The following is a 57,671-nucleotide window of genomic DNA, read 5'->3' as shown; positions in this document are numbered from 1 at the left end:
CGTGGACGGCATCGATACCGGACGCGGCAGCCAGCGCGTAGCCCTGTCGCTCAAGGAACAGCGGTGACGCCCACTGCGCCGTGGCGGGCGCTGGAGCGGCCGATGGCGGTGGCGCCGGCACCGATGCGGCGTAGGCGATTTCCACCGCGTCCATGCCGTTCAACAGGTCAATGATGACGGCCGCGTCCTGGCCCGGTTTCAGCTGCATGCGATACCACTGGCCCAGTGCGGGCAGGTCCACGCGATCGGATGTGTCGTGCAGGACATCGGCAGAGAACAGCGGGGTGACCCGCGATACCGGTCCGTCCGCTGCCGTCAACGCATCAAGCCCGGGCAATGCGCCGCTGCGCCGGGAGGTCCAGCCGGCCTCGCCTGGTGCCGTGCGGTCGGCATTGCGGAACTTCACTTCGATGAGATCCTGCGAGTAGCCAGGGCCGATGCGGGTCTGCCGTGGTTTTTCGATGGACCACGCCGGGTCATCGGTGCCGGCCTGCGCACCGGCGGCCGAGGGCGCCAGCAGGGAAAAGGCAGCGCTGGCGAAGAGGGCCTGGGACAAGGTCAGGCGCATGGAGATTCCTCCTGGGGACATTGGCGCGGAACGAAGCCCGCACACGCCACGGGGTGGCGCATCTCCAGTGTGCTGAACGCCCGGACGGCTTCCATCGGACAACGCTGCAGCGCCAGCTCCGGGAATCACCTGCCAGTGTCGGACTCAGCCGGGCTCCGCCGCGTGCAGCCGGCCGCCCTGCAGGCGGTACACCTGGTCCACTACGCCGGCAGGCAGCGGATCATGGGTGATGACCAGCAGGCTGCGTCCTTCAAGCAGCGCGGGCAGGTCGGCCAACAGGGCATGCGCGGCATCCACGTCCAAGCCTTCGGTGGGTTCGTCCAGTACCAGGATCGGGGCCTCGCGCAGCAGCGCGCGCGCCAGTGCCAGGCGGCGCGCCTGCCCCGCCGACAGCGTGGCGCCGTTCTCGCCGACCCAGCCCTGCAGGCCACCGACCGCACGTGCCCAGTCGCCCAGCCGCACCCGCTCCAGCACCGCCCATAACCTGGCGTCGCCGGCGTGGGGATCGCCCAGGCGAAGGTTGTCGGACACGCTGCCGGCGAATACCGGGGCGTGCTGCGGCAGCCACGCCAGCTGCCGGTGCCAGTCATCCTGCGCGTAATGGCGGATGTCGGTCCCGCCATGCGTGATGCGTCCGCTGCTCGGGTCATGCAGGCGCAGCAGCAGACTGGACAGCGTTGTCTTGCCACTGCCGCTGTCGCCACGGATCGCGATGCGCCGGCCCGGCTGCAGCAGCAGGTCCACGCCGTCCAGCACGCTGCGATCGCCGTCCTTCCAGGCGAACGAGACGCCTTCCCAGCACACCGCCGCCGCGGCCGTCGGCAGGGGCCGCGGCGATGCTGGCTCGTTGACCATCGGCGGCTGGTCGACGATGGCCTGCAGTCGGGACACCGACACCTGGCCGGACTGCAGTGCCTGCCAGGCCAGGCCCAGCCCGGCCCACAGCTCGATCATGGCCACGGTGAGAAACACCAGTCCGGCCGCCATGGGTGCATCGACGCGCCCTTGCTCATGCGACGAAAGCGCCAGCGCCAGCATCGCCAACAGCCCGCCACCGGTCACCACGCCGTGCAACGTGGTGCCAGCCAACAGGCGCCAGCGCCGACGACGATCACGCGCGCGCAGCTGGCGTGCGGCCACTTCCACCCGGCCCTGCCAGTGGTCCAGCGCATCCAGCGCCGCAAGGTCGGCGGCGCCTTCGATGCCTTCGAAGGAAAGATTGCGCAGCTGCGTGCGGTGCGCGGCGCGGTCGCGCTCTTCCCCTGCGCGTCCGCGCACGCCCAGCCACGGCACGCCCACGCCGACCAGCACCGCCATGGCCGCCAGCAACGCCGCTGCCTGCGGCAGGATCAGCCAGGCCGATCCGATGGCCACCAGGCTCAGGGCTGCCAGTGCGCACAGCGGCCCCAGCGCGCGCACGAACAGACCGTCCACCTCGGCGATATCGCCCAGCAACCGCGCCAGCAGTTCGCCCGTACGCGTGCTGCCCAGCCGCGCCGGTGCCAGGGGCAAGGCGCGGCGGAAGAACCACACCCGTGCATCGCGTGCGATACGCAACGTCACATCGTGGCCGACCAGCTTTTCAAAATAGCGCGACACGATGCGCGCCATGGTCAGGCCACGGATGCCGGCAGACGGTGAGAAGAAATTGAAACCGCTACCCAGTCCCGCCGCGCCCGCCAGCGCGGCCGCTGTCAGGAAGCCGCCGGAGAGCCCGAGCAGGGCCGTTCCAGCGAGCATCGTGGTCCATAACAGCAGTACCGTCAGCAGCAGGCGCGGCAGGTGCCGGGCGAACACCGCGCGCAGCGGATCGCGTTGTGCGGCGCTCATGCGCGCACCTGCCGCGGGTCGTGGTGCAGGTGGCCGTCGGGCAACCGCAACGTGCTGTCTGCCCAGGCGATGGCCGCAGGGCTGTGGGTGGCGATGATAACGCTGCGACCGCGCGCATGGATCGCCAACGCATGCAGCAGGGCCGCTTCGGTATGCGGATCCAGGAACGCGGTGGGTTCATCCAGCAGCATGATGCCGGGATTGCGCAGCAGCAGCCGGGCCAGCCCGATGCGCCGCGCCTCACCGCCGGACAAGCCGAATCCGCGCTCGCCGATCACCGTATCCAGTCCGTCGGGCAGGTGGTCGGCGAAGGCAAGCACCTGCGCGGCCTCGGCCGCGTGGCGCAGGGTGGCCAGGCTGGCGGTGGGATCGGCAAGGCGCAGGTTGTCGGCGATGCTGCCGTGGAACAGGTAGGGACGTTGGCCGGCGTAGCCGACCTCCACTCCGGGGCGCAGCATGAGACTGCCCTCGCGCGGCGGCAGCCAGCCGGCCAAGGCTTCCAGCAAGGTGCTTTTGCCGCTGCCGCTGGGGCCCACCACCGCCAGCCGCTGGTTGGATTCAAGCTGGAAACTGATGTCCTTCAGCACATCGTGACCGGCACCCAAGGGGCGCAGTACCAACCCGCGCGCCTGCAGCAGCGGAGCATGCGGTTGCAGCGGCTCGGCAGCCGCGCTGGCCAGTGGCCGCGCCGTAGCCAGCGCCGCAGCCGGCCCCGGCAGCGCTCCAAGCAGACGCTCGATCTCGGCGGCGGCGGCAAGGGCATTGGCACGATCATGGTAGTGCGCGGCCAGGCGGCGCAGCGGCGCATAGAACTCCGGTGCCAGCAGCAGGCAGAACAGGCCGGCCCCCAGCGTGGGCACCTGCGCGTGCAGGGACATCATGCCCAGGTAACTCAGCCCCAGGTACAGCGCCACCATCGCCACGCTGACCGATGCGAAGAACTCCAGCACGGTGGAGGACAGGAACGCGATCCGCAGCACTTTCATGGTGCGCTCGCGCACGCCCTCGGCCGCGTCGGCCACGCCCTCCAGTTCGGCCTCGCCGCGGCCGTACAGGCGCAGCAGGCCCAGGCCTTTGATGCGGTCGGCGAAGTGCCCGCTCATCCGCGCCAGTTCACCCAGTTGTGCGCGCCCGGCCGCCTCGGCACCCCAGCCCACCAGCATCATGAAGAACGGCACCAGCGGCGCGGTGGCGATGAAGATGATCGCCACCACCCAGTCCACCCAGGCCACCGCCAGGGCGATGATCAGCGGCACCACCACCACCTCGATGCGCACCGGCTGGAAGCCGCTGTAATAGTTTTCGATGGCATCGGCATGGGCCAGCATCACTTCGCCCAACTCGCCGCTGCGCTGTTGCCGCAGCCACAACGGCCCCTTGCCCAGCACGCAGGCGTAGGCGCGCTCGCGCAGCGCCAGTCGCGCTGCATCGGCCACGTCGCCGGCGCAGGCCTGGGTCACGCTGCCCAGCAGGGTGCGCAGCAACAGCACCACAGCGAGGGCAGCCAGCACCCACAGGCCATCGGCCAGCGGCGCACCCTCGAACAGCACGTGCTGGACCAGCCAGGCAATGGCGCCGGCCTGGGCCACCAGCAGCACCCCGGACACACTGATCGCGATGGCGGCCAGCCGGCGACGGCCGCTTGCCGCCGCTCCCAGCGTATCCAGCCAGTGCTGGCGGAGTCTGCGCTGCTGCGCCTCATGGCGCTGGGCTTGCCTCAGCTGGGTTTCGGTGTCCTGGCTCACGGTGGCTCGGCGGCAACGGTCTGGGGGCATTGTAGGCGCAGGTCCCGGCGCCCCTGCGGCGTACGGTCGCACGGACACTGCCGTTGGCATACGATCAGGGCGGGGATCCTTTTCTACATTGATCTGAATCAAGGCTGTTCGAAGTAGTCGGTCACATCATCGCACCACGTAGACCACCCTTCCCGCACCCCCACGGCACTATCCCACGAGGTAGCCAGGCCATGATTGATTCGACAGTCGTAGAACTGTCGCGGCTGCAGTTCGCCCTGACCGCGATGTACCACTTCCTCTTCGTCCCCCTCACCCTTGGCCTGTCCTTCATGGTGGCCATCATGGAGAGCGTGTACGTCATGACCCGCAAGCCGGTCTGGCGCCAGATGACCCTGTTCTGGGGCACGCTGTTCGGCATCAACTTCGCCATCGGCGTGGCCACCGGGCTGGTGATGGAGTTCCAGTTCGGCATGAACTGGTCGTACTACAGCCACTACGTCGGCGACATCTTCGGGGCGCCGCTGGCGATCGAAGGCCTGATGGCGTTCTTCCTGGAAGCCACCCTGATCGGCCTGTTCTTCTTTGGCTGGAAGCGGCTGACCCCGGTCAAGCACCTCGCCGTGACCTGGTTCATGGCGCTGGGCACCAACCTGTCGGCGGTGTGGATCCTGATCGCCAACGGCTGGATGCAGAACCCCACCGGGGCGATATTCAATCCGGAAACGATGCGCATGGAGGTGGTGGATTTCGCCGCGGTGCTGCTGAACCCGGTGGCGCAGGCAAAGTTCGTGCACACCGTCAGCGCCGGCTACGTGACCGGTGCGATCTTCGTGATGTCCATCAGCGCGCTCTACCTGCTGCGCAACAAGCATCGTGACATGGCACGCCGCTCCTTCGCCGTGGCCGCAGCCTTCGGCCTGCTGTCTTCGCTGTCGGTGGTGGTGCTGGGTGACGAGAGCGGGTATGCCGCCAGCGAACACCAGAAGATGAAGCTGGCGGCGATCGAAGCGATGTGGGAGACCGAGCGTGCGCCAGCGGACTTCACTGCCTTCGGCATTCCCAACCAGACCACCCACCAGAACGATTTCGCGATCAAGATTCCCTACCTGATGGGCCTGATCGCCACCCGTTCGGTGGATCAGCCGATTCCCGGCATCCTGGAACTGGTGGAACGGGCCGAGCATCGCATCCGCGGCGGGCAGATCGCTTACGGTGCGCTGCAGCGGGTGCGTGCGGACAAGAACGATGTGCAGGCGCGCGAGATGTTCGACCGCCACTGGCAGGATCTCGGCCACGGCCTGCTGCTGAAGCGCTATCGCGAAGACATCGGCAACGCCACGCCGGAAGAGATCAGCAAGGCGGCGATGGATACGGTACCGCGCGTTGCCCCGCTGTTCTGGACCTTCCGCATCATGGCCGGGCTGGGCTTCTACCTGATCGCCTTCTTCGCGCTGGCGTTCTATTACTCCTGCCGCAACAACTTCCAGGACAAGCGCTGGTTCCTGACGCTGGCCCTGTGGTCGCTGCCGGCGCCGTGGATCGCCATTGAGTGCGGCTGGTTCGTCGCCGAATACGGTCGCCAGCCGTGGGCCGTCGATGGCGTGCTGCCCACTTTCTACGCTGCATCCGGCCTGGCCCTGCATGAAATCCTCACCACCCTGGCGGTGTTCACGCTGCTGTACACGGTGCTGCTGGTGATCGAGGTCAAGCTGATGCTGAAGGCGATCCGCACCGGTCCCGACGAGATCCTGCCGTCCCTGCAGGCGCCGCGCGCGTCCGTTTCCCACAATGCCGCCCCGGCCCCAGGCCAGGCATAAGGCAGGAGAACCCCGATGGAATTCCTTGGACTCGATTACACCACCCTGCGCATCATCTGGTGGTTGCTGCTGGGCATCCTGCTGACCGGTTGGGCCGTGATGGACGGCTTCGATCTCGGCGTCGGCACGCTGCTGCCGTTCGTGGCGAAGACCGATGAAGAACGCCGCCTGGTGATCAACACCATCGGCCCGGTGTGGGAAGGCAACCAGGTATGGCTGGTGCTCGGCGGCGGCGCGATCTTCGCCGCTTGGCCGCCGCTGTACGCGGTCAGCTTCTCCGGCTTCTACCTGGCCATCTTCGCCCTGCTGTTCGGGCTGATCCTGCGCCCGGTGGGCTTCAAGTACCGCAGCAAGATGCCGGGCAAGCGCTGGCGCGACAACTGGGACCGGGTGTTGTTCGTCGGCGGCCTGCTGCCCGGCCTGATCGCCGGCGTGGCGGTGGGCAACGTGCTGCTGGGCGTGCCGTTCCACTTCGATGACAGCATGCGGATCTTCTACACCGGCTCGTTCTTCGGCCTGCTCACCCCGTTCGCATTGATCGCCGGACTGGTCAGCGTCTCGATGCTGGTGTCACACGGGGCAGCCATGCTGGTGCTGAAGACCGACGGCCCGGTGGCCGAACGCTCGGCCCGCTATGGCAGCGTGGCGGCGCTGCTCAGCTTCGTGCTGTTCGCCCTGGCCGGCGCCTGGGTAGCCTTCGGCCTGCCCGGCTATGAAATCACCTCGCAGGTGGTGACCGATGGACCGACCAATCCCTTGCTGAAAACCGCCGCTGAAGGGGCCGCGGCCGGCGGCTGGCTGCGCAACTACAGCAGCATGCCGGCCACCCTGCTGGCACCGATCGTCGGACTGCTCGGTGCGCTGGCCAGCGCGGTGCTGCTGCGTGCCCGGCGTGGCGGCCTGGCGTTCCTGGCCTCGGGCGCGTCGATCACCGGCATCATCCTGACCGTCGGCTTTGCGATCTTCCCGTTCCTGCTGCCCTCCTCCAGCCAGCCCGGTTCCAGCCTGACCGTGTGGGATGCGTCCTCCAGCCACCTGACGCTGTTCATCATGCTGGTGGCTACGGTGATCTTCCTGCCGATCGTGCTGGCCTACACCACCTGGGTCTACCGGGTGATGAAGGGCAAGACCACCGCCGAAGACATGTCAGACAACCCCAACGCGTATTGATTCCCACGTGCCGGCCAACGGCCGGCACCTCTTGAAGGAGCACACCATGTGGTATTTCGCCTGGATCCTCGGCACCGGCCTGGCCTCGGTCGTGGCCATCCTCAACGGCATGTGGTTCGAAGCCCGCGAGTCGGGCAGCATCGACGGCCGCGACGGTAAATGATGTAACAAAAGTGTTGCCGCCTCGACCTTCACACGGTATCTTAGGCGGCTCCTTCGGGGTGTAGCTCAGTCTGGTAGAGCGCTACGTTCGGGACGTAGAGGTCGCAGGTTCGAATCCTGTCTCCCCGACCACTCCGGTGGTCGGAACGACCGAAGGAAAAATGCGATTCCCCTTGCCGCCCAGTGCGGGAATCGATATGATAGGCGGCTACCCTTCGGGGTGTAGCTCAGTCTGGTAGAGCGCTACGTTCGGGACGTAGAGGTCGCAGGTTCGAATCCTGTCTCCCCGACCACTTTGTTGGTCACGAAGAAACCTGGAAGACGACGGTCTCCCGGGTTTTTTTGTGCCTGTCGTTTTGCCTGGCAACGTACAATGGGCCCTCCCCCACCCTGCCGCACCGGCGTCCGCCCGGTGCCGCCGTTGCATCCGGAGGCCGCCGCGCGCGCCACCGGCAAGGATCCACCATGAGCCCCACCGCCTGCCCTTCGTCGCCTGCGCCTTCGCTGCTGCACGGGCGCCCCCTGGTCTTCGCTGCCATCGTACTGGCCGCGGTCAACCTGCGTACCGCGGTCACCTCGGTCACCCCCCTGCTGGACGTGCTGGGCCAGACGTTCGGCTTCGGCACCACCATGACCGGTGTGCTCGGCATGCTGCCGACCGCCTCGTTCGCCTTGTTCGGCGTGTGCACGCCGATGCTGGCGCGCCGCCTCGGGCTGGAGCGCACCACGCTGCTGGCGATGTCGCTGGCGCTGGTCGGCCTGCTGTTGCGCTCCAGCGCGGTCGGCATGGGCAGCCTGCTGGGCGGCTCGATCATCGCCCTGGCCGGCATGGGCATCGGCAACGTGGTGGTGCCCCCGCTGGTGAAGCGTTATTTCGCCAACAAGGTGGGCACGATGAGCACGCTGTACATCAGCGCGCTGCAGCTGGGCACCATGCTGCCGGCGTTGCTGGCGGTGCCGGTGGCCAACGCGGCCGGCTGGCGCGTGTCGCTGGGCATGTGGGCGCTGCTGGCACTGGCCGCCACCCTGCCATGGCTGATGCTGGTGCGCCGCACCCCGCGCCATGATGTGATCACCGACGGCCCGGATCCGAGTGCGCAGCCGCACGGGCGGGTCTCGGCGACCTCGCTGGGCTGGGGCATGACGCTGATGTTCGGCATGACCTCGCTGATGACCTATTCCATGTTCACCTGGTTGCCGCGCATCGTGGTCGAAGCCGGCGCCTCGCCGGCCTTCGGCGGGGTGATGGTGGCGATGTTCTCCGCGCTGGGCCTGTTGCCCTCGCTGGTGATTCCTTCATTGGCGGTGCGCATGGCCAACCCGTTCCCGCTGGTGTTGATCGGCTTTGGTTCCTTCGTGGTGGCCTTCGCCGGGCTGCTGCTGGCGCCGATGAAGGCCCCGCTGCTGTGGGCCTGCCTGCTGGGACTCGGTCCGTCGACCTTCCCGCTGGCGCTCACGCTGATCAACCTGCGCACGCGCACCCCGACCGGGTCGGCCGCCCTGTCCGGCTTCATGCAGGGCGTGGGCTACAGCTTCAGCTGCCTGGGTCCGTTCCTGGTGGGCTGGCTGCACGACGTGAGCGGCAGCTGGACGTTGCCGTTCGGCTTCCTGTTCTGCTGCGCGCTGGTGATGCTGTGCGCGTCGTGGTTCGCCTGCAAGCCGCGCAAACTCGAAGACCTGTGGTGAATACATCGCTGCGTGAGCAGGCCACCGACGTGACCCCGTCGTGATCGGTCGCAACTGACGCAGCGCGTCAGTTGCTGACCCTGCATCTGTCGCAGGGCGTCTTCCTGCGGTGGCAGCCGCAGCATGCATGTCTGTTGCCGGACGGGCATCCCGTCGCCTTCTGCGCTGCGCAAGGAGGCACGGATGCGCTTCGGGGGTCCCGCATTGCCGGCGGTTGGCACGTGATGTGCGTCACACTTTCCAATTCTTCATCGCACGAACCAGCTGCTGGGGGTTTCATGTCTGTCCATCGTCCGCTGGCGCGTTGCGTCGGCCTGGCCTGCCTCGTCCTGGCGACAGGCGCGCACGCCGCCCCTGCCCCGTCCAACCGCGCCGGGCAGATGGCTGAAATCAGCCGCCATCGCGACCAGGCCCAGTGGCTGGACGCGCTGGCGGCGATCGAGCGCGCGCAGCAGTCCAGCCCCGGTGATGACCTGCTGTACAAGCTGCAGGTGCTGACCCTGGGCGACATCGGCAACGCCAGTCGGGCCTGGCAGATGTACCAGGCGCGCCCGGAGCTGTTCGATGCGGCTCAGAAGGAACGCTTCGAAGCGGACTACCTGGCCCGCCTGGTCGGCTGGAGCATGGCCTACGGCGAAAGCGAAGACACCCGCCTGGAGGAAGCCGAAGACACCCTGGCGCTGATGGAAAAGTACCTGCAGCGCAACGGCACCCCGCTGGCGCAGGCCCCCCGGCGCATCCGCCTGGACCGCCTGATCCTGCTCAACCGCCTGTCCCGCCACGCCCAGTTGCGCGGGGAATATCTCGCCCTGCGCGCCGATGGCGTGGAGCTGCCCGACTACGTGCTGCCGGCGGTGGGCGATTCACTGATGGCTACCCAGCATCCGGACGAGGCGATCCCGGTGCTGTCGCAGGCGGTGAAGAATGACCCCTCGCGCTTCCAGGCACGCTCGGAACTGGCCTATGCGTACCTGGAAACCGAGCAGGCCGGCACCGCCATCGACTATCTGGTGAGCTGGCAGAAAGACGAGCCGATCTGGCGCTGGGGCCCGAATGCGCGTGCCCCCTATGCGAACTGGGCCCGCTATGAGGCCGACCTCAACCTGGCGATGATCCGCGCCTACAGCAACGACCTTCCGTCCGCCCAGGGCGAGCTGGAGCAGATGGTGGCCACCGGGCCGGGCAACGGGGGCCTGCAGACTGCGCTGGGCGGCGTCTACCAGATGCGCGGCTGGCCGCGGCGTGCCTTGGAACGCCATCAGCTGGCCTATACGCTGGATCCGCGCGATGTCTCCCCGCGCATCGGCATGTTCGAGTCGCACATCGCGCTGCAGCGCGACGACCTTGCCCGCCCGATACATGACGACCTGCTTGCCCGCTATCCGAACCAGCCTTCGGTGCAGCGCATGGACCGTGCCTGGCGCGCACACCGCGGCTGGCAGCTGGACGCCAATGCAGAAGTCGGCCGCAGCAGTGGCGGCGGCGGCGCTTCGCCGCTGGGCAACGACGATGGCAGTTACCGCGTGAGCGCGTCCTCGCCGATCCTGGCCGATCGCTGGCGGGTGCTGGCCTTCGCCGACCGCCGTTCGGTGGACTTCCAGAACCAGCGCATCAACCCGTGGTGGTTCGGTGCCGGGGTGACCTACCGCTTCGACCAGCTGGACGGCGAACTGGTGGCCTTGCATCCGAATGACGACGTCGGCGATACCGGCCTGCGCGCGGGGCTCGGCTGGCAGTTCAACGACCAGTGGCATCTCGGCGCAAGTGCCGCACGCAACGATGCCGATGCCTCGATGCAGGCCCGCGTGTCCGGCATCACCGCCGACAGCGTGGCGCTGGCCAGCACCTATACCCGCAACGAGCGCACGCAGTGGCGGATCGGCGCCAGCCAGTACCGCTATGACGATGGCAACCACCGCGACACCATCAGCACCTCGGTGGAACAGCGCCTGCTGAGCCGCCCGACCCTGCAGGTGGATGGGCTGGGCAGCCTGTATGCCAGCCGTGGCAGCCGCGATGAGGTGCCCTACTTCAATCCCTCCCGCGACCGCTCCGTGGAGATCGGCCTGCGCATCGACCAGCAGTTGTGGCGGCATTACGAGAAGCATTTCCGCCACCGCCTGACCGTGTCGGTAGGCGACTACTGGCAGGAAAGCTTCGGCAGCGCACTGGTGCCCTCGGTTGAGTATCGCCATGAGTGGCAGATCGGCGCGGGGCGGATTTTCGAGTACGGGGTGCGCTGGTCGCGTCCGGTGTATGACGGTCAACGCGAGCGGCATGTCGGCCTGGAAGCCGGCCTGCGCTGGGGAGAATGAGATGCGGGTGAACAACATGCGACTGCCGATGATGATGGTCCTGCTGGTGCTGCTGGCGCTGTGCGCGCCGCTGCAGGCGCAGACCCGCCCGGAACTGGATGCGGCCGGCAACGGCCTGCTGGTGCTGAGCTACCACGACATCCGTGATGACGTAGCGGCCAAGGGCGATCCGGATGCCTATGCGGTGAGCACGCAGAACTTCGCTGCACATCTGGACTGGCTGTCCGCGCACGGCTACCACCCGATCTCGCTGAGCCAGCTGGTCAAGGCATCGCGTGGCGAAGCGGTGCTGCCGTCCAAGCCGGTGCTGCTGACCTTCGATGACGGCCTGCGCAGCGTCTACAGCAAGGTCTACCCGCTGCTGCGCGCGTACGACTATCCCGCCCTGGTGGCGGTGATCACCGACTACGTGGACATGGCGCCGGATCGCACCATCGATTACGGCTACCGGCCGTTCGGTCGCGATGATTTCCTGACCTGGGAGCAACTGCGCGAGATGAAGGACAGCGGCTTGATCGAGCTGGCCAGCCATACCGACAACCAGCACCACGGCGTGCAGTCCAACCCGCAGGGCAATTCCACTCCCGCGGTGATCACCCGTGCCTTTGATCCGGCCACCGGCCGCTACGAGACCGCGGCGGCCTACGAAAAGCGCCTGCGCGATGACCTTTCGCGCAGTGCCGGACTCATTGAAAAGAACCTCGGCGTGCGTCCGCAGGCGATCGTCTGGCCGTACGCGGCCTACAACCAGCTCAGCAACGAGATCGCCGAGCAGCTCGGCATGCCGGTTTCCTTCGACCTGGAAGGTCGCAGCACGCCGGTCACGCGCGACCTGCACGGCCTGGCGCGGCTGCTGGTGACCGGCAATCCAAACGTCACCGGGCTGGCCTTCGAACTGCGCCGCAACACCACCCTGGACGGCACCCGCGCCCTGCAGATCGACATGGACGCGGTGTATGACAAGGACCCGGCGCAGCTGGCGCGCAACCTGGACACGCTGATCGACCGGGTCAAGAAGATCGGCCCGACCCACGTCTACCTGCAGGCCTTCGCCGACCCGGACGGCAACAACACCGCCGATGCGCTGTATTTCCCCAATCGCCACCTGCCGATGCGCGCGGACCTGTTCAACCGCGTGGCATGGCAGTTGAAGACCCGTGCAGGCGTCAAGGTATACGCGTGGCTGCCGGTGCTGGGCTATGAACTGCCCGATCCGGCGCAGAAGCAGGCGCTGGGCATCGCCAGTCCGGAAAAAGACGGCATGTACCGGATGGACTTCACCAAGCCGGCCGCGCGCCAGATCATCCTGGACATCTACGAAGACCTGGCGATCAACTCCTACTTCGAAGGGCTGCTGTTCCACGACGATGCCTACGTACGCGATACCGAACTCACCGGCCTGGCGCAGGAAGGCCTGGACGGCAACCGCACCCAGGCGCTGATCGACTTCACCCTGGCCCTGCGTGACCGTGCGCAGCGCTGGCGGCCGAAGCTGGGCACCGTGCGCAACCTGTATGCGCAGCCGGTGCTGGAGCCGCAGAGCGCGGCATGGTTCGCCCAGCGCCTGGACCTGTTCAACGCCGCCTACGACCATACCGCCCTGATGGCGATGCCCTGGATGGAAGGCAGCCGCCACCCCGAGCGCTGGCTGGACCGGCTGGTGGCTGCGGTGCGTGAACACGATCCGGAGCTGAAGCACACCCTGTTCGAGCTGCAGACCGTTGACTGGCGTACCCGGACCGCGATCCCCGGCGAGCGCCTGCGTGCGCAGGTACGTCGCCTGCAGGCACAGGGCGTTCGTCACCTGGCCTGGTACCCGGATGACTTCATCGCCGACGAGCCGTCCACCGCCGATGCACGCGCGGCGATGTCGGCGCGCAACTTCCCCTATCCGGAGCGGTGACATGGACCACACGCCTGTCTACTACCTGTTCCAGTTCGCCTTCTTCTACCCGATGGTGATGGCGTTCTTCTGGATGTCGGGAGGCCTGTACTACTTTCTCCGCCGCGAGCGGAAGTCGCGCGACCGCAATGATCCGCCGCCGATGGACGAGTACCTGTTCACTTCGCTGCTGATTCCGTGCCACAACGAATCGGACAACCTGGACGACACCATCGGCGCGGCGCTGGCGCAGCGTTACCCGGACTTCGAGGTGATCGCCATCAACGATGGCAGCGGCGACGACACCGGCGCGCGCCTGGATGCGCTGGCGGCGATCCATCCGCGCCTGCGCGTGGTGCACCTGGACCGCAACCTGGGCAAGGCCAATGCGCTGCGCATGGGGGCATTGGCCGCGCGCTCGGAGTACCTGGTCTGCATCGATGGCGATGCGATGCTGGAAGAGCACGCCATGCACTGGATGGTCTGGCATCTCACCAGTGGCCCCCGCGTGGGCGCGGTCACCGGCAACCCGCGCATCCGCAACCGCTCCACACTTCTGGGCCGCCTGCAGGTGGCCGAATTCTCTTCCATCATCGGCATGATCAAGCGGGCCCAGCGCGTGTACGGGCGCATCTTCACCATCTCCGGGGTGATCGCCGGCTTCCGCCGCACCGCCCTGCACCGCATCGGCTACTGGGCCGATGACATGGTCACCGAAGACATCGACATCAGCTGGCGCCTGCAGCTGGACCACTGGGACATCCGGTACGAACCCAACGCGCTGTGCTTCATCCTGATGCCGGAAACCCTGCGCGGGCTGTGGAAGCAGCGCCTGCGCTGGGCCCAGGGTGGCGTGGAGGTGCTGCTGCGGCATGGCATGAGCCTGTTCAACTGGCGCAAGCGCCGCATGTGGGGCGTGCTGGTGGAGTACATCTTCAGCGTGCTGTGGGCCTATGTGATGCTGTTGATCATCGTGTTGTGGGCGCTGGGCAAGGTCGTCGAACTGCCGCCGTCGCTGTACATCCAGACGCTGCTGCCGCAGTGGCACGGGGTGATCCTGGCGCTGGTCTGCCTGCTGCAGTTCGCCAGCAGCCTGATCATCGACCGTCGTTACGAAATCAACATCGGCCGTAATTACTTCTGGGTGATCTGGTACCCGATGGCCTACTGGTTGATCAGCCTCTTCACCACCCTGGTGGCACTGCCGAAGACACTGCTGAAGCGAGGCAGGAAGCGCGCCACCTGGGTCAGCCCGGACCGGGGAATTCGATGAACGCCAACAAGCCGTCCCGTCGCTTTGATTCGCGCCTCATCCAGAAGCCGCGCCGGCAACCCCGCCTGCAGCGCACCGCGTGGGGCTTCGTCACCATCGCCTTCTGGGCGTTCTATTTCTATCTATGGGCGCCGGTGCTGACCCTGATGTCCTGGCTGGTGGGCGGCCGCCTGGCCTGGATCCAGCTGTACGAGCGCAAGCAGCAGCTCGATCCATTCCTGGTCATCGCCCTGCCGGTATTGCTGATCGGTTGCGCGGCGCTGCTGATCCTGTGGGCGGAGTACAACCGCTACCGTTTCGGGGGCAAGGAGCGCCGCGCCCCGCGCGTGGATGCCGAACTGCCGGAGATCGCGCGTGACCTGGGGGCCAGCGATGCGCTGGCACGCCAGCTGTCCGGCGCGAAGGCGGTCACGCTGCACATGGACGATGATGCACGCCCGGTCGGCATGACCGAACAGGTGCTGACGCAACCTGCTTTCCGGTAGTGACGGCCGCTGGCTGTCAGCGCCTGGCCGTCGTGGGTGACGACCGTTGGTCGTCACATCTTTGCCGCTGCGCTCGCCGAGCATGGCTCGGCGCTACCGGGTGACGACCCGCAGTGGCTCGGCGCTACCGGGTGACGACTCGCCCCGGTGGGTGACGACCGTTGGTCGTCACACCTTTGCCGTACGCACCTGCCCTTCCCCGCGCACCACGAAACGTTCCACCGTCAACGCTTCCAGACCCATCGGGCCGTACGCATGCAGGCGCGTGGTGGAGATGCCGATCTCGCTGCCCAAGCCGAGCTGGCCGCCATCGGAAAAGCGCGAAGAGGCGTTGACCATCACCACTGCCGATTGCAGCGCATGGATGAAACGCTCGGCATTGGCGGCGTCCTGGGTAGCGATCACTTCGGTGTGGTCGGAGGTGTAACCGCGGATATGCGTGATCGCAGCCTCCACGTCATCCACCACTCTCACCGCGATGATCAGATCCAGGAACTCGGCCGCGTAGTCCTCATCGGAAGCAGACGTGCTGCCCGGCAGCAACGGCTGTGACAGCGCATCGGCGCGCAGCTCCACGCCGCGCGAAGCCAGGGCCTCGCCGGCGCGCGGCAGGAATTCCCCGGCGATATCACGATGTACCAACAGGGTTTCCAGCGAATTGCACGCCGAGGGCCGGCTGCACTTGCCATCAACCAGCAGTTCGAGGGCTTGGCCGATATCGGCGCTGGCATCCACGAACAGGTGGCAGACGCCCTTGTAGTGCTTGATCACCGGCACGCGCGCATGCTCGGCGACGAAGCGGATCAGGCCTTCTCCTCCGCGCGGAATCGCCAGATCGATCAGCTCGTGCAGCTGCAGCAGTTCCAGCATCGCCTCGCGGCGCAGGTCGGTCAGCACCGTCACCGCCGCCTCCGGCACCCCGTGGGCCGCCAATGCACTGCCCAGCGCAGCGGCGATCGCGGTATTGGAATGGATCGCCTCCGAGCCGCCGCGCAGGATCACCCCGTTGCCGGCCCTCAGGCACAGCGCCGCGGCCTCGGCGGTGACGTTGGGCCGCGCCTCGTAGATCATCGCGATCACCCCCAACGGCACGCGCACTTTCTGCACGCGGATCCCATTGGGGCGCACGTCGTCGCGCGTCACCTGGCCCACCGGGTCCGGCAGCCCGGCCACCTCGCGCACTGCCTCGGCCATGGCGAACAGCCGCGACGGGTCCAGCATCAGGCGATCCAGCATGGCGTTGCCGATGCCCTTCGCGCGTGCTGCGGCAAGGTCACGCGCATTGCCGGCCAGGATCTGTCCAGCGTTGGATTCCAGCGCCGCAGCCATGGCCCGCAGCAGCGCGCCGCGCTGCGCCGTGTCCAGCCCGGCCACCATGGTGGCGGCGGCACGGCAGGCGCGTGCCTGTTGTTCGATGTCACTCATGGGAATCGCCTCGTGGTTCATACCAGCACCAGGTCGTCGCGGTGCACGACGTTTCCACCATAGTTGTAGCCCAGTGCCGCTTCGATGTCGCGCGAATGGCGACCAGCGATGCGGCGTATGTCGCTGGCCGCATACTGGGTGATGCCGCGTGCCACGCTGACCTCGCTGCCTGCATCGCCCGCCCGGGAGCGGATCTCCACCATGTCGCCGCGGCGGAACTCCCCGTGCGCGCCGGTGATGCCGCCGGGCAACAGCGAAGCCCCCTTGGCCCGCATTGCCTGCACCGCGCCATCGTCGACCCAGATCACCCCGGGTTCCACGGGTGCGTGCCGCAGCCAGTACTTGCGTGCGGCCTCGCGACTCTGCGCGGCATGCAGGCGCGTTCCCTGCAGGCGCCCCTGTGCCAGCGCACGCACCACATCGCCGTTGCGGCCATTGAACAGGATCGTCTCGATGCCCAGCCGCGCTGCCTTGGCTGCGGCTTCCAGTTTGGTACGCATGCCGCCGGTGCCGGCGCTGCTGCCGCTGCCCCCGGCCATCGCCAGCACCTCGGCAGTCAGTTCATGCACCTGCGCGATCGGCCGTGCAGACGCATCCCGGCGCGGATCGGCGCTGTACAGGCCGTCGATGTCGGTGGCGATGAACAGCACATCGGCATCCACCAGCGCCGCCACGGTAGCGGCCAGGTTGTCGTTGTCGCCAAGCTTGAGCTCGTCCACCGATACCGTGTCATTTTCATTGACCACCGGCAGCGCGCCCAGCCGCAACAGCTCGTTGAGCGTGGCACGGGCGTTGAGGTAGCGACGGCGGTTGCGCAGGTCATCATGGGTAAGCAGCACCTGCGCCACGGGACGTTCGAAGAAGCGTTGCCACAGCCCGATCAGCTGGGCCTGGCCGAGTGCGGCCAACGCCTGGCGGGCAGCCATCGCCGCGCCATTGGCCTCCACCCGCGGCAGGATCGCGCGGCCGGCGGCGACCGCGCCGGAAGACACGATCACCACCTCGCGGCCGGCCAGTACGTTGGCCGATACGAACTGGGCAAGCCCCAATGCGTAGCGCGGGGACAGCCCGCCGCCATCGGCGGCGAGCAGGCTGCTGCCGACCTTCAGCACGGCGCGCCGCCAGTCCGGCAACGCTTGTTCGGGAAACGGCGATGCGGTCATGGCGGCAGGGTCGCTCATCAGGGGCTCAGCGGGTGGTCCATTCGTGGACGGTCAGGTCCGAAGACTGCAGGGTCACCAGCGGATCGCGCGCGACGATGGCACGCGCCTGTTCCAGGCTGGCGACGTTGCACAGCACGTAGGCGCCACCGCTGCCGTCACTGAAACCACCGGTCAGCTGCAGCTGGCCGGCGGCACGCAGTTCGTCGAGGAAAGCGATGTGTGGCTGCACTGCCGCCGGGTCGAAATCCGGCCGGCGCATCGCCATCACCAGGTAGACGGTGCCGGCCATCAGGCCAGCGCCTGCCAGCGCGCGCGCAGGACGTCCAGGCGCAGGTCGGCGGCGGCGCCGGGCGACACCCGGGCGGCCAGGCTGCCTTCCGGCGTACGGCCCTGCCCGGCCGTGTCCGCACCTGCGGCAGCGGCCTTGTAGGCCTCGCGGAACGGTACGCCGGCCACAGCCGCCTCGACCGCCACATCGGTGGCGTACATGCCCGAATCGATGCCAGCCAGCAGCTTGTCATTGCGCCATTCCAGGTTGGCCAGCAGTGCCGGCAGCAGTTCCAGCGCGGCCAGGCCGCGGCCGAAGCCATGGAAGATCGCGCCCTTGGAGCCCTGCAGGTCACGGTGGTAGCCGGACGGCAGCGAGAGCAACTGCTCGATCTCGGTACGGGCAGCGGCGACGCTGGCATGGGTGGCGCGCATCAGCTCGATGACATCGGGATTGCGCTTGTTGGGCATGATCGAGCTGCCGGTGGTGTACTGCGCGGGCAGTGCCACGAAGCCGAATTCCGCGCTGGTGAACAGCGACAGGTCCCATGCGATGCGGCGCAGGTCCAGGGTGGCGCCACCGAGTGCTTCCAACGCGGCCATCTCGAACTTGCCGCGCGACAGCTGCGCGTAGATCGGCGATACCTGCATGCGCGCGAAGCCGAGCGCGGCAGTGGTGTGTTCACGGTCCAACGGCAGGTTCACGCCGTAGCCGGCGGCGGTACCCAGCGGATTGGCATCCACCAGCGCGTGTGTATCGCGGGCGCGGACAGCGTTGTCGATGAACGCCTCGGCCCAGCCGGCCCACCACATGCCGGCGGAGGAAACGACGGCACGCTGGATGTGCGTATAGCCCGGGATCGGCAGGTCCTTTTCGGCTTCAGCACGGTCCAGCGCCACCTTGGCAATCTCCGCGCTGAGCTGCGCCACGCGCTGCAGCTTTTCCTTCAGCCACAGCCGGGTCGCCACCAGCACCTGGTCGTTGCGGCTGCGGCCGGTGTGGATGCGGCGGCCGGCATCGCCAAGACGGTCGGTCAGGCGCGCTTCGATGGCCGAATGGCCGTCTTCGTACTGTTCGTCAAGCACGAACCGGCCGGCGCGGAAGTCATCGGCCAGCACCTCCAGTTCACGCTGCAACCCAGCCAGCTCGTCGGCACTGAGAATGCCGATGTGCTGCAGGCCCTCGGCATGCGCGGCACTGGCGGCGATGTCATGCAGGAAGAACTCGCGATCCAGGATCACGTCATCACCGGCGAGGAAGGTCTGGATCTTTGCGTCGACCGCGACGCCCGGCTTCTGCCACAGAAGGTCTGCCATGCTGTGCTCCATCGGCGGCGTGGGCCGCCCGTTGATTCAATCAGTGCGGGATCGAAGTAAGTTCGTCGATGCCCAGGGCGAGGTTGAGGTTCTGCATGGTCTGGGTGGCTGCGCCCTTCAACAGGTTGTCCAGCGTGGCCACCACCACCACCCGCTTGCCGCCGGGTGCCACGGTGAACCCGCCGACCTGCACGCCGTGGCGGCCGGCGATGCGGCTCACCCACGGCGCTTCGTCGACCACTTCGATAAGCGGCTCACCGGCATAGGCATCGGTGAAGCGCGCGGCGATCTGTTCGCGGGTCTGCGCCTGGTTGAGCCAGATATTGACCGTCATGGTGATACCGCGGAAGTGCGGCGCCACGTGCGGCATGAACTCCACGGGCACGCGCAGGTGCGCGGACACCTCGCGCTCGTGGACGTGGTTGGTCAATGCGTACGGCATCAGGTTGTCGGCCAGCAGTTCCGGATTGTTCTTGTCCGAAGGCGTGGTGCCGGCGCCGGAATAACCGGAAACACCGAAGCACTGCGGCGGACCGGCCAGCAGGTCCAGCAACGGGTGGATCGCCAACTGCATCGCGGTGGCATAACACCCCGGGTTGCTGATGTGCTTCTCACCGTTGTAGTTGCCGCGGGTCAGCTCGGGCAGGCCGTAGTACCAGCTTCCCTCGAAGCGGTAGTCAGCGGAAAGGTCCACGATGACCGTGTCCGGCCTGGCGGCCTGCAGCGCGGCGACGAACGGTGCGGCCAGGCCATTGGGCAGCGCCAGGATCACCGCGTCCACGCCCTTGGCGGCTACCGCGTCGGCGTCCAGGTTTTCGTACTGCAGCTCGCCGGCGATTTCCGGGTGGTGCTCGGCCAGCCGCTGCCCGGCGCGCTCGCGCGAGGACACGAAAGCCAACTGCAGGCGCGGATGCGCGGCCACCAGTTTGATCAGCTCTGCCCCGGTGTGGCCGCGGGCACCGACGATGCCCAGGGTGAAGGTTGTTTCGTTCATGCGTGGGTATCCAGGCGGAACTGCAGGTGGCGTTTCACCGCCGCCCATTCCGTATCGATGATGGAGAAAACGACGGTATCGCGCGGCGTGCCGTCGGGATGCCGGGTATGGTTGCGCAGCACGCCGTCCTGCTTGGCGCCAAGGCGCGCGATGGCCGTGCGCGAGGCATGGTTGAACCAGCTGGTTTCAAACACCACGGCCAGGCAGCCGAGCGTTTCGAAGGCATGCCGCAGCAACAGCAGCTTGGCCTCGGTATTGACCCCGCTGCGCTGCACGCGCGGTGCATGCCAGGTATAGCCGATGCTCAGCTTGGGCACGCTGGCATCCAGTCCGTAATAGCGCGTGGTACCAACGATCTCTCCGCTTGCATCACGGATCACCATCGGCAGCATCGTGCCTTCGCCCTGCGCCTGCAGCGCCGCCTCGACATAGTCAGCCACGCCCGAGGGCGACGGCACCTGGGTGAACCACAGCTGGTCCAGCCCGGTGCCTTCCACGGCGCGCTGCAGGCCCGGCACGTGTGCGGCCTGCAGCGGTTCAAGCGAAACGTGGCGGCCTGACAGGGTCGGCGCAGCGGTCCACTCGGAGGGCGTGCTCATCCGAGCAGGCTCGGCGAACGCTGCGCGCAGTGGTCGACGTAGGCCTTGATGCGGTCAAAGCCATCGGCACCGAACCAGAAGGTCTTCCACGTGCCCTGTTTGTAGCAGCCATCGGATTCGGCGTAGTAGAAGTGGTTGATCGGGTTGCCGTTGCGCGAGCGCCAGAACAGCTGCGGGGTCTCGTCCAGCATCACGTTCCACACCGCCCGGCCCAGGCCCTCGCCCTGTGCGTCGTCGAGCACTGCGAATTTATCCAGGTACACGCCTTCCGCTTCGTCGGTGAGGATCACCGCAGTGCGGTAGTTCTCGCTGACATACGCGCGCAGCAGGCGGGTCTTGTCGAAGTAATCCGGCACCAGCACGCGGCCGAAACTGGATTCGATCAGCCCGCGCAGGCGCGGCAGGTCCAGTTCGTCCCACGACGTCGCGCGCAGCACGCGTTCGCCCTTGCGCACCAGCGTACCGGAGCCTTTATGGGTGAACAGTTCCTTGGCCAGGTCGGCCGGCCGGGTGATCGACACCGACGACTCCAGCGGCAGCCGGTCCAGCAGCGACTTGATCTGCTCGATCTTCACCTTCATGCCGCCGTGGATCCACGGCTGGCTCATCAGGTGTTCGTACTCGGTGGACAGGTTGATCGAATCGATCACCCTGCCCTCCTCGTCCAGCAGCCCGCCGGTGCCGGTCAGGAAGATGATCTTGTACGGCTGCAGCTCCTGCACCAGTTCGTTGGCGGCGAAGTCGGCGTTGACGTTGAGGATCTGCCCGCTACGGGTTTCGCCCAGGCTGGTGATGACCGGGATCGAGCCGGCACGCAGGCTGGCTTCGATCGGCGCCAGGTTGACCTTCTTCACTTCGCCGACCAATCCATAGGTGGCCTGGTCCATGTACTCGGCTTCGAACACGCCACCGGTGATGGACGTGGCACGCGCACCGTTCTGCTGCAGCGCTTCCACCAGCCGCAGGTTGGACTGCTGGAAGACCTGGCGCACGATCGCCAGCGCTTCCGGCGAGGTCACGCGCAGGCCGTTGATGGTCTGCTTTTCGATGCCGGCAGCGGCCAGCTCGGTGTCCAGCTGCGGGCCGGCACCGTGCAGCACGATCGGGGTCAGCCCGACTTCCTGCAGGAACGACAGCGAGGACGTCAGCGCCTCGAGGTCATCGCGCAGCACCGCCCCGCCCACTTTCACCACCGCGAAGCGTTTGGCGTCGAGCTGCGAAAAACGCTTGAGGTACTGGCTGATTTCCTTCGCGCTGGCCATGCTGGAAAGCAGGCGCACGATGGTCTGGCGGGTCTGGCGATGAGGCTGGAAGGCTGGGGACATTTCGGTTTCATCACAGGCGGCGGGGGCCGCGTTGCAGTTCCGCCGTGCCGGGGCACGACGGCATCGGGGGGTTCACGCACCGGCGCTGATGATCCGGTGCACGGCGTCGGCATAGCGCTGCAGTTGTTCCAGCGTCACGAACTCATCGGCGGTATGGGCCTGGGCGATGTCGCCCGGGCCGAACACCAGGGTGGTGTAGCCACCGGCGGAGAACAGCGAGGCTTCGGTCCAGAAATCCACCGCGTTGCCGATCGGCAGGTCCAGCGCATCGGCCACGTCACGCGCGGCAAGGCGCCGGTTCTCGGCATCGGCGATGTCCCCGGCCGGAAGGCTGGGGCCACGGAAGGTTTCGGTGAACAGCGCCGCTTCCGGCTCGGCCAGGCCGGCGAAGGTGGCCAGCAGCGCATCGATGTCCATCGACGGCAGCGGACGGAAACCAAAGCGCAGCTCGGCCGCTGGCGCGATCATGTTGGCCTTGATCCCGCCTTCCACGCGGCCGATGTTGAAACGCAGCCCGGTCAGCCCACCGAAGCGTGCCGAGGACAACGATTCCACATGATCCAGCGCGCGGTTGCCCCAGCGCATCGCCTGGTGCAACGCGCTGGCGGCCGCATCCTGCTTGCCCGACGCGTGGCCGGCGCGACCGGCGAACTGCATCAGCACCGAGCTGATGCCACGGTGGGCCAGCACCGCCTCGCTCATGGTCGGCTCGGCCACCAGCACCGCCTCGTAGGGCAGGCCACGGGCCAGAAAGGCGGCAATGCAGCGCGGATCGTTGGCTTCTTCGTCGCTGGAAAACAGGAATGCCGCATCACCTTCGCTGGCATTGGCGGCAGCCACCAGCGCCGCGGCCGCGCCCTTGATGTCACACACGCCCAGCCCGACCACGCGGTCGTCCAGGCGACGCATCACATGCGGATCCGCGCTCCAGTGGGGCGAGTCCGGCACGGTATCCAGGTGCACGTTGAACAGATACTTCGGCGTACCACGCACCGCATGCAGGCTGACCGCCCCGTCACCATGGTCGATCACCTCTACCTGGAAGCCGGGCAGGTTGTCGCGCAGGTAATCGAAGATTCCCCCCGTGGTGATCGCACGCGGCGGATTGCGGGTATCGAAAGACACCAGGGCCTGCAGGTGATGAAGCGTCTGTTCCAGCATGTTGCGTAGATCCTTCAGGACAACGTGAATCCAGATGGAGGAAAACCCCCTTCTTGTTGAAGGGGGTGCGCCAACGGCGCGGGGGTTAAGGTGGAATGCGTGGGCAAACCGCTGGCGGTTTGTTGAAGGGGGTGCGCCAACGGCGCGGGGGTTAAGGTGGAATGCGTGGGCAAACCGCTGGCGGTTTGCTGAAGGGGGTGCGCCAACGGCGCGGGGTCAAGGTGGAATGCGTGGGCAAGTCAATCGCTTTCAGCGATTGACCTGGGCATACAACGTAGAGCTCATGCCGAACAGCTTGATGAAGCCCTCGGCTTCTTCCACGCCCCAGTCTGCCGACTGCGCATAGGTGGCGCCCTTGGTGTTGAGCAGGTGCGGCGAACGCACGGCCACTGCATCGACGCGGCCGCCACGGGTCTCCAGCACGACTTCACCGTTGACCTTGGCCTGGGAGGACTTCAGGAACGCTTCAATGTCGGTCTTCAGCGGGTCGTGGTAGAAGCCTTCGTACACCAGCTCCACCCACTTGCGCGCCACGTCCGGCTTGAAGCGGTTCTGCTGCTTGGTCAGCACCGCGTCTTCCAGTGCACGGTGAGCGGCCAGCAGCGACACCAGGCCCGGCGCTTCGAACACGATGCGGCCCTTCAGGCCGATCACGGTGTCGCCGGTGTACACGCCGCGGCCCACGCCATACGGAGCGAACAGCTTGTTGAGCGTGGCCAGGATCTTCTCGCCCGGCAGCGCCTTGCCGTCCAGCGCCACGGCAACGCCGTCGACGAACTTCAGGGTGACGGTGAGGGCCTGCTCCGGCCATTCGCTGCGCGGTGCGCACCAGCCGCGGGCGCCTTCACCCGGTGCTTCCCAACGGTCGATCTCACCGCCGGACATGGTCAGGCCCAGCAGGTTCTCGTTGATGGTGTACGCCTGCTGCTTGGCGCGCACGCCGAAGCCGCGCTCTTCCAGGTACTTCTGCTCGTAAGCGCGGGTCTGGGTGTGTTCTTTCTGGATTTCGCGGATCGGGGCGATGATCTGGTAGTCGCCCAGCGCCTTCACCGCCAGATCGAAACGCACCTGGTCGTTGCCCATGCCGGTGCAGCCATGCGCGATGATGTTGGTACCCAGTTCGGCGGCGCGCTTGAGCGCAGCATCGACGATCAGGTAACGGTCCGACACCAGCAGCGGGTACTGGCCCTGGTAGCCTTCACCGGCCCAGACGAACGGCTTGACGAAACCTTCCCAGATCGCAGGACCCCCATCGACGGTGACATGGCTGGTGACGCCCAGCTCGGCGGCGCGCTTTTCGATGAAGTCGCGCTCTTCGTCATCCACGCCGCCGGTGTCGGCGAACACGGTGTGCACGTTGTAGCCGCGCTCCTGCAGGTAGGGCACGCAGAAGCTGGTATCAAGGCCGCCGGAGAAGGCGAGGACGACGTCTTTGTTGCTCATGGGGGTAAGGTCCTGGTAGCGCCAGGTGATGCCCGGCGGAATGTTCGAATCAGAAAGAAATCAGCGGCCGGCCAGCGCGGCCATGATGGCCTTCTGCACGTGCAGCCGGTTTTCGGCCTCGTTGATGGCGATGCACTGCGGCGAATCCATCACCGCATCGGTGGCCTTGACGTTGCGACGCAGCGGCAGGCAATGGCTGAAGACCCCGTTGTTGGTCAGCGCCATCTTCTGCTCGTCCACGATGAAGTGCTTGTACTGGTCGCGGATCGGCTTTTCCGGTTCCCAGTTGCCGAAGAACGGCAGCGCGCCCCAGCTCTTGGCGTACACCACGTCGGCACCGGCGTAGGCGCTTTCGATGTCATGGCTGACCTGCAGCGAACCGCCGTTCTCGGCCACGTTCTGCTCGGCCCAGCCCATGTAGCGCTCGTCCAGGATGTAATCCGGGGTCGGGCACAGCAGGGTCACGTCCATGCCCATGCGGGTGGCGATGGTCAGCGCGGAGTTGGCCACTGCGGTGTTCAGCGGCTTGGGGTGGTAGGTCCAGGTCAGCACGTACTTCTTGCCACGCAGGTCCTGGGTGCCGAAGTGCTCCTGCAGCGCCATCGCATGGGCCAGTTCCTGGCACGGATGGGTGATGGTTTCCATGTTGATGACCGGCACCGGCGAGTACTTGGCAAAGCTCTTCAGCACGGTGTCTTCGCGGTCGACCGACCAGTCCACGAACTTCGGGAAGGCACGCACCGCGATCATGTCGCAGTAGCGGCCGAGCACCTTCGCCACTTCGGCGATGTGTTCTTCGGTATCGCCATCCATCACGGTGCCGAGGTTGAACTCGATCGGCCATGCATCCTTGCCCGGCTGCAGCACCACCGCGTGGGCACCAAGCTGGAAAGCACCCAGTTCGAAGCTGGTGCGGGTGCGCATGGACGGGTTGAAGAAGACCAGCGCGATCGATTTGCCTTTCAGCTGGTCGCCGAGCTTGTTGCGCTTGAACAGCGCGGCCTGGGTCAACAGCGCATCGAGTTCGCTGCGGCTCCAGTCCTGGGTGTTCAGGAAGTGCTTGAGGGACATCAATCGATCCTTGCGGTGTGGAATTGGGTGCAGATGCAACTTTTCAGATCCCGGAAACGAAAAAACCCAGCCGGTGGGCTGGGTTTTTTACCGAACAGACAGCACGAAGCTCCGGTCACCCAGCGGAAATGTGGGATTCCGGTCGGCGGGCACGCGAGGTCATGCTGCTGGCCTGGCGGGCGGCGCTGGAGTCGTGCTGGAAGTCGGTTGCGTTCATTTCCGCCCATGGTGGCATGGCCGATGGTGCGGTGCAAGACCCGCCATCAGGGATTTGTCGGCGAACCCTGTTCGGCACCGACCCACGGAGTGATCGAGACCCGGATCTTCAGCCGGTTGCCGGGGTCTTCGGGCAGCCGCGAGCGGTACTTGGTGCCCTTGTAGACGTAGTCCACGTCATAGGCGATGGGCCGGCGGAACTCGCGCCCGACCGGCACGATGCGGCAGTCCCGGGTCAGGATCGGCGCGTTGCTGGGCTGGGCCCCGGCGGGCACTGCCGCCACTTCGGCGCTGCCCTCTTCGCCAGGCTTGAAGATCGATCGCACCGAATCCCACAGGCGCCCGAAGCGGCCCTTCTCTTCCACCGGCTCTTCGCCGGTGACGTTCACCGGCGGCAGGTTGCGCGTGGTGACCGGCTCACAATGCTCTTCGGTGCGGGTGGCGCGCAGGGTCTGGAACACCGGCTCGACGTTGAGCACCTGGGCGTAATCCAGCTTGATGTTCTCCACGATCACCACCCGGTTGCGGGGCTCGGCCTCTTCCGATTGGGCCATGGCAGGGCCGGCCAGCAGGCAGGCAGCCAGTGCGGGAAGGAAGAGGTATCTCATCGGCAACGGGTTCGAGGGCACATTGATAGTGTAGGCAGCACGGACACCAAGGGGCTGAACATTACCCGTCCGCCGCGCAGGGGGCCAGCCCATGGCGTGCCCGGATGAGCCCGCGCGGTACCCCGGGAGCCCCTGCAGCGCTAGAATCGACGGCTTGTCCCCCAGCGCCCCCACCATGACCCTGCGCCTGCACAACAACCTGACACGCCAGCTGGAAACGTTCACTCCGCTCGATCCGGCCTGTCCGACCCTGTATGTGTGCGGCCCCACGGTCTACAACTACGTGCACATCGGCAACGCGCGCGGCCCGGTGGTGTTCGGCGTTCTGGCCGACCTGCTGCGCCGTCGCTTCGGCGCCCTGCGCTACGCCCGCAACATCACCGACGTGGACGACAAGATCAACACCGCCGCGCGCGAGCAGGGCGTTCCGATCAGCACCATCACCGACCGTTTCGCCGCGGCCTACCGCCAGGACATGGCCGCGCTGGGCGTGGTGCCGCCGGACATCGAACCGGAAGTCACCGCACACATGCCGCAGATCATCGAGATGATCGCCCGGCTGATCGACAGCGGACACGCCTACGCCGCCGAAGGCCACGTGCTGTTCGCGGTGGATACCTTCGAGGGCTACGGCAAGCTCTCCCGGCGGGATCCGGAGGAAATGCTGGCCGGTGCCCGCGTCGAAGTGGCCCCGTACAAGCGCGCAGCCGGCGATTTCGTGCTGTGGAAGCCCTCCAGCGACGATCTGCCCGGCTGGGACTCGCCGTGGGGCCGTGGCCGCCCTGGCTGGCACATCGAGTGCTCGGCCATGGCCGCCGCCCACCTGGGCCCGACCATCGACATCCATGCCGGTGGCGTGGACCTGCAGTTCCCGCACCATGAGAACGAAATCGCGCAGAGCGAGTGCGCGCACGGCGGTGAAATCTTCGCGCGGTTCTGGCTGCACAACGGCATGCTGAACTTCGGCGGCGCCAAGATGAGCAAATCGCTGGGCAACATCGAGCGCGTGCACGACCTGGTCCAGAAGCATCCGCCCGAAGCCCTCCGCCTGGCCCTGCTTTCGGCGCATTACCGCCAGCCACTGGACTGGTCCGATGCGGTGATCGAACAGGCCGGGCGCACCCTGGACCGCCTGTACGGCACCCTGCGCGACCTCGCCGACCTGCCGGCTGCTGCATGCATACCGGCCGTGGTGGAAGCCGCGCTGGACGATGACCTCAACACACCGCTGGCGCTGGCCGAGCTGGCCCGCATCGCCGGTGAAGCACGCAAGGCCACCGATCCCACCGAGCGCGCCCAGCTGAAGCAGGATCTGCTGGGCGCCGGCCTGGCGCTGGGCCTGCTGCAGCAGGATCCCGCCGCATGGTTCGGTACCGCCGGCGGCAGCAGCGACGACGATGCCCGCATCCAGGCGCTGATCGACGCGCGTGCCGCTGCCAAGCAGGCCCGTGATTTCGCCCGCTCCGACGCCATCCGCGACCAGCTGGCCGCCGAAGGCATCGTGCTGGAAGACACCGCGCAGGGCGTGCGCTGGGTGCGCAAGCGCGCCTGATCGCCCTCGTGCCGGCCCATCCCGGCCGGCCGCACCCCGCCAGATGAAGAATGAAATGACAGACTCCCCGTTCCCGCTTGAAGCTACCGCCGCCGAGGCCCAGACCACCATTGCCGAGGAGTTCTCCTTCTTCGGGGACTGGTCCGAGCGCTACCAGTACCTGATCGACCTGGGCCGCAAGCTGCCGGTCTTCCCGGAAGAATGGAAGACCGAGGAACACCGCCTGCTGGGTTGCCAGTCGATGGTCTGGATCGTGCCGGAGGGCAATGCCGATGCCCTGCACTTCCGTGCGATCAGTGACTCGGCGATCGTGTCCGGGCTGATCTTCCTGGCACTGCGCGTGTACTCCGGGCGCTCCGCACAGGAGATCATCGACACCGAACCCAGCTACATCCAGGACATCGGTCTGTCGCGGCACCTGTCGCCCACCCGCAGCAACGGCGTGGCCGCGATGTTGGCCTTCATCCGCGAAACCGCGCAGGCCCAGCTGCATTCCACGCGCCCGTGAGTCTCCCGGCCCCCACCGAAGAGACCGCGCGCACCCTGCTGGCGCGGCCGGGCTTCAGCCAGCTGCTGGCCTACCGCATCTTCGCGATGCTGTCCTACCAGGTGGTTGCGGTCACGGTGGGCTGGCACATCTATGAAGTAACCCGCAATCCCTTTTCGCTGGGCCTGGTCGGCCTGGCCGAAGTGTTGCCGTTCTTCTGCGTGGCGCCGTTTGCCGGCTACCTGGTCGACCATCTGCCACGACGCCGGCTGGGCATGGCGGCCTGCGCCGGACTGGTCGCCACCGCACTGGTGCTGTGCGCGGTGGCACTGGGCTGGCTGCCGTTCCATGGCGTGTGGCCGATCTATGCCGCCATCGCGCTGACCGGCATGGTCCGCGCCTTCCTGTCGCCGATCTACAACGCGCTGTTCGCACGGGTGCTGGAGCGCCACCAGTTCGCCCGCGGCGCAGGGCTGGGCAGCGTGTTCTTCCAGGCGGGGATGGTGGTGGGACCGGCGTTGGGCGGCGTACTGGTCGGCTGGGGCGGCAAGGGCGTGGCCTACGGCGTTGCCACCGGCTTTGCAGTGATGGCGATGGCCTGCCTGGCCTCGTTGAAGGTGAGCGAGCCGGTGCATGCCGGGCCAGCCGCGCCGATCTTCCGCAGCATCGCAGAAGGCGCGCGCTTCGTGGTCGGCAACCGGATCATAGTCGGAGCAATGGCGCTGGACATGTTCTCGGTGCTGCTGGGCGGCGTGGTGGCGATGCTGCCGGCCTTCCTGCAGGAGATCCTGCATTACGGCCCCGAAGGGCTGGGCATCCTGCGCGCGGCGCCGGCATTGGGGTCCATCGCAGTCGGCCTGTGGCTGGCCCGCCACCCGCTGCAGCAGCATGCCGGCCGCGTGCTGTTGTTCGCGGTGGCCGGCTTCGGGCTGTGCGTGATCGGCTTCGGGCTGTCGCACCACTTCTGGCTGTCGGCGCTGATCCTGCTGTTCTACGGCGCCTTCGATGGCGTGTCGGTGGTGGTGCGTTCGACCATCCTGCAGCTGGCCACGCCGGAGGAAATGCGCGGCCGGGTGTCGTCGATCAACGGCATCTTCATCAGTTCGTCCAACGAACTCGGCGCGTTCTATGCCGGCACGATGGCCAGGTGGCTGGGGCTGGTGCCGGCGGTGGTGCTGGGCGGTTTTGCGGTGCTCAGCGTGGCGGGCATCACGGCGTGGAAGAACCCCACGCTGCGCCGCCTGAACCTGCGGGACCTGCAATAGATCCAGAAGCGTGACGACCAGCGGTCGTCACCCACCACGGCATCCTGGTAGCGCCAAGCCGTGCTCGGCGGGATTCAACCGCGTGACGACCAACGATCGTCACCCACCATGCCGTCACTACCGGGTTGGTCAGTTGCCGCAGCCCTGCAGCTTCAGTGTCTGGCCCTGGCGCAGGCTGTAGGCCGGTGCCTTCAGGCCATTGGCGCGGGCCAGCGTGGGCACGTCGCAGCTGAACTTCGCGGCGATCCTGCCCAGCGTTTCGCCCCTGCCCACCTTGTGCGAACGCACTGGCTGCGCGCGCGGTGCAGCGGGACGTGGCGCCACTACCGGGGCCGTCGGGGCGGTGCCCACCACGCTGGCTTCCGCTGCGGCCACCGGCACTACCCCGCCCACCGCCACGCTGCCGGTGAAGCTGGCCGCGCTCGGGCGCACGATCGCCGCGTTCAGATCAGCGGTGATCAGGGTACGTGCCAGATCAGCACGCGGGCCGCTTACGCAGTTGCGCGTGTACAGGCCGGCGATGCGGGTGGTGGCGTTGATCAGCGTGCCGGCCGGAATCCAGCCATCCGCTTCGTAACGCGGGTTGAGGTTGCGCAGCGTGCGCATGTAGCCATCGCGCGTACCCTGGCTGCCCAGGCAGATGGTCAGCTCATAGATCGTGGTGGACTTGGCCAGGCGCACCGTCGCAGGCTGTGCGTTGACCTTCGGGAACTCCACGCCGTACTGCTGCGGGTGGAGGAAAATCCAGGCGGCGGCAATGACCATCGGCACGTAGTCCTTGGTCTCGCCGGGGAACTCGTTGTAGACGCTGTCCACCCAGAAGCTCTGTCCAGCGTTCTGCCGGAACACGCGCAGCGCGCGCCCTTCGCCGCCGTTGTAGCCGGCCAACGACAGTTCGATGTTGTTGTTGAGCTGGCGCATGCGCTCGTTGAGGTAGGTCGCGCTGGCTTCGGCTGCGCTGCGCGCATCGAAGCGGGTATCGAAGCCGGTGCCATCCGGACCCAGCCCGAAACGCCGGCCGGTGGCCGGCATGAACTGCATCAGGCCGGCGGCGCCGGCACGCGAAGAGGCATGCACGCGGCCATTGGACTCCTTGGCCATGATGCCGAACAACAGCGCTTCGGGCAGGCCGCGCTTTTCCCATTCCGGCCACATCACCGCGCGCACGTTCTGGTAGTTTTCGTAGCTGGTCAGCAGCGCCGGGCGCATGTCGGTCAGCCAGCGCCGGATACCGGCCTGGATGGCCGGGTTGTACTCGACCATGCTGTCGAAGGCATGCCGCTTGTCGTTGAGCAGCGCTGCCGCGCGGGCCGCTTCGGGCACGTCGGCTGCCAACGGCCCGATGTGGTCCGGATCGGCCTGCAGGGTGTCACCAGCTTCGTCGGCCACGCTGTCGTCGCCCTCGGCGTCGGCATCGCGCTTGAGCAGGCGCTTGTAGGTAGCCAGCAGGGTGCTCATCTGGCAGCCTTTCTGTCCCACGCACTCGCTCAGCACGTCTTCCATGTCCTCCAGCGCGGCATCCGCCTCGGCGGCGCCCTTGGGATCGGCATTGGACACGCGCAGCAGCGCGTCGGTATAGCGCTTCTCGGCCACGCCCATGCGCTGCTGCAGCGCTTCGGCCTTGGCCCGGTCACGGTTGGAAACACGTTGCGCATGGGCGTCGGGGACGGCCAGCAGCAGGCTGGCAAGGGCCAGGACGGGCAATCCACGAACAAGCAGGACAGGAACGGGCATTTTTGGCACTGTGTGCGAATCAGGCAGGCAGAGTAGCGGTGCCGCCACGATCCGGGCAACCCGGAGAGGGCCCGCACCGTGCAGCCGGTTAACATTGCGCGCATTCATCACAAGGGATGGACCATGGACCCGATTCTGCTCGGCAAAGGCATCACCGACGACGTAGCGGTCACCCTGTTGCCCAAGCTCGGCAATCGCCACGGACTGGTGGCCGGCGCCACCGGCACCGGCAAGACAGTGACCCTGATGACGCTGGCCGAAGGTTTCTCGCGGATCGGCGTGCCGGTGTTCCTGGCCGACGTGAAGGGCGATGTGTCCGGCCTGGCCGTGGCCGGCGCCGGCGGCGATGCGCTGCTGCAGCGTGCCGCGCAGATCGGAGTGGCCGACTACGCGCCGGCCGCCAGCCCAGCCATTTTCTGGGACCTCTACGGCAAGCTGGGCCATCCGGTGCGCACCACCGTCAGCGAGATGGGCCCTACCCTGCTGACCCGCATCCTCGAGCTCAGCGACACCCAGGCCGGCGTGATGGACATCGTGTTCAAACTGGCCGACGACCGTGGCCTGCTGCTGCTGGACCTGGACGACCTGCGCGCGCTGCTCGGGCTGGTGGCCGAAGAGCGCAAGGACATCTCCACCGAATACGGACTGGTCAGTGCGCAATCGGTGGCGGCGATCCAGCGTGCCCTGCTGCGGCTGTCACAGGATGGCGGCGAAGCGTTCTTCGGCGAGCCGGCGCTGGAACTGGTCGATATCATGCGGGTCAACCACGATGGCCGCGGGGTCATCGGCATCCTCGCCGCCGACCAGCTGGTACTGAAGCCGAAGCTGTATTCGACCTTCCTGCTGTGGCTGCTGTCCGAGCTGTTTGAAACCCTGCCGGAAGTGGGCGACCTGGAAAAACCCAAGCTGGTCTTCATCTTCGACGAGGCCCACCTGCTGTTCAACGATGCCCCCCCTGCCCTGGTGCAGCGCATCGAACAGGTGGTGCGGCTGATCCGTTCCAAGGGCGTGGGCGTGTACTTCTGCTCGCAGTTCCCCGACGACGTGCCGTCCAACATCCTCGGCCAGCTGGGCAACCGGGTGCAGCATGCGCTACGCGCGTTCACCCCGCGCGACCAGAAGGCGGTGAAGACCGCTGCGGAAACCTTCGTGCCCAATCCGAAGCTGGACGTGGCACGCGTGCTGTCCTCGCTGGGCACCGGTGAAGCGCTGGTATCCACCCTGCAGGACAAAGGCATCCCGATGCCGGTGCAGCAGACCCTGATCGCGCCGCCACGCTGCCGGATGGGCCCGGTCACCGACGCCGAACGTGCGCAGGTGCGCGCCGGCAGCCCGGTCGGCAGCCGCTACGACACCGCCATCAACCGTGAATCGGCGGCCGAACGGCTGGCCCAGCGCGCGCAGAAGAGCGTCGAGCAGGCCGCCACCCCCAAGGCGCGCACGCGCGAGCAGGACGACGCGCAGGACGGCGGGTTCGGCCAGACGATCAAGGATGCGATCTTCGGCACCAAACGACGCCAGGGCATGATCGAAACCATGGCCAAGCAGACCACGCGCACGGTGGGCACCAGGCTGGGCAACCAGATCGTGCGCGGGATCCTCGGTGGCATCTTCGGCGGAAAGCGCTGAAGGTCCGTAAGCTGTCGCATTGCAGTTGCGTAGAGAGCAGTAGATGTCGCGTTGGCGTCCCCCCGCAGAAAAGAGCACCGCGCTGATCACCTCCGGCGGCCATGCACGGCTGAAGGCCGAGCTGGAGGACCTGTGGCGCGTGCGCCGCCCGGAAGTGGTGAAGGCACTGGCCGCAGCCGCGGCCGAAGGTGACCGCTCGGAGAATGCCGAGTACACCTACCGCAAGAAGCAGCTGGGCGAGATCGACCGCCGCGTGCGCTACCTCAGCAAGCGGCTGGAGGCGCTGCGCGTGGTCGATGGCGAACCGAGCGACCCGCAGGCGGTGTTCTTCGGCGCGTGGGTAGAACTGGAGAATGTGGACACGGCGGAGATCAGCCGTTACCGCATCGTCGGGCCGGACGAAACCGATGCCGCCACGGGCTGGATCAGCATCGACTCACCGCTGGCGCGGGCCCTGTTGAAGAAGCGCGTGGACGATGAGTTCGAGGTCGACCTGCCCGGCGGACGCCACGGCTTTGCGATCCTCGCCGTGCAGTACGGCGCTGGAACGGAAGGCCGGTAGCGCCGGTAGCGCCGAGCCATGCTCGGCGAGCGCGCAGCGCGGCCCGTCTCAGACACCGCAATCCCCGAACCAGAAGCCGCCGAGCATGGCTCGGCGCTACCGGACCGCGCACCGCGCGGATTGCATCACGCCGCGCAGGGCGCGAACGGAGAATCACCGACCTACAGCGGCGGCGGATACCCACGCCCAGCCCGCAGCGGGCGGAAATACGCCGTCTGTTGGTACAACCCGGCGTCCTGCCGCGGGTGCCAGCCCGGGATGCCGGCCAGCGGCAACGGCCGCAGCTCCAACGGATCCTGCAGCACCGCACCCTCGTCCAGCGCACGCGCCACGGCCGCGATGCAGGCAGCGTCATCCTCGCCCTGCACCACCAGGCATTTGCCCACCAACAGTCGCGTCGGCAGCAGTGCCTGCTCCATCAGCGCATGGCCGATCACCGCTGCCACGCCGATGTCGCCGCTCGCCCATTGCCCTGCCCCCTGCACGAACAGCGCCTGCCAGTCGTGCGCATCCCACGCCGCCAGCAGGCGCGCGTCACGCACCCGCACGATCACGCCGGATTCGTCGAACTGGGTCAGTGCGGCCTGCGTGCGGTTGCGGGCGTGGGGGCCCATCTGCCGGATGTGCTGGCACTGACCGGTATTGAGCGCTCGCTTGATGCCCGGATAGCGCGCCCAGACCAGCGCGTTGAACAGGTCGTGCCAGTTGCTGGCACGGGTGGCGATGCGGCCTGTCTCGGCAATGCGCTGCTCATAGTGCCGGCCATCGGCGAGCAAGGCCGCGTCCTGCTCGACCAGCCGCTTGTCCTGCAGTGGCAGCACGCCGTTGAGCATTTCGATGGAAGGCCACTCCGCACCCGCCAGCAGCCGGGAAAACGGCGCCAGTGCGTCAAACAGCGGATGCGCGAAGCAGGCCGCATCCACCGCCGCGCGCGGTGGCGCGACGAAGCGGCGGCGGGTCGCGCTGGAAGCCGAAGCGTGACGGCCAACGGTGGCCACCCATCCGGGATCCGGCGCTTCCGGATGGGTCACAGCATTTTCAGATCGAGTGCCTTGCGCGCGGCGGGCACAGCGGTCGGCGGCAATGCATCGCCGTACAGATCGTGCTCATCGCTTTCGGTGATTTCCACGTCGACGAAATCGCCGACCCGCAGGGTCACCTCATCGGCATTCTGGATATGCACCAGCCCGTCGATCTCCGGTGCGTCGGCCTTGGAACGCGCCACCGCGATATCGCCTTCGATCGCATCGACCAGGCACTGCTGCACGGTGCCGATCTTGGCTTCAAGCCGCGAGGCGGAAATCTGCGCCTGCTTTTCCATGAAACGCGCCAGGCGTTCCTGCTTCACTTCTTCCGGCACCGGATCGGGCAGGTCGTTGGCCGTGGCGCCTTCCACCGGCGAATAGGCGAACGCACCGACACGGTCCAGCTGCGCCTCGTCCAGGAACGACAGCAGTTCCTCGAATTCGGCTTCGGTTTCGCCGGGGAAACCGACGATGAAGGTCGAACGCACGGTGATGTCCGGCGCGATGCGCCGCCAGTTCTGCACCCGCTCCAGGGTCTTTTCCACCGCGCCCGGACGCTTCATCAGCCGCAGGATGCGAGGGCTGGCGTGCTGGAAAGGAATGTCCAAATACGGCAGGATCCGGTTTTCCGCCATCAGCGGCACCATCTCGTCCACGTGCGGGTACGGGTAGACGTAGTGCATCCGCACCCAGGCATCCAGCTCGGACAGACCTTCGCACAGCGACTTCATCCGCGTCTGGTAGGCCTTGTCGCGCCACATGCGCTCGGCGTACTTCACGTCCACGCCGTAGGCGGAGGTGTCCTGGGACACCACCAGCAGTTCGCGCACCCCGCCGCGCACCAGCCGTTCGGCTTCGCGCAACACCTCATCCACCGGCCGCGAAACCAGCTTGCCGCGCATCGAAGGAATGATGCAGAAACTGCACTTGTGGTTGCAGCCCTCGGAAATCTTCAGGTACGCGTAATGGCGCGGGGTCAGCTTGACCCCGTAGTCCGGCACCAGGTCCACGAAGGGATCGTGACGCGGCGGAATCGCCGCATGCACCGCTTCCATGACGCTCTGGTAGTCCTGCGGCCCGGACACCGCCAGCACGTCCGGGTACGCCTCGCGGATCTGCTCCGGGCGCTTGCCCAGGCAGCCGGTGACGATCACCTTGCCGTTGGCGTTCATCGCCTCGCCGATCGCATCCAGCGATTCGGCCACTGCCGAATCGATGAAGCCACAGGTGTTGACCACCACCACGTCGGCGGCGTCGTAGGTCGGGACGATGTCGTATCCCTCTACCCGCAACTGGGTGAGGATGCGCTCGGAATCGACGAGGGCCTTCGGACAGCCAAGGCTGACGAAGCCGACTTTGGGGTTCAGCAGGGACATGGATCGGGACTCTGGGGGCCTGGGCCGGGCGTGGCCTGGGGGCCTGGATCGGACAAGTATACCGGGCCCGCCGGGCGCCCCTGAACCCTGCCCGGCCGGCAGCTGGCGTCGGTAAGGGCACGCTCGCCCCCTGCACAGGGATTCCGCAGCATTCTGCATAGCCAGACTGCCCGGCCCGCCACAGGATCGACGGGCGCGCGAAAGACATCGCCCGCGCCCCGGGGCCGGCACGTTGCCGGCATCCCTCCAACAGGAGTCTCCGATGAAACCCTTTGCCGCCACCTGCCTGGCCACCGTGCTTCTGGCCGCCAGCCTGCCGCCCGCCAAGGCCGCCACCAACAGCTACACCTGCTCCTACCAGCTGTACGAGAACGGCCAACCCGTGGTCCGCCGCGTGGAGTACGTCGAGCCGAACCTGCAGGCGGCGATGGCCCGGTTCGAGGCCTTTCTTGCCGATTTGAGGGCGCAGGGCAAGCAACCACAACACCTGGGATGCCGCTGAGCTGACACCGCCCTGACGTCGCCCAGGAGGATAATGCTGTCGAAATCACTCTGAAGAGGCGTCGCACCATGGGCAACTGGATCACCCTGGATACCCACCACGGCAAGGCCCGGGCCTGGGAGGCGCTGCCGGAAGGTACCCCGCGCGGCGGCCTGGTGGTCATCCAGGAAATCTTCGGGGTCAACGAGCACATGCGCTCGGTGGCCGAGCGCTTCGCCGCCCAGGGCTATGCCGTGCTGGCGCCGTCCTTCTTCGACCTGCTCGACGATGCCGACGCGGCCAAGCCGCTGGAGCTCCCCTACGACAACGACGGGGTCAAGGCCGGCCTGGATGCGGTCAACGCCATTGGCGTGGAAAAGTCGCTGGTGCTGGTGCGTGCCGCGGCTACCCGGCTGGCCAGCCATGGCAAGGTCGGCACGGTGGGCTACTGCTGGGGTGGCAGCATCGCCCTGCTCGCCGCGCTGCGGCTGGGCCTGCCCTCGGTCAGCTACTACGGGGCGCGCAACGTGCAGTTCCTCGATGAGACCCCGAAGGCGCCGGTGATGTTCCAATTCGGCGCGCTGGACAAGAGCATTCCGCCGGAGGCCATCGCGGCCCACCGCGAAAAGCTGCCGAAGATGGAAGCCTTCGTCTACCCGGCCGACCACGGCTTCAACCGCGAGGTCGGACATGCGTATGATCCAGACAGCGCCGCCCTGGCGCTGCAACGCACCCTGGACTTCTTCACGGAGCATCTTGGATGAGCGATTTTGAACTGGATACGCGCCTGGCCAACGACAGCGTGCTGGTGGCCGACGGCCCCCTGTCCCAGATCAGGCTGATGAACGACGAACGCTTTCCGTGGCTGGTGATCGTGCCGCGGTTGGCCGGCATCACCGAATGGATCGAACTGGACGGCGACCAGCAGGACAAGCTGCGCACCGAACTCAACCGCACCTCCAAGGCGCTGAAGTCCGAAGACGGCGTGGAGAAGATCAACATCGGGGCGCTGGGCAACATCGTGCGCCAGCTGCATTTCCACGTGATCGGCCGCCATGAGGGCGACCCGGCCTGGCCCGGACCGGTCTGGGGCAGTGGCCAGGCGCATCGGCATGATGCCGACGAACTGCAGCGGCGTGTCGCGCACTGGAAGGACAAGCTAGGATATCCGCCCCACCCTTGAGCGTTCGCAGACTCCGATGCGTTTCAATCTAGTCGCTGCCATCCTGCTGATCCTGGTCGGGCTGTTCATGCTCGCCACCAACCTCGGCTGGACCAACATGAACTTCACCCGCCTGCTCACCACCTGGTGGCCGGTCGGCCTGGTGGCGGTGGGCATCGGCATGCTGTTCGGCCGCGGCAAGTAAACCACGGCCCCGGCGGTGCCGGTCCTGAGGGGCCGGCACGCCACGGACGCTCAGGTGCGCGGCAGCGTGACGCCGGTCTGGCCCTGGTACTTGCCGCCACGGTCCTTGTAGGACGTCTCGCAGACGTCATCCTGGTCGGCCTGGAAGAACAGCATCTGGGCCACGCCTTCGTTGGCGTAGATGCGCGCCGGCAGCGGCGTGGTGTTGCTGAATTCCAGGGTCACGTGACCTTCCCACTCCGGCTCCAGCGGGGTCACGTTGACGATGATGCCGCAACGCGCGTAGGTGCTCTTGCCCAGGCACACCACCAACGTATCGCGCGGGATGCGGAAGAACTCCACCGTGCGCGCCAGCGCGAAGCTGTTGGGCGGGATGATGCACTCATCGCCCACCACGTCGACGAAGCTCTTCGGGTCGAAGTGCTTGGGGTCCACGATGGTGGAATTGATGTTGGTGAAGACCTTGAACTCGCGCGAGCAGCGCACGTCGTAGCCGTAACTGGACGTGCCATAGCTGACGATGCGCTCGCCGTTGGCCTGCTTCACCTGCCCGGCTTCGAACGGCTCGATCATGCCGTGCTGTTCGGACATGCGGCGGATCCAACGGTCACTCTTGATGCTCATGCTAGGTCCTGGCTGGAAGGGGCGGGTGCGCGCCCGGGAGCTGATTCTACAGGGCTGACCCGCTCAGAGCAGCGAGGACAGGATCGGGATGGACGCACGCGGGCGCCTGGCCAGTTCCTCCAGCAGCCGGCTGGCGGCCTGGCGGTAGGCCTGTGCCGCACTGGACTCGGGCTGGGCGGCGGTGATCGGGGTACCGGCGTCGCCCTGCTCGCGGATGTCGATCTGCAGCGGCAGCGATCCCAGCAGCGGCACGCCGTACTGCGCGGCCATCTTCTCCCCACCACCGTGGCCGAACAGATGCTCCACGTGGCCGCAGTTGCTGCACGTGTGCACGGCCATGTTTTCCACGATGCCCAGCACCGGCACTTCCACCTTCTCGAACATCTTCAGCGCCTTGCGCGCATCCAGGGTGGCGATGTCCTGCGGCGTGGTGACGATCACCGCGCCGGCCAGCGGAATCTTCTGGGTCAGGGTCAGCTGGATGTCGCCGGTGCCCGGTGGCAGGTCGATCAGCAGCACGTCCAGGTCGTCCCACAGGGTGTCGTTGAAGAACTGGGTCATCGCCGAAGTCGCCATCGGCCCGCGCCAGATCATCGGCGTCTCGTCCTCGATCAGGTAGCCGATCGACATGGTGTCCACGCCGAACGCGCGCGGCGGCTCGATGCTCTTGTTGTCCGGGCTTTCCGGGCGGCCGGACAGACCCATCATCGCCGGCACCGACGGGCCGTAGATGTCCGCATCCAGCAAGCCCACGCGCACGCCCAGCTGCTGCAGGGCCACCGCCAGGTTCACCGAGGTGGTGCTCTTGCCGACCCCGCCCTTGCCCGAGCCCACCGCGACGACGTTGCGGATGCGCGCATGCGGGCTCAGTCCTTTCTGGACCTGGCTGGCGTGGGGGCGGCGTTGCGGGTTGTTCACTGCGGTGCTCCGGAATCTTAAAGACGGTCGGCTGCCATGATACAAGCCGGCGCGCCCTACGCTGGAAGACCGGCGCAGGGCCGTGCGCTGATCAATGACGTGATCGCCATAACAGAAAAATTCAGCGCCGGCTCATCCAGGGCATATGAAATATTTTCAGTAAAGCCGACAGCCCTTGCAGCACAAGGTATGCGCGAGACCATCGCAGACCCTGCGCACGCACTGGCGGTGTGGGTTGCGAAAATGCTGTTAATGCCGTGTTACGTTTCGATGACATCGGTTTGGGACTGAACCGACCGTGAAGCGTCAAGGATGACAGCGCCACTCCTTCAGCCACAGCTCGGGACCCCCCACATGCCTCAGCGTCGCACGCTCCTGCCGCACCCCCTCGCATTCGCACTGTTCAGCAGCCTGGTCGCCGCCGCCACGCCCGCCATCGCCCAGGACGCCGCCACCACCAGCCTGGACCGCGTCACCGTTACCGGCTCGCTGATCCCGCAGACGGACATCGAAACCCACACGCCGGTGCTCACCGTTACCGCTGAAGACATCCAGACCCGCGGTTTCACCAGCGTGGCCGATGTCCTGCAGCAGTCCTCCCTTTCCACGGGTGGCCTGCAAGGCGGCCAGACCTCGGCCTCATTCACTCAAGGCGCCGAAGCGGCAGGCATGTTCGGCCTCAGCCCGGGCTACACCAAGTACCTGATCAACGGCCGGCCGATGCTGTCCTACCCGGCGCTGTACAACGGCAGCGACTCGTTCAACAACATCAGCGGCATCCCCATCGACATCGTCGAGCGGATCGAGATCCTGCCGGGCGGCCAGTCCTCACTGTACGGCTCGGACGCGATCGCCGGCGTGGTCAACATCATCCTGAAGGAACGCCTGGAGGGCGGCTCGCTGAGCGTGCGCGGCGGTGCCTACAGCGAAGGCGGTGGCAGCAATATCCGCTTCAGCGTCGCCCAGGGCTTCAACGCGCTGGATGACCGGCTCAACGTGCTGGTCAACGCACAGTACGAGCAGACCAACCCGATCTGGGGCTACCAGCGTGACCTGACCAAGGTCAACAACCCGGACGGCTACAGCCCGCAGTACGTGTCCAATGATTTCCTGGTGCTGCAGCCGGCCAACAGCAACCGCTACGCGATGATGGATCCGAACCTGTGCGCCAACGTCGCCGGGCAGTTCGGCGGCACCACCGTGCTCGGCACGCGCCCGACCGGCCAGGCCTGTGGTTCGGTGTACGGCACCGGTTTCAAGACGATCAAGAACGGCAAGGAAAGCAGCCAGGTCTACAGTTCATTCACCTTCGATGTGAACGACAACTTCCAGCTGTTCGGTGATGCGCTGGTCAATCTGGAAGAAGTGCAGTACGCCACCGGCTCGAACTTCACCTGGTGGGGCACCTCCTCCGGCTGGGGCCGCTTCTATGACCAGGACAGCGGCCAGTACCTCAACCTGCAGCGCGTGTTCGCACCGGAAGACATCGGCCCGAACGGCTACAAGGACATCCTCAACACTGATCGCAACAAGGCCTACCAGGTCACCCTCGGTGGACGCGGCAGTGCGGGCGACTGGGACTACAGCGCCAGCTTCAGCCGCGGCGAGTACAAGCTCACCGAACGCAGCTTCGTGCGCTGGGCCGACCCGATCGACAGCTACTTCGAAGACCGCGTGCTTGGCCCGGAGCTGGGCACCACGTCCGCCGGTTACAGCATCTACAGCCCCAACTGGGAAGCGTTCTACGCGCCGCTGCCGGCGGGCGATTTCCAGAGCTTCACCGGCTACGCCTACAGTGAAAGCCGGACCTGGCAGAACCTCGGCCGGGTACAGCTGACCAACGCCTCGCTGTTCTCGCTGCCGGGTGGCGATGCCGGCTTCGCCGTGGTGGCCGAGGCCGGCAGCGAGGGCTGGGATTACACCCCCGACCCGGGCCTGATGGATGGCAGCGTATGGGGCACCACGGCGGTTTCCGGCGCCGGCCATCGCAGCAACTATGCGCTCACCAGTGAACTGCGCCTGCCCCTGCTGGATTCGCTGACCGTCACCGGATCGGGCCGCTATGACGCGTTCAAGATCCAGGACAGCACCGTCGACAAGGCTACTTACAGCATCGGCGTGGAGTTCCGTCCGATCGACAGCCTGCTGTTCCGCGGCAAGTACGGCACGGCCTTCCGCGCGCCCACCCTGGCCGATGCCTTCCAGGGCCGCAGCGGCTACTACGCCAACGGCTCCACCGATTACTACCGTTGCGGCCAACTGGGATACGACCCGTCCGAAACCACCGGCTGCCCCTACGACAGCGTGTCGGTGTTCGGCGTGCAGTCCGGCAACCCGGACCTGGAACCGATCACTGCCGATGTGTGGAATGCCGGCGTGGTCTGGGCCCCGCTTAACAACCTGTCCTTCTCGGTGGATTACTACAACTGGAAGATCGAGAACGAGGTCAACACGCTCAGTTCGGACCAGCTGCTGCTCGCCGAGTACTACTGCCGCGGCGGCCAGGCCAACAACACGTCGGCCAGCTGCCAGAACGTGGCCGACTGGATCACCCGCGATGCATCAGGCGTGCTGGATGAGATCTACACGCCAAAGTTGAACGTGGCCAGGCAGAACCTTCAGGCACTGACGGCCAGCTTCAAGTACGTCCAGGACCTGGGACGCTTCGGCTCGCTGCAGTTCGCCGGCAACTACACCAACATGCTGGAACGCGAACTGCAGCCCCAGCCGGGAGATGAGTACCTGGACCTGCTGCGTGACCCGTACGCCATGTGGGTCTACGACTCCTATGCCAAGGTCCGCGCCGATGGCTCGATAGGCTGGGCCAAGGGCAACTGGACCACGACGCTGTATGCCAACTACATCGGCAGGACGCCGAACTACATGGCGTACCTGGGCAACGGGTACGACTACGTGCACTCCTCCGGTTACAAGGCCGGCAAGTGGGGTTCGTACACCACCTACAACCTGAGCGTGAACTATCGCGCGCTGGAAAACCTGACGCTGTCGCTGATGGTCAACAACGTGTTCAACAAGATGCCCGACAACCAGCGGTACAGTTTCGCCGGCACCAGCGGCCAGCCGTACAACAACTATCTCTACAATGCCTACGGCCGTGCGATCTACATGCAGGCCAAGTACGAGTTCGGCGCTCCGTAAGGCGCGGTGCTGAAATGGGCCCGGCTGACGCCGGGCCCGTTTTCCATTGTGCCGAGCCTGTCCGGCGAAGCCTCTTGCGCGCCGACATGACCTTCGACACCCTTGCAGGCTTGGCCGGAGGCGTATCGTCCGGCCTACAGCCCTCTGGGAACCTTCCCAGACATCACGCGGCCTGGAGGCCATACAAAAGTGACCCGTACTCCCAAGATCGTCCTGCTGACCCTGGCCGTTTCGGCCGCGCTGGTCGGCTGCGGCAAGAGCGAAACCCCGGCCAAGGAAGGCGCCGCCTCCACCCCGGCCGCCGCCACCGAAGCCCACACCTACACCCTGGACCAGGCCAAGCTGCCGGCGTACAACGCTTTCCAGCCCAGCGACCTGGACACCACGCTGGACGCGTGCACCGCCTTCGGCGACTACGTCAACAGCAAGTGGCTGGCCGCCAATGAAATCCCGGCCGACCGCACCAGCTGGGGCGCGTTCACCATCCTCGACGAGCGTTCGGTCGCCGCCCAGCACCAGCTGGCCGAGCAGGTCGCGCAGGTAAAGAACCCGAACCACATCGAAAAGGTGGTCGGTGACCTGTGGGCCACCGGCATGGACGAAGCCAAGATCAACGCGCAGGGCATCGAGCCGTTGAAGGCCGACCTGGCCGCCATCGACGCGTTGTCCGACAAGGCCGCCATCGCCGCCTACCTGCGTGACACCGCCGCCAAGGGTGAGAACGTGCTGTTCGGCTTCGGCGCCGAAGCGGACTTCAAGAACTCCGCGGTGAACATGGCCTACGCCAGCCAGGGCGGCCTGGGCCTGCCGGACAAGACCTTCTATACCGACGCGGCCAAGGCCGACAAGCTGCAGGCCTACCAGGCCCACGTGGCCAAGGTGCTGGAGCTGGCCGGCGTGCCGGCCGCCGACGCCGCCACCCAGGCAGCCGAGGTCATCAAGTTCGAAACCCGCCTGGCCAAGGCCTCCAAGTCCAGCGTCGAACTGTCGCGCGACGTCTCGCTGTACTACCACCCGGTCACCCTGGCCGAAGCCGATACCCTGACCCCGAACTTCAGCTGGACCGAGTTCTTCAAGAGCCAGGGCGTGGCCGCGCCGGAGAAGTTCTCGCTGGCCATCCCGGCCTTCCATGAGGAAGTCAGCAAGGCGCTGGGTGATACCGATCCGGCCGTGTGGCGCGCCTACCTGCGCTTCCACACCGTGGACAGCGCATCGCCGTACCTGAGCGATGCCTTCGCCAATGAGAACTATGCCTTCTACGGCAAGACCCTCAACGGCCAGAAGGAACAGAAGCCGCGTTGGAAGCGCGTGCTGGGCACCATCGAAAATGGTGCCGGCGAAGCGTTCGGCCAGCTGTACGTCAAGGTCGCCTTCTCGCCGGAAGCCAAGGCGAAGATGGAAACGCTGGTGAAGAACCTGGCCGATTCGCTCAAGGAGCGCATCCAGGGCCTGACCTGGATGAGCGATGAGACCAAGGCCAAGGCGATCGCCAAGTGGGAAACCTTCACCCCGAAGATCGGTTACCCGGACAAGTGGCGTGACTGGTCCGGCCTGGAAACCGGCCGTGACAGCTTCCTCGGCAACGTCCGCGCCGCCAACGCCTTCAACTACAAGTTCAACCTGGCCAAGGTCGGCCAGCCGGTGGACAAGACCGAGTGGGGCATGACCCCGCAGACCGTCAACGCCTACTACAACCCGCTGCAGAACGAGATCGTGTTCCCGGCCGCCATCCTGCAGCCGCCGTTCTTCGATCCCAACGCCGACGACGCGCTGAACTACGGCGGCATCGGTGCGGTGATCGGCCACGAGATGACCCATGGTTACGACGACCAGGGCAGCCGTTTCGGACCGACCGGCAACTTCGAGAACTGGTGGACCGAAGCGGACAGCAAGAACTTCTCCGGCCTGACCGGCAAGCTGGTCAAGCAGTTCAACGAGTACAAGGTGGATGGCCAGGCCGTCGATGGCAGCCTGACCCTGGGCGAGAACATCGCCGACCTGGGCGGCCTCGCAACCGCCTACGATGCGCTGCAGAAGGCATCGGCCGGCAAGGAAGATCCGAAGGTCGATGGCTTCACCCGCGACCAGCGCTTCTTCTTCAACTGGGCCACCGTGTGGCGCACCAAGTACACCCCGGAGAACGCCAAGGTCCGCCTGGCCACCGATCCGCACGCACCGGCGCAGTTCCGCGCGATGGGCGCGCCGTCGAACCTGCCGACCTTCGCCGCCGCGTTCCAGTGCAAGGCCGGCTCGCCGATGTCGCGCGCTGGCGATGCCAAGGTCGTGATCTGGTAAGCCACGGCTGAAGCCGCGTTGAAAGCGAGGCCCGGGGAAACCCGGGCCTCTTCGTTGGTGATGCCAGCCGCGGGGTGACCGGCGCTGGCGTGCATGCCGTGCACATGCCCGGCTTGCTATAGTTCGCCCGCCCTTAATCCATCATGGATTTGCTCTACATGCCCACTCTTCGTCCGCTTGCCATCTCCCTGGGCGTCAGCCTGGCCATGCTGGTTCCCGTCCACGATGCGCTCGCCGCCAAGAAGAAGGCCGCACGTGCGCCGGCCGTCAGCGCGCAGTGCACCGATTTCCACGACGCGGCCAATGCCGCCTGGCTCAAGGCCAACCCGGTTCCGCAGACCGGCGCCACCACCGCGCTGGGGCAACTGGTCGAGCGCAGCCGCCTGCAGCAGCGCGAACTGCTGGACGGCGCCATGGCCAGCCCGCAGGGCAACGTGCAGAAGCTGCTCGGCGACTTCTGGGCCAGCGGCCTGGATGAAGCGGCGGTGGAAGCCGATGGCTCCAATCCGATCGCCCCGCTGCTGACCCGCATCAATGCGATCAAGCGCGCCAAGGATGTCCCCGCGTCGATCGCCGCCCTGCACCAGGTCGGTATCCCGGTGGCGTTCAACTTCAGCCCGGACGTTGACCTGAAGGCGCTGGACCGCCACATCGGCTACTTCATGCAGGGCGGCATGGGCCTGCCGGACCCGGCCTTCTACACCCGCACCGACGCCGACACCGTCGCGGTGATGGGCCGCTACCGCGCCTACGTCAAGCAGATCCTGGCGCTGACCGGCACCCCTGCGGCCAAACTGGATACCGAGGTCGCCTCGGTGATCGCGCTGGAAACCGAGCTGGCGCGCAACGCGCAGTCGCTGGCCGACCTCAACAACCCGTTCCGCAACTACGCGCCGATCTCCACCCGCGACCTCAACGGCCGGTACAAGAACCTGCAGCTGGACGCGTTCCTGAAGGTGCAGGGCGTCAACGACGACCTGGTGTCGCTGTCCGACGCCGCGCTGTTCCAGGCGCTGGACGGCATGGTCACCCGGATCAAGCCGGACCAGTGGAAGGCCTACCTGCGCTGGCGCGTGGGCGATGCGATGGCACCGTACCTGTCCAAGGCCTACCGTGACGCCGAGTTCGAATTCCGTGGCCGCGTGCTGCGTGCACAGACCCTGCCCGCCCCGCGCTGGGAGCAGGTCCTGGATGCGATCAACGTCGCCGCCGGTCCGATGCTCGGCCGTGAGTACGCCGCCAAGCACCTGAGCGCCGAAGATCGCCGCCAGGCGGCCTGGATCATCGACAAGCTGCGCGAAACGCAGATCGAAGCGGTCAAGCGCAGCACCTGGCTGAGCGCCGAAGCCAAGGCCGAAGCGGAAGCCAAGCTGGGCGCGTTGAAGATCGAGATCGGCACCCCGCTGCGCGATCTGGATTACAGCGTGCAGCCGATGGGCCGCGGCAGCTTCGGCGGCAACATGCTGATCGCTTCCACCTGGCGCCACCGCGAAGAAATGAAGCGCATCGGCCGCGGCAACGCAGACCGTCGCTGGGACGTGCTGCCGCAGCAGCCGTCGCTGGCGTATGACCTGGCGCAGAACCGCCTGATCGTCACCGCCGCCGCCCTGCAGGACCCGATCTTCAACGCCCAGTCCAGCGCGGCCAACAAGTTCGGCAGCTACGGCGCACTCGTCGGCCATGAGCTGACCCGTGCGATCGACGCCAAGGGCGCGCTGATCGACGCACGTGGCGAACTGCGCAGCTGGTGGACCCCGGCCGACAAGACCGCCTGGACCCTGCTCGGCACGCGCATGGCCACGCAGTACAGCGCCTACGATTTCCCGGGCGTGAAGGGTGCCAAGGTCAACGGCACGCTCACCGCAGACAACAATCTGGCCGACCTGGCCGGGCTGGAGCTGGCCTGGGATGCCTACCGCGCCGTCGAAGCCAACGCCAAGCCGGCTGACCAGCAGGGCTTCTTCACTGCCTGGGCCGCCCTGTGGCCGCAGCAGCTGTCGCCCAACGAAGCAGCGGCACGTGCAAGCATGGACATCGAAGCACCGGGCAAGTGGCGCACCAATGGCCCGCTGGCCAACCTGCCGGCCTTCGGCGCCAGCTTCACCTGCAAGCCGGGCCAGCCGATGCAGCGTACCGATGCCGAACAGATCCGCGTCTGGCGTTGAGTCGGCTGTTTCGGCAGCAAACAGGAAGGGCGCCCGGAGGGGCGCCCTTTTTCGTGGCCGGTGCAGCGTGTGATTGTCAGAAATCGTACGAGGCGGTCAGCCGGGCCGAGCGCGGCGCAGTGAAGTAGGTGCCGACGCCGTAGAGGTTGGAGACGGTGTACGGGCCCTGCTCATACTTGCTCTCGGACTGCAGCGGGCGGCGCTGGTTGAGCACGTTGAACACATCCAGCCCGAATGCGAGCCGCTTCTGCGCGAACGCAGGGCGATACATCACGCCGAGGTCGACGCGCGCGGTCCACGGCTGGCGACCGGCATCGCCAGGACGCGACGGGCTGCCATTGCAGTAGTGGTACGACGATCCGTAACCGACCGGGTCACTCTCGTCGGCGCCGTAGTATCCCAGGCAGGTCCTGGGTGCACCGGACATCATCCGCAGGGTGGCCGAGGCCGTCCATTCGTCGGTGAACTGGTAGGCCCCGTAACCCTTCAACTGGTGGCGACGGTCGTTGGCCAGATAGCCGCCGGCGTATTCCATCAGGTACGACGAATCCCAATCCTGGGTCTTGGACACATCGTTCTGGCCCAGGTCCGACTTCACCTGGCCCTCGGTGTTGCCGAAGTTGCGCGACCAGGTGTAGTCCACGCGGCCGTACCAGTTGTTGCGCATCGGGTGCTCGATGAACAGGTCCACCGCCACGTAGTCACGCTTGGCCTTCTGCCCACCCAGCCCCCAATCCTCGCCACTCATGCTCACCGGGAGATAGCCCGAGCCGTCGCGCTTCTTCAACAGGAAGGTGTTGCGCTTGCCTGGGTTGAAGATCACGCAGCCGGGGATATCCAGTGTGCTGGAATCCACCCCCATCGCGTTCAGCTTTTCACCGATGCGGCCGGCATCGCAGGTGTCGTCGATCGCGGTCTGCAGGCGGCGGTAGGTCGCCTTGGCGCCGCTGTTCCAGGAATCGCCGAGGGTCTTTTCGAAGCCCAAGATAAGCTCATCCTGGTATTGCGACTTCAGGTCCGCCGGCGCCACGCTGCGCGGGTCAGGCGTCTGCCCGTACTCGTTGTTGGAAGAGACCGGACCCGGTCCCAGCGCGGTCAGGCCAGTCGGGTTGCCGTTGGCATCGATGCCGCTGTAGGTGAAGTATTCGCGGGTATACGTCGACGCCGATGCACCGCGGATGGCCACGCTGTTGGGCAGCGCCAGGTAGTAGCGCCCCAGGTTGGCGAATACCTTCAACGAGGAATCGCCGAACACATCCCACGCCGCGCCCAGCCGCGGGGCCCATTGGTCACCACTTTCCACATAGGCCACACCGGCGCTGTTGTAGTTGGTGAACTTGTCGTTGCGCAGGCCCAGGGTCAGCAGCCAGTCCGGGGTCACCTGCCAGCGGTCTTCCAGGTAGTACGCTTTCTGCTGCAGCGACATGCTGGTGGTGGTGGAGAAGATGTACTTCTGCACGAAGTAGCCGTCGCCGCCGGGCGGGGTGATACCGAAGCCCGGCGACGGCGAGGAGCCCGGGGCAACGCGCGAATAGATCCACGCATGGCCGGGACCGGTCATCGCCTGGCCCTCGTTGTTGGCCTGGAAGGTCATGTTGTCGATGCCGGCGGTGAGCTCATGGTCGCCGATGCGGTACTGCAGGTCCACGCGCAGCCCGCGCGTGTTGCTGCCCGCATTGGAAGCCTTGTCATTCATGGCGGGCTGGTCGTTGCGGATCGGCGTGCCACCGGTGATGGAAGGATCCTGGTTGTTGGCGCCGCTGATGAACGGATTGGACGAATCGAGCGGATTCGCGTCCAGGTTGCGCTGCCTGCTGCGCCCCCACAGCGCGCTCAGCGTCAGGTCCTCGCTGAGGTAGCTGGTGAACTTGAAGATATCGAAGTTGTCTTTGAGCTTGGTGGTGTTGGCGAACGTGCCGGTGCGCTCGCCTTCCTGCCGTGTGGGGTAATCGTAGGCACGGTAGTAGGCGTCGTAGCGATCCGTATTCTGGATGCGGGTGTACTCCAGCGTATTGCTGTCGTTGATGTTCCAGTCGATCTTGCCGTAGAACTTCGGCGCATCCAGAGTGTAATGCCGCCTGCCCTGCTGGGCCGACTCGATGCTGTTGGTCAGAACACCGCGGGACCGGTCGTACTCGCCGGCCAGGTGGAAGAACAGCCGGTCTTCGATCAGCGGGCCGCTGACATAGCCGCTGTAGGTGGTCCGGTCGGCCCTGTCGCCGCGTCGCGAACGGTACAGCGAACCGGGAAGGGTGGGATCCTGCAGTTCATAGCCGGGCGGCAGCGAAGCACCGGGGTAGCGGATATCGCGCGGCGATTCGGCCAGCGAACCCGGCTGCCAGGTAGCCTGGACACCGTAATGCCACTGGTTGGTCCCGCGCTTGCCGAGCTGGTTGATCACCCCGCCGGTGGAGCGTCCGTAACTGGCCCCGTAGCCGCCGGTGAAGGTTTCCTGCTGGTCGATCGAGCCGTAGGGCAGGCTGACCCCGCCGATGTTGTTGAGCGGATTGGTGGCATTGAAGCCGTTGAGGTAGTACGCGTTCTCAGTGACGCTGGCGCCGCCGAAGGACAGCGAAGAACGCGAACCGTTGACGAACGCGCCACTGCCGGCGACCACGCCCGGCGCCAGCAGCGCGATCGCTTCGGCACTGCGGCCCAGCGGCAGCACATCCAGCTGTTCGGAGGTGATCACCGAGCGCGAGACGGTGTTGGTGACATCGATCTTCGGCAGCTGGGCCGCCGTCACGGTCACGGTTTCCAGCGTGGTGGCCGCCGCTTCTGCGAAGGAGACATCGGTGCCCGCACCGACCTTCAGCTGCACGTTGTCGCGCTGCTGCACCACTTTTCCATCGCGCTGCAGGGTCACGGTGTACTTGCCGACCGGCAGCGCACCGAGGGTGTAGCGGCCGTTGGCGTTCACCTCCACGGTGCGCTTCAGGCCGCTGTCGCTCTCCACGATGATCGAAGCGCCCGCAGCGCCCGGTGCGCTGCCGTACAGCGAGCCGGTGGTGCTCTGTGCGGAGGCCGCGCCGATGATCGACATCAGGGCCACGACGATGCTGGTCCGCTTCAATGTTGCGGCCCGCTTGATGCTGCTCATGCAAACTCCTTGTCCAAGGGGAAGCAGGCCGCGGTCCACCGCAGATCTGCAACGCAAGTTGAACAAGCAGCTGAACCGCAGGCCTATGACGAAAACGACATGAGGGCATTTCGGGGTCGATGACGGCGCTCGGTTACGCAATCAGCTTGCCCCGGTCACACAGGCGCGACAGCCGGAAGCGGGGTCCCGGCCACTCGCGACATCCGCATTTCACTCATGGTTCGCGTCCAGCGTTCCTCGATAGGCCACGATCCGCCCCACCAGCGGCGCGGCGATCTCCACGTCGAACGCAAAGCGACCGTCCACGTCCGCTTCGAAACTGTTGCCACCGGGCAACAGCCATCGCGGCAACGGCACGCCCCACACCGACCAGCGCCGCGGCAGCAACTGCAGCCGGCCGCCGTCCACCACCAGCGCCAGGGCGACGTCGATCACTCCGAAGCGTTCGACCAGCAGGGCTTCGTTGCGGCCCACGCCCGCGGTCTGCAGCGAAGAGAAGGTCCTGCCGGCGAAGCGGCGTGTCCAGCGCTCGCCACCGGCCTCCTCGGTGAACTCCACGATCACCGGCACCTGCTCGCCCGCCGGGGGAAAGCCGAACACCGCTGCCAACAACCGCGACAGCATCCCGCTGCCCCGTTCCACGCGCGCAGAGCCGTGCCAGCGTTTCGGTGCCGAAGGCGCATGCAGGGCCTGCACGCTCGCCGGCAAACTGGCATACGCGCTGCCCAGCACGCGCTGGTAAAGGCTGGCGCCGGATACCTCATGGCGGAAACCGACGTGGATGCTGCGGCCTTCGAACAGCCGCTCATAGTCCGCCAGTTCCAGCGCATGCGTGGCCGCGCGCGCACCCGCCGCAGGGCGCTCCCCCTGCAGCAGCTTGCGGATGATTGCCTCGATGGCCATCGACGGGATGTACGGACCATCATCGCCCTCGGCCAACAGGTGCCAGCTCTGCACGATGGACACGCCCGCGCGCAGCCCCGTGGCGCGTACGATCATGCCGCCGCGGTGCTCGCCGGACTTCATCCGGTTCAGCACCCGATGGAACAGCGGGGACAGCGGCTGCAGCGAAGGCAGGCGCAGGCGATGACGCGCGGCGGCCAGCAGGTTGAGCATCCGGTGCAGCACTTCCGGCACCGGTCCGGCACCGATCCAGATATCGGTCATGGCCGGATGCTCCGGCGGCAGCACCTGCAGGTCCGGTACGTCCACCAGCGAATAACGCAGGTTGCGCAGCGGCACCCTGCCCGGCACCGCCACGGTGAAGCGCCGGCTCTCGGCCAGGCCGATGCCGTGTGCATCGCGGCCCTCGCGACGCAGCTTCACCGGCGCGCCGGCATAGCCCACCACCGCGCGCATGACGTTCAGACCGATGCCGGCGTAGGGCGAGGGCGCAATGCCGGCTTCCACGCGGGTGATGTCCATGTGCCGCGCCATCTGCCGCAGCACCGCGGCCGTCAGCACCGGGAAGCTGCTGACGCCGGACAGCACGAACACCCCGGCCGCTTTGGCCTGTGTGTCATAGCGCCCGACGCCGGCAACGAAATCGGCCGCGTCGGCGAAGTCCAGGTAGTCGATGCCCGACGCGATGCAGGCGGCGATGGCCGCGTAGCGCTGGGCCCCGTAGGCCTGGAACGGCCCGGAGGCATCCACTACCAGGTGCGGCTGCTCCTGCTGCAGGGCAGGCGCCAGCGCGCGCCGATCCAGCTGCAGCGGCCGCACCCGGGCCGGGCCCGCAAACACCTTGCAGAACGCCGTTGCCGCGGCCAGGGTGCGCCCGCCGATCAGCAGTTCCACTGCGGGAAGGTCGGCCAGCAGCTGTGCCAGCCGCCCGCCGAACACACCGTAACCCCCGAGGATGAGAATCTTCACTGCGTTGCGTCCGTGTCCGCGCTGCCGACAGGGTAGCGTGGCAGCGGCTCGGTAGAGCACGATCCGGGATTAACAGCGGCCGTGCTATCGCTGCACGCTCGTCCCTGCGGGAGCACCACCATGGTCCACAAGAACACGGTCTGCATCTGGTACGACAACGGCGCGCTGGATGCGGCCACCTTCTACGCTCAGACCTTCCCGGACAGCAGGGTGATCGCCGTCCACCATGCGCCCGGCGACTTTCCATCAGGCAGCCAGGGCGACGTGCTGACGGTGGAGTTCACCGTCTGCGGGCTGCCATGCGTCGGCCTCAATGGTGGCCCCGCCTTCCGCCAGACCGAAGCGTTTTCGCTGCAGGTTGCCACCGAAGACCAGGCCGAGACCGACCGGCTGTGGAATGCCATCGTCGGCAACGGGGGCCAGCAAAGCGCCTGCGGCTGGTGCAAGGATCGCTGGGGCGTGTCCTGGCAGATCACCCCACGCATCCTGCTGGAGTCCGTCACCAGTAAAGACAAGGCGCTGGCCAAGCGCGCCTTCGACGCCATGATGACCATGCACAAGATCGACATCGCCACCATCGAGGCCGCCATCCGGTGAGCGCACGTGACGGCCAGCGGCCGCCACTCCCCTGGCCTGTCTTACTTGATCGAGCGCAGGTGGTTCGGGCGCTTCGGCGGGCCCGGTGGGCGCGGCTTGAACGGCGGCTGGCCGCGCCAATAGCGGATCAGCAACCAGCCGAACAACATGCCACCCAGGTGCGCGAAGTGGGCCACGCCCGGCTGCCAGCCGGTGGCGCCCAGCACCAGTTCGCCTACGCCGAACAGGATCACGAAGGTGCGCGCCTTCATCGGAATCGGCGGGAACAGCAGCATCACCCGCTGGTTCGGGAACAGCATGCCGTAGGCCAGCAACAGGCCGAACACGCCGCCGGAAGCCCCCAGCACCGTCGCCGGATTTTCCATCAGGCTGCCCACCAGCAGCTGGCACAGGCCCGCGCCGGCCACGCAGACCAGGTAGAAGGTCAGGAAGCGCTTCTCGCCCCAGGTCTGTTCCAGCGGTGCGCCGAACATGAAAACGGCGAGCATGTTGAAGAACAGGTGGCCGAAGCTGCCGTGCAGGAAACCGTAGGTCAGCAGCTGCCACGGCTGGAAATTGCCGCCGGGCGAAAACGCATCGAAGCTGCCCTGCAGCGGTTGCAGCATGAACGGTGCGAAGGTCGCATCGCCCAGCAGGAACGGCTGCTGCAGCAGGAACAGGATCGCGTTGGCGATCAGCAACGCCTTGGTAACGGTGGGCAGTCGCGGAAGCATGGAGGCATCCTCTGGAACGGCCTCCATCATAACGGCAGCGCCCGTGGATGGCGTTGTCTTCAGCCGCTCATGCGTTCAGCCCGCTGACACGCTCAGCGCGGCCCCCAGATCTCCGCGTCCAGCGCCTGCGCCGGATCCAGCGCAGGCATCCGCACGCGCCCTCGTTCCACCACCACGCCTTCGGCACGCAGGCGCTGGCTCTGCTCGCGCCAGCCGCGCGAACCTTCCGGCATGGCGATGCGGCCGTCCGCGCGCAGCACGCGGTGCCACGGCAACTGCGGATCATCGTTCATGCCCAGCACGCGCGCGGTCAGCCGCGCCCTGCCCGGCAACCCGGCGCGCGCGGCAACCTGCCCGTATCCCATCACCTGCCCGGCCGGAATGGCGCGGATCACCGCCAGGATGCGCTCGCGCGCCTGCTCCGGGGTCAGCGCCGCAGGCGGGTCACCAGCAGCACCCCGCACAGCACCAGCACGGTGCCGGCGATCTGCGCCGGGCCCATCGGTTCGTCGAGCAGCCATAGACTCATCACGATCGTGGAAACCGGCCCGAGCATACCGACCTGCGCGGCCAGCGACGAGCCGATGCGCTTGACCGCCAGCATGATCGCCATCACCGGCAGCACCGTGCAGACCGTTGCGTTGACCAGCGACAGCCACTGCACCGCTGCCGGTGCCTGCCACAGCAGCGGCCATGGATGGGTCAGGCCGAAATGCAGCAGCACCAGCACGCAGGCCACGCAGCTGGCCTGCGCGGTCAGCCGCACCGCGCCGATGCGCGCCACCACCTGCCCGCTGCCGAACAGATACAGCGCGTAGCTGATCGCACTGCCGAGCACCAGCAGGCTGCCAAGCACGATCTGCCCGCCTTCGCGCTGCAGGTCGTGGCCGAACGCCACCAGTACGCCGGCGTAGCTGAGCGCCAGCGCGGCCAGTTGCCAACGGCCCGGGCGTTGCCGCGCCAGCAGTACGTTGATCAGCAGCACCAGGGTCGGGTTGAGGTACAGGATCAGTCGCTCCAGCGTCACGCTGATGTACTGCAGCCCCTGGAAATCCAGCCAGCTGGACAGGTAATAGCCGGTGAAACCCAGCCACAGGATGCGTGCGCGGTCAGCCCAGCCCAGCGATGCGGCACGGCGTGAGGACCACCAGGCCAGCAGCAGGAACAGCGGAAACGCCATCGCCATGCGCAGCGCCAGCAGCGTGGTCGGATCCACGCCATGGCGCAGGCCCAGCTTCACGATGACGGCCTTGCCGGACGCTGCCACCGCGCCGATCGCAGCCAGCCCGATGCCTCCCAGCGCGATGCGGGTGGACGAGGTGGCGATAGGCGAAGGGGCGCTCATGCAGCGCGCGATTATCGCATGCGCGCCGCCCTGCTCGTCCTGCTGCATGCCGACCGAGGTCGGCACTACGCGCTCAGCCGCGCATCAGCACGATCTCTTCCGAGGAGGTGGGATGGATCGCCACGGTGTCGTCGAACTGCGCCTTGGTCGCGCCCATCTTCACCGCCACCGCGAAGCCCTGCAGGATCTCGTCGGCCGCCTCGCCCAGCAGGTGTACGCCGACCACGCGCTCCTCGGCGCCCACGCAGACCAGCTTGAACATGCTGCGCTGGGTGCCGTCGGCCAACGCCTGCAGCATCGGCCGGAAATTGCTGTGGTAGGTGCGCACCTCGGCGTAACGGGCGCGCGCCTCCTCTTCTCCCAGGCCGACCATGCCCAACGGGGGATGCGAGAACACCACGCTGGGGACGTTTTCATAGTCCATCTTCGCGTCCGGCTTGCCGCCGAACAGCCGGTCCATCAGATGCCGCGCAGCGGCGATCGCCACCGGCGTCAGGCCCACCTTGCCGCCGATGTCCCCCACCGCGTGGATGCTTGGCACGGACGTGTCCTGCCACTCATCGACGATCACCTCGCCGCGGTCACCCACCGCCACACCGACCTGCTCCAGGCCGATATCGGTGGAGTTGCCACGCCGGCCGATGGCGAAGAACACCGTGTCGAATACGCTGTCCAGCGGACCATCGTGGCCCAGCACGCGCACATGCTGGCCGTCATCGTCGCGCTGCAGTTCACGCAGGCGGTAGTTGAACTGGATGCGCACCCCCTGGTGGCACAGGTTGTCGGCCAGCTGCGCCGCCAGTTCGCCATCGAAGCGGTCCAGCAGCCGGCCACCGCGCACCAGCAGGGTCACCCGGCTACCCAGCGCCTGCAGCAATCCGGCCAGCTCCACCGCGATGTAGCCACCGCCGACGATGGCGACCTGCGCCGGTGCGTCGCACAGATTGAAGAAATCATCCGAGACCAGGCCCAGTTCCGCGCCGGGGATGTCCGGACGCTGCGGGTGCGCGCCGGTAGCCAGCAGGATGTGCTCGCCGCTGAGGCGTACCCCGTCGCTGCACTCCACGGTATGCGCATCCACCAGCCGCCCACGACGTGGCACGCGCACTACGCCGGTCTCGTCCAGGCGCTTGCGATAACTGACGTGGATGTTCTCGATATAGGCCTGCCGATGCACCACGAGTTCCTTCCAGGACAGCGCCGGACGCAGCGGGACGTCGAAGCCCATTGCACGTGCCAGTCCAATGCGTCCGGCCAGATCGGCCGCCAGCCACATCGCCTTCTTCGGCACGCAGCCGACGTTGACACAGGTGCCGCCCAGCTCGCCGGGCTCCAGCATCGCCACCTTTTTGCCGTGCTGTGCCGCGCGGAAGGCAGCGGCCAGGCCTCCCGATCCGCCCCCCAGGACGATCAGATCGTAGTCATGCGCAGTGCTTGTCATCGGGCTCGCTCGCTTCGTTGCATCAACAGGGGGTGCCAGTGCAAAGCATGCCACGAGCGGCCGCGTGCCAGACGTGACGGTGCCCGATCAGCGCGCCTGCGGCGTGCGCCGCAGCGGCGGCCACTGCAGGTAGGTCATCGCCCGCCACAGCCACTCCATCGGGCCATGGCCGAAGCGTGCCAGCCACAGGTGGCTGATGCCCACCTGCAGCGCGAACAACGCCACGGCGAATATCAGCTGCCACGCCCGCGGCAGCTGTTCGAAGAAGCCCAGGCCATAGCCGAAGAACAGCCAGGTACACAGCAGCGACTGCAGCAGGTAGTGGGTCAGCGCCATCCGCCCCGGGGCGGCCAGCCAGCCCAGCGCGTGCCGCGCGTGCACGATCCAGCCCAGATAGCCGAGCGCCATCAGCAGGCTGGCCACCGCCGCCAGCGCGTAGGACAGCCCGGTCTGTACGGTGAACTCGCCGGGCGCCAGGTAGGGGTGCCACGCGGCACTGGCCAGCATCAGCGCCACGCCCACGGGCATGGCGATCCAGCGCAGGCGCGCGTACAGAGGCGCAAAGCGCGTGGGGTCGGCCAGTGCACCGCTGCGCGCGAACCAGGCTCCGATCAGGAACATGCCGAAGATCTCCGGCCCGGTGATCAGGATGCCGCCGATCATGTGGCGCAGGTCGGCCAAGCGCTGCACATTGGCCTGCGCCCAGCTTCCCTGGCCATAGGCGAGGCGCTGCGCTTCGATGACCTCCTGCGCCGCGCGCATGCTGCCGGCGCTGTCCAGCGGGCTGCCACCGCGCGCTGCCGCCCACACCAGCAGCGCGAACAGCAGGCTGAGCCCCACGGCGAAGGCATACACCAGCGCGCCCATCGCCGGCAGCATCGACAACGGCCAGCGCCGCGTGCCCAGCAGCAGGAAGGACAGCAGCGCATACACCAGCAGGATGTCGCCGGACCACACCAGCAGCGCGTGGCAGGCGCCGATCAGCAGCAGGGCGACGCTGCGACGCAGGTAGATCGGCGTGAAGTCCCGCCCGGCGCCCTGTGCACGCTGGGCCATCACCGCGAATCCGGCGCCGAACAACAGCGAGAACAACAGGAAGAACTTGCCCTGCACGAACACATACACCAGCGCGTCGGCGAGGTAATCGATGCCGTGCCAGTGCGGATCCACCCCGGTGAAGGACAGGTCCAGTGGACCGGTGAACGCTTCGATGTTCATCAACAGGATGCCGAACAGGGCGGCGCCACGCAGGATGTCCATCACGGTGATGCGGTCGGTGGTGCTCAGCGGCTGCAGGGCAGGAATCGCGTTGGTCACGGGGGATCCGGGGGTGCGGGGCGCCATTATGCGGTGACGGTGGGTCGAACGGGTGTGCCCCCCTCACGGGTGGCTTCGTACAGTTGGCTACGTGCTTGGGGCCGGGCGATGGGGCTGGTCGGGGGACGGCAAGAG

Annotated in this window: 48 protein-coding genes and 2 tRNA genes (1 of these 50 running past the window's edge); 24 read left to right on the top strand and 26 right to left on the bottom strand. The window is 66.8% G+C overall.

Features of this window, described 5'->3' with window-relative positions; translation table 11 throughout:
- From CXG43_RS15325 to cydD, 3 genes are all read right to left on the bottom strand, one after another.
- Positions 1-568 carry the 5' portion of a S8 family serine peptidase gene (locus tag CXG43_RS15325; protein WP_157825218.1) on the bottom strand. Its footprint begins 926 nt before the window's first position, so 568 of the gene's 1,494 nt are visible here — the first part of the coding sequence; it begins with the start codon at positions 566-568; the stop codon falls past the left edge of the window.
- Between the two features lie 144 nt (positions 569-712).
- Positions 713-2,398 carry a thiol reductant ABC exporter subunit CydC gene (gene cydC / locus CXG43_RS15320; RefSeq protein ID WP_101100708.1) on the bottom strand — a complete coding sequence of 562 codons (1,686 nt, stop codon included), beginning with the start codon at positions 2,396-2,398 and terminating at the stop codon, positions 713-715.
- Positions 2,395-4,143 carry a thiol reductant ABC exporter subunit CydD gene (gene cydD, locus CXG43_RS15315; RefSeq protein WP_232767837.1) on the bottom strand — a complete coding sequence of 583 codons (1,749 nt, stop codon included), beginning with the start codon at positions 4,141-4,143 and terminating at the stop codon, positions 2,395-2,397. Before cydD ends, cydC begins: the two co-directional genes overlap by 4 nt.
- Positions 4,144-4,364: 221 nt before the next feature.
- Between cydD and CXG43_RS15310 the strand changes: the two genes are divergently transcribed.
- The 10 genes from CXG43_RS15310 to pgaD all read left to right on the top strand — a co-directional run bounded on the left by CXG43_RS15310 (position 4,365) and on the right by pgaD (position 14,924).
- Complete coding sequence (locus tag CXG43_RS15310) at positions 4,365-5,951, top strand: cytochrome ubiquinol oxidase subunit I (RefSeq protein WP_101100706.1); 1,587 nt, start codon at positions 4,365-4,367, stop codon at positions 5,949-5,951.
- 15 nt (positions 5,952-5,966) lie between these two features.
- Positions 5,967-7,121 carry a cytochrome d ubiquinol oxidase subunit II gene (cydB, locus tag CXG43_RS15305; protein ID WP_101100705.1) on the top strand — a complete coding sequence of 385 codons (1,155 nt, stop codon included), beginning with the start codon at positions 5,967-5,969 and terminating at the stop codon, positions 7,119-7,121.
- 46 nt (positions 7,122-7,167) lie between these two features.
- Entirely contained in the window at positions 7,168-7,284 is a 117-nt protein-coding gene (gene cydX / locus CXG43_RS15300) for a cytochrome bd-I oxidase subunit CydX (RefSeq protein WP_042614095.1), read from the top strand.
- A gap of 54 nt (positions 7,285-7,338) precedes the next feature.
- Positions 7,339-7,415, top strand: a tRNA-Pro gene (locus tag CXG43_RS15295).
- Positions 7,416-7,499: 84 nt separating this feature from the next.
- A tRNA-Pro gene (locus tag CXG43_RS15290) sits at positions 7,500-7,576 on the top strand.
- Between the two features lie 172 nt (positions 7,577-7,748).
- Positions 7,749-8,969: an MFS transporter gene (locus CXG43_RS15285; protein WP_101100704.1), complete on the top strand. Its 1,221-nt coding sequence runs from the start codon at positions 7,749-7,751 to the stop codon at positions 8,967-8,969.
- A gap of 278 nt (positions 8,970-9,247) precedes the next feature.
- A complete protein-coding gene (gene pgaA, locus CXG43_RS15280; RefSeq protein WP_101100703.1) occupies positions 9,248-11,284 on the top strand; it encodes a poly-beta-1,6 N-acetyl-D-glucosamine export porin PgaA in 2,037 nt (678 codons plus the stop codon).
- Between the two features lie 16 nt (positions 11,285-11,300).
- The gene (gene pgaB / locus CXG43_RS15275) at positions 11,301-13,187 is read left to right on the top strand and encodes a poly-beta-1,6-N-acetyl-D-glucosamine N-deacetylase PgaB (RefSeq protein ID WP_101100774.1); all 1,887 of its coding nucleotides are present in this window, start codon (positions 11,301-11,303) and stop codon (positions 13,185-13,187) included.
- A 1-nt stretch (position 13,188) separates the two neighbouring features.
- Positions 13,189-14,439, top strand: coding sequence for a poly-beta-1,6-N-acetyl-D-glucosamine synthase (gene pgaC, locus CXG43_RS15270; protein WP_101100702.1), 1,251 nt, complete (start codon positions 13,189-13,191; stop codon positions 14,437-14,439).
- Positions 14,436-14,924 (top strand): poly-beta-1,6-N-acetyl-D-glucosamine biosynthesis protein PgaD, encoded by a 489-nt coding sequence (gene pgaD / locus CXG43_RS15265; protein ID WP_101100701.1) that lies wholly within the window; start codon positions 14,436-14,438, stop codon positions 14,922-14,924. Before pgaC ends, pgaD begins: the two co-directional genes overlap by 4 nt.
- Before the next feature lie 168 nt (positions 14,925-15,092).
- Here pgaD and CXG43_RS15260 read toward each other — a convergent pair whose 3' ends face one another.
- The 11 genes from CXG43_RS15260 to CXG43_RS15210 form a co-directional block, all read right to left on the bottom strand.
- Positions 15,093-16,349 carry a glutamate-5-semialdehyde dehydrogenase gene (locus tag CXG43_RS15260; protein WP_101100700.1) on the bottom strand — a complete coding sequence of 419 codons (1,257 nt, stop codon included), beginning with the start codon at positions 16,347-16,349 and terminating at the stop codon, positions 15,093-15,095.
- Positions 16,350-16,366: 17 nt separating this feature from the next.
- On the bottom strand, positions 16,367-17,530 hold the full coding sequence (gene proB, locus CXG43_RS15255) for a glutamate 5-kinase (RefSeq protein WP_101100699.1): 1,164 nt from the start codon (positions 17,528-17,530) through the stop codon (positions 16,367-16,369).
- A 7-nt stretch (positions 17,531-17,537) separates the two neighbouring features.
- Positions 17,538-17,801 (bottom strand): YciI family protein, encoded by a 264-nt coding sequence (locus CXG43_RS15250; protein WP_101100698.1) that lies wholly within the window; start codon positions 17,799-17,801, stop codon positions 17,538-17,540.
- Complete coding sequence (gene argH, locus CXG43_RS15245) at positions 17,801-19,096, bottom strand: argininosuccinate lyase (RefSeq protein ID WP_101100773.1); 1,296 nt, start codon at positions 19,094-19,096, stop codon at positions 17,801-17,803. Before argH ends, CXG43_RS15250 begins: the two co-directional genes overlap by 1 nt.
- 40 nt (positions 19,097-19,136) lie before the next feature.
- The gene (argC, locus tag CXG43_RS15240) at positions 19,137-20,090 is read right to left on the bottom strand and encodes an N-acetyl-gamma-glutamyl-phosphate reductase (protein WP_101100697.1); all 954 of its coding nucleotides are present in this window, start codon (positions 20,088-20,090) and stop codon (positions 19,137-19,139) included.
- Positions 20,087-20,689 carry a GNAT family protein gene (locus CXG43_RS15235; protein ID WP_101100696.1) on the bottom strand — a complete coding sequence of 201 codons (603 nt, stop codon included), beginning with the start codon at positions 20,687-20,689 and terminating at the stop codon, positions 20,087-20,089. The genes argC and CXG43_RS15235 overlap by 4 nt, the downstream gene beginning before the upstream one ends.
- Positions 20,686-22,014, bottom strand: coding sequence for an acetylglutamate kinase (locus CXG43_RS15230; RefSeq protein WP_101100695.1), 1,329 nt, complete (start codon positions 22,012-22,014; stop codon positions 20,686-20,688). Before CXG43_RS15230 ends, CXG43_RS15235 begins: the two co-directional genes overlap by 4 nt.
- 72 nt (positions 22,015-22,086) lie before the next feature.
- A complete protein-coding gene (locus tag CXG43_RS15225; RefSeq protein ID WP_101100694.1) occupies positions 22,087-23,175 on the bottom strand; it encodes an acetylornithine deacetylase in 1,089 nt (362 codons plus the stop codon).
- A 249-nt stretch (positions 23,176-23,424) separates the two neighbouring features.
- On the bottom strand, positions 23,425-24,618 hold the full coding sequence (locus CXG43_RS15220; RefSeq protein ID WP_101100693.1) for an argininosuccinate synthase: 1,194 nt from the start codon (positions 24,616-24,618) through the stop codon (positions 23,425-23,427).
- Positions 24,619-24,678: 60 nt separating this feature from the next.
- Complete coding sequence (locus tag CXG43_RS15215; protein ID WP_101100692.1) at positions 24,679-25,689, bottom strand: N-acetylornithine carbamoyltransferase; 1,011 nt, start codon at positions 25,687-25,689, stop codon at positions 24,679-24,681.
- A 263-nt stretch (positions 25,690-25,952) separates the two neighbouring features.
- The gene (locus CXG43_RS15210; protein ID WP_101100691.1) at positions 25,953-26,513 is read right to left on the bottom strand and encodes a hypothetical protein; all 561 of its coding nucleotides are present in this window, start codon (positions 26,511-26,513) and stop codon (positions 25,953-25,955) included.
- Between the two features lie 175 nt (positions 26,514-26,688).
- Between CXG43_RS15210 and cysS the strand changes: the two genes are divergently transcribed.
- Genes cysS through CXG43_RS15195 form a run of 3 tightly spaced genes read left to right on the top strand, consistent with a single transcriptional unit; the run spans position 26,689 to position 29,817 of the window.
- Positions 26,689-28,065, top strand: coding sequence for a cysteine--tRNA ligase (gene cysS, locus CXG43_RS15205; protein ID WP_101100690.1), 1,377 nt, complete (start codon positions 26,689-26,691; stop codon positions 28,063-28,065).
- 55 nt (positions 28,066-28,120) lie between these two features.
- Positions 28,121-28,573 (top strand): SufE family protein, encoded by a 453-nt coding sequence (locus CXG43_RS15200; protein ID WP_042614071.1) that lies wholly within the window; start codon positions 28,121-28,123, stop codon positions 28,571-28,573.
- Positions 28,570-29,817 carry an MFS transporter gene (locus CXG43_RS15195; protein ID WP_101100689.1) on the top strand — a complete coding sequence of 416 codons (1,248 nt, stop codon included), beginning with the start codon at positions 28,570-28,572 and terminating at the stop codon, positions 29,815-29,817. Before CXG43_RS15200 ends, CXG43_RS15195 begins: the two co-directional genes overlap by 4 nt.
- A 129-nt stretch (positions 29,818-29,946) precedes the next feature.
- Here CXG43_RS15195 and CXG43_RS15190 read toward each other — a convergent pair whose 3' ends face one another.
- On the bottom strand, positions 29,947-31,551 hold the full coding sequence (locus CXG43_RS15190; protein WP_101100688.1) for a transglycosylase SLT domain-containing protein: 1,605 nt from the start codon (positions 31,549-31,551) through the stop codon (positions 29,947-29,949).
- 123 nt (positions 31,552-31,674) lie between these two features.
- Between CXG43_RS15190 and CXG43_RS15185 the strand changes: the two genes are divergently transcribed.
- Both CXG43_RS15185 and greB read left to right on the top strand, forming a co-directional pair.
- The gene (locus CXG43_RS15185; protein WP_101100687.1) at positions 31,675-33,180 is read left to right on the top strand and encodes a helicase HerA-like domain-containing protein; all 1,506 of its coding nucleotides are present in this window, start codon (positions 31,675-31,677) and stop codon (positions 33,178-33,180) included.
- A 43-nt stretch (positions 33,181-33,223) separates the two neighbouring features.
- On the top strand, positions 33,224-33,742 hold the full coding sequence (gene greB / locus CXG43_RS15180) for a transcription elongation factor GreB (RefSeq protein ID WP_101100686.1): 519 nt from the start codon (positions 33,224-33,226) through the stop codon (positions 33,740-33,742).
- A 161-nt stretch (positions 33,743-33,903) separates the two neighbouring features.
- Here greB and CXG43_RS15175 read toward each other — a convergent pair whose 3' ends face one another.
- Together CXG43_RS15175 and rimO are read right to left on the bottom strand one after the other, a co-directional pair.
- Entirely contained in the window at positions 33,904-34,773 is an 870-nt protein-coding gene (locus tag CXG43_RS15175; RefSeq protein ID WP_232767836.1) for a DUF3025 domain-containing protein, read from the bottom strand.
- Positions 34,770-36,143 carry a 30S ribosomal protein S12 methylthiotransferase RimO gene (rimO, locus tag CXG43_RS15170; protein ID WP_101100685.1) on the bottom strand — a complete coding sequence of 458 codons (1,374 nt, stop codon included), beginning with the start codon at positions 36,141-36,143 and terminating at the stop codon, positions 34,770-34,772. The genes CXG43_RS15175 and rimO overlap by 4 nt, the downstream gene beginning before the upstream one ends.
- Before the next feature lie 262 nt (positions 36,144-36,405).
- On the opposite strand from rimO, the gene CXG43_RS15165 reads away from it, so the two are divergent.
- The 4 genes from CXG43_RS15165 to CXG43_RS19310 all read left to right on the top strand — a co-directional run bounded on the left by CXG43_RS15165 (position 36,406) and on the right by CXG43_RS19310 (position 37,991).
- Positions 36,406-36,645, top strand: coding sequence for a hypothetical protein (locus CXG43_RS15165; RefSeq protein WP_101100684.1), 240 nt, complete (start codon positions 36,406-36,408; stop codon positions 36,643-36,645).
- A gap of 68 nt (positions 36,646-36,713) precedes the next feature.
- Entirely contained in the window at positions 36,714-37,388 is a 675-nt protein-coding gene (locus CXG43_RS15160; protein WP_101100683.1) for a dienelactone hydrolase family protein, read from the top strand.
- On the top strand, positions 37,385-37,807 hold the full coding sequence (locus CXG43_RS15155) for an HIT family protein (RefSeq protein ID WP_101100682.1): 423 nt from the start codon (positions 37,385-37,387) through the stop codon (positions 37,805-37,807). The genes CXG43_RS15160 and CXG43_RS15155 overlap by 4 nt, the downstream gene beginning before the upstream one ends.
- 16 nt (positions 37,808-37,823) lie before the next feature.
- Positions 37,824-37,991, top strand: a complete 168-nt coding sequence (locus CXG43_RS19310; RefSeq protein WP_042614080.1) for a DUF5668 domain-containing protein — start codon at positions 37,824-37,826, stop codon at positions 37,989-37,991.
- Between the two features lie 50 nt (positions 37,992-38,041).
- Here CXG43_RS19310 and dcd read toward each other — a convergent pair whose 3' ends face one another.
- Both dcd and apbC read right to left on the bottom strand, forming a co-directional pair.
- Positions 38,042-38,614, bottom strand: coding sequence for a dCTP deaminase (dcd, locus tag CXG43_RS15150; RefSeq protein WP_101100681.1), 573 nt, complete (start codon positions 38,612-38,614; stop codon positions 38,042-38,044).
- Between the two features lie 63 nt (positions 38,615-38,677).
- The gene (apbC, locus tag CXG43_RS15145) at positions 38,678-39,532 is read right to left on the bottom strand and encodes an iron-sulfur cluster carrier protein ApbC (RefSeq protein ID WP_101100680.1); all 855 of its coding nucleotides are present in this window, start codon (positions 39,530-39,532) and stop codon (positions 38,678-38,680) included.
- 36 nt (positions 39,533-39,568) lie between these two features.
- Here apbC and CXG43_RS19480 point away from each other — a divergent pair, with 36 nt between their 5' ends.
- From CXG43_RS19480 to CXG43_RS15130, 4 genes are all read left to right on the top strand, one after another.
- Positions 39,569-39,823, top strand: a complete 255-nt coding sequence (locus CXG43_RS19480; RefSeq protein WP_157825294.1) for a hypothetical protein — start codon at positions 39,569-39,571, stop codon at positions 39,821-39,823.
- 63 nt (positions 39,824-39,886) lie between these two features.
- Positions 39,887-42,691: a TonB-dependent receptor gene (locus tag CXG43_RS15140; protein ID WP_101100679.1), complete on the top strand. Its 2,805-nt coding sequence runs from the start codon at positions 39,887-39,889 to the stop codon at positions 42,689-42,691.
- 189 nt (positions 42,692-42,880) lie between these two features.
- Positions 42,881-44,986, top strand: a complete 2,106-nt coding sequence (locus CXG43_RS15135) for a M13-type metalloendopeptidase (RefSeq protein WP_101100678.1) — start codon at positions 42,881-42,883, stop codon at positions 44,984-44,986.
- A gap of 158 nt (positions 44,987-45,144) precedes the next feature.
- Positions 45,145-47,151, top strand: coding sequence for a M13 family metallopeptidase (locus tag CXG43_RS15130; RefSeq protein WP_101100771.1), 2,007 nt, complete (start codon positions 45,145-45,147; stop codon positions 47,149-47,151).
- Positions 47,152-47,227: 76 nt separating this feature from the next.
- Here the strand turns inward: CXG43_RS15130 and CXG43_RS15125 are convergent, their stop codons facing one another.
- Both CXG43_RS15125 and CXG43_RS15120 read right to left on the bottom strand, forming a co-directional pair.
- Positions 47,228-50,251, bottom strand: a complete 3,024-nt coding sequence (locus CXG43_RS15125; protein WP_101100677.1) for a TonB-dependent receptor — start codon at positions 50,249-50,251, stop codon at positions 47,228-47,230.
- A gap of 210 nt (positions 50,252-50,461) precedes the next feature.
- Complete coding sequence (locus CXG43_RS15120) at positions 50,462-52,123, bottom strand: SDR family oxidoreductase (protein ID WP_101100676.1); 1,662 nt, start codon at positions 52,121-52,123, stop codon at positions 50,462-50,464.
- Between the two features lie 120 nt (positions 52,124-52,243).
- Between CXG43_RS15120 and CXG43_RS15115 the strand changes: the two genes are divergently transcribed.
- The gene (locus CXG43_RS15115) at positions 52,244-52,720 is read left to right on the top strand and encodes a VOC family protein (RefSeq protein WP_101100675.1); all 477 of its coding nucleotides are present in this window, start codon (positions 52,244-52,246) and stop codon (positions 52,718-52,720) included.
- A 41-nt stretch (positions 52,721-52,761) separates the two neighbouring features.
- On the opposite strand, the gene CXG43_RS15110 is transcribed toward CXG43_RS15115, so the two are convergent.
- From CXG43_RS15110 to CXG43_RS15090, 5 genes are all read right to left on the bottom strand, one after another.
- Entirely contained in the window at positions 52,762-53,433 is a 672-nt protein-coding gene (locus CXG43_RS15110; protein ID WP_042614086.1) for a rhomboid family intramembrane serine protease, read from the bottom strand.
- A gap of 92 nt (positions 53,434-53,525) precedes the next feature.
- Positions 53,526-53,897, bottom strand: a complete 372-nt coding sequence (locus tag CXG43_RS15105; protein WP_232767835.1) for an MGMT family protein — start codon at positions 53,895-53,897, stop codon at positions 53,526-53,528.
- A complete protein-coding gene (locus tag CXG43_RS15100; protein WP_101100770.1) occupies positions 53,861-54,778 on the bottom strand; it encodes a DMT family transporter in 918 nt (305 codons plus the stop codon). Before CXG43_RS15100 ends, CXG43_RS15105 begins: the two co-directional genes overlap by 37 nt.
- Before the next feature lie 73 nt (positions 54,779-54,851).
- Positions 54,852-56,219, bottom strand: coding sequence for a glutathione-disulfide reductase (gene gorA / locus CXG43_RS15095; protein WP_101100673.1), 1,368 nt, complete (start codon positions 56,217-56,219; stop codon positions 54,852-54,854).
- Between the two features lie 87 nt (positions 56,220-56,306).
- A complete protein-coding gene (locus tag CXG43_RS15090; RefSeq protein WP_101100672.1) occupies positions 56,307-57,563 on the bottom strand; it encodes a DUF418 domain-containing protein in 1,257 nt (418 codons plus the stop codon).
- Positions 57,564-57,671: the final 108 nt, after the last annotated feature.

It is taken from the genome of Stenotrophomonas sp. Bg11-02 (assembly GCF_002836635.1).
GTDB classification, from domain to species: Bacteria; Pseudomonadota; Gammaproteobacteria; order Xanthomonadales; family Xanthomonadaceae; genus Stenotrophomonas; species Stenotrophomonas lacuserhaii.
This window is presented reverse-complemented; position numbering and strand designations above follow the sequence as displayed.

Coding starts and splice junctions, on each gene's coding strand:
- pgaB (WP_101100774.1), top strand. CDS start 11,301: ATGCGACTGCCGATGATGATGGTCCTGCTGGTGCTGCTGGCGCTGTGC.
- CXG43_RS15235 (WP_101100696.1), bottom strand. CDS start 20,689: ATGAGCACGCCCTCCGAGTGGACCGCTGCGCCGACCCTGTCAGGCCGC.
- pgaC (WP_101100702.1), top strand. CDS start 13,189: ATGGACCACACGCCTGTCTACTACCTGTTCCAGTTCGCCTTCTTCTAC.
- argC (WP_101100697.1), bottom strand. CDS start 20,090: ATGAACGAAACAACCTTCACCCTGGGCATCGTCGGTGCCCGCGGCCAC.
- CXG43_RS15185 (WP_101100687.1), top strand. CDS start 31,675: ATGGACCCGATTCTGCTCGGCAAAGGCATCACCGACGACGTAGCGGTC.
- dcd (WP_101100681.1), bottom strand. CDS start 38,614: ATGAGCATCAAGAGTGACCGTTGGATCCGCCGCATGTCCGAACAGCAC.
- pgaD (WP_101100701.1), top strand. CDS start 14,436: ATGAACGCCAACAAGCCGTCCCGTCGCTTTGATTCGCGCCTCATCCAG.
- gorA (WP_101100673.1), bottom strand. CDS start 56,219: ATGACAAGCACTGCGCATGACTACGATCTGATCGTCCTGGGGGGCGGA.
- CXG43_RS15225 (WP_101100694.1), bottom strand. CDS start 23,175: ATGCTGGAACAGACGCTTCATCACCTGCAGGCCCTGGTGTCTTTCGAT.
- pgaA (WP_101100703.1), top strand. CDS start 9,248: ATGTCTGTCCATCGTCCGCTGGCGCGTTGCGTCGGCCTGGCCTGCCTC.
- CXG43_RS15220 (WP_101100693.1), bottom strand. CDS start 24,618: ATGAGCAACAAAGACGTCGTCCTCGCCTTCTCCGGCGGCCTTGATACC.
- CXG43_RS15310 (WP_101100706.1), top strand. CDS start 4,365: ATGATTGATTCGACAGTCGTAGAACTGTCGCGGCTGCAGTTCGCCCTG.
- CXG43_RS15200 (WP_042614071.1), top strand. CDS start 28,121: ATGACAGACTCCCCGTTCCCGCTTGAAGCTACCGCCGCCGAGGCCCAG.
- CXG43_RS15100 (WP_101100770.1), bottom strand. CDS start 54,778: ATGAGCGCCCCTTCGCCTATCGCCACCTCGTCCACCCGCATCGCGCTG.
- CXG43_RS19480 (WP_157825294.1), top strand. CDS start 39,569: ATGATACAAGCCGGCGCGCCCTACGCTGGAAGACCGGCGCAGGGCCGT.
- CXG43_RS15260 (WP_101100700.1), bottom strand. CDS start 16,349: ATGAGTGACATCGAACAACAGGCACGCGCCTGCCGTGCCGCCGCCACC.
- cydX (WP_042614095.1), top strand. CDS start 7,168: ATGTGGTATTTCGCCTGGATCCTCGGCACCGGCCTGGCCTCGGTCGTG.
- CXG43_RS15210 (WP_101100691.1), bottom strand. CDS start 26,513: ATGAGATACCTCTTCCTTCCCGCACTGGCTGCCTGCCTGCTGGCCGGC.
- cysS (WP_101100690.1), top strand. CDS start 26,689: ATGACCCTGCGCCTGCACAACAACCTGACACGCCAGCTGGAAACGTTC.
- CXG43_RS15165 (WP_101100684.1), top strand. CDS start 36,406: ATGAAACCCTTTGCCGCCACCTGCCTGGCCACCGTGCTTCTGGCCGCC.
- CXG43_RS15190 (WP_101100688.1), bottom strand. CDS start 31,551: ATGCCCGTTCCTGTCCTGCTTGTTCGTGGATTGCCCGTCCTGGCCCTT.
- CXG43_RS15090 (WP_101100672.1), bottom strand. CDS start 57,563: ATGGCGCCCCGCACCCCCGGATCCCCCGTGACCAACGCGATTCCTGCC.
- greB (WP_101100686.1), top strand. CDS start 33,224: ATGTCGCGTTGGCGTCCCCCCGCAGAAAAGAGCACCGCGCTGATCACC.
- CXG43_RS15285 (WP_101100704.1), top strand. CDS start 7,749: ATGAGCCCCACCGCCTGCCCTTCGTCGCCTGCGCCTTCGCTGCTGCAC.
- CXG43_RS15250 (WP_101100698.1), bottom strand. CDS start 17,801: ATGGCCGGCACCGTCTACCTGGTGATGGCGATGCGCCGGCCGGATTTC.
- argH (WP_101100773.1), bottom strand. CDS start 19,096: ATGGCAGACCTTCTGTGGCAGAAGCCGGGCGTCGCGGTCGACGCAAAG.
- CXG43_RS15160 (WP_101100683.1), top strand. CDS start 36,714: ATGGGCAACTGGATCACCCTGGATACCCACCACGGCAAGGCCCGGGCC.
- CXG43_RS15125 (WP_101100677.1), bottom strand. CDS start 50,251: ATGAGCAGCATCAAGCGGGCCGCAACATTGAAGCGGACCAGCATCGTC.
- CXG43_RS15230 (WP_101100695.1), bottom strand. CDS start 22,014: ATGTCCCCAGCCTTCCAGCCTCATCGCCAGACCCGCCAGACCATCGTG.
- CXG43_RS15115 (WP_101100675.1), top strand. CDS start 52,244: ATGGTCCACAAGAACACGGTCTGCATCTGGTACGACAACGGCGCGCTG.
- CXG43_RS19310 (WP_042614080.1), top strand. CDS start 37,824: ATGCGTTTCAATCTAGTCGCTGCCATCCTGCTGATCCTGGTCGGGCTG.
- CXG43_RS15155 (WP_101100682.1), top strand. CDS start 37,385: ATGAGCGATTTTGAACTGGATACGCGCCTGGCCAACGACAGCGTGCTG.
- CXG43_RS15140 (WP_101100679.1), top strand. CDS start 39,887: ATGCCTCAGCGTCGCACGCTCCTGCCGCACCCCCTCGCATTCGCACTG.
- cydB (WP_101100705.1), top strand. CDS start 5,967: ATGGAATTCCTTGGACTCGATTACACCACCCTGCGCATCATCTGGTGG.
- CXG43_RS15110 (WP_042614086.1), bottom strand. CDS start 53,433: ATGCTTCCGCGACTGCCCACCGTTACCAAGGCGTTGCTGATCGCCAAC.
- cydC (WP_101100708.1), bottom strand. CDS start 2,398: ATGAGCGCCGCACAACGCGATCCGCTGCGCGCGGTGTTCGCCCGGCAC.
- rimO (WP_101100685.1), bottom strand. CDS start 36,143: ATGTCCCTGCTGAACCCCAAAGTCGGCTTCGTCAGCCTTGGCTGTCCG.
- CXG43_RS15130 (WP_101100771.1), top strand. CDS start 45,145: ATGCCCACTCTTCGTCCGCTTGCCATCTCCCTGGGCGTCAGCCTGGCC.
- proB (WP_101100699.1), bottom strand. CDS start 17,530: ATGAGCGACCCTGCCGCCATGACCGCATCGCCGTTTCCCGAACAAGCG.
- CXG43_RS15215 (WP_101100692.1), bottom strand. CDS start 25,689: ATGTCCCTCAAGCACTTCCTGAACACCCAGGACTGGAGCCGCAGCGAA.